We start from the raw sequence: 44369 nt of genomic DNA, 5'->3' as shown, positions 1-44369 counted from the left end.
GCCCCCCTTAATTCGGGAAGAAAAGTGACGGTAGCCATATAGATAATATCCTAAACGGTTAAGGGCAACAGAAAATATTTCTCCAGTACTTTCAATACCTTCTCCTTGCTGCCCGCCAACTTTCCAAGAAAGTTGATTGATCATAGATTCCACTCCTTTAAAATGTCCTGATAAAGTAGACTGCTAGTTCATCTATTGAATATTTGAAGATTGATTAAATAAACCGTTTCAATTGTAGTCCTATTAGCAGTAAAAAGCAAGTATTTTACGATCATTTTGACACATTTTATACATATTTCTACTAATTTCGACTCTCAGCCCACAACCTATGATAATAATTTCTCCAGTTCTTAAAGAAAATTTTGTTCACAACCTCTTCTGAATATCGTTTCAAACATTCATTACGCAGGTTTATAATGTTTCCACTATGCTCAAGTCCAACTACCGTTTCATCAATCCCGTCAAAGTCCGAACCGAAACCAACAAGATCCTCCCCTCCTAAGGCGAGCATATACTCTAGGTGATGTAATACATTGGTTATAGTCACTTCTTTTTGCGAGCTTAAAAAATAAGGAACGAAGGTAATCCCTACTATTCCCTTTGTTTGAAAAATGGCTTTTAGTTGATCTTTGGTAAGATTTCTTGGATGATTGCATAGTTCTTTTGCATTACAGTGAGAAGCCATCACAGGTAGGCGAGAATGTCCAATGCAATCCCAGAATCCTGGTTCAGCTAGATGTGAAACATCAATCGCCATATGTAATCGGTTCATCTCTTCTATCAATTCAAATCCAAAATTCGAAAGTCCAGCAGGATGTCTTTCGCGCACACCGTCCCCTGCCTCATTTCTATAGTTCCAGGTAAATCCAACACTCCTTACTCCTAGACGGTAAAAGGTTCTAAGATATGTTAAACTCCCCTGAAGAGGCTCAGCTCCTTCAATTGCCAGAAGGACATAAAGCTTTTGGTCATCTGGAGTTCTTTTTGTTTTCTCAAGAACTGACAGATCCGTGATTAATTCAATATGGGGGTTCTTCGGAAGAATCTCATGGTGAAAAATATCTAACATTTCTAGGGCAGCAAAATGTCTAATTTCCTTTGGTGTTTCTGGCGGAACAAATATCGCCATCGTTTGTACTTTTACTCCTCCATGCTGCAATCGTTCAAAAGAACAATGCAGTTCCTTCGTTTTCTGAAAAAAAAGTGAATAGTTCTTCTTCCTCCACATCTGATATAACACATCACAATGACCGTCAAATAGATGAATCATCCCTTATCACCTTGCTTTCCCTGATTTTTAAAAAATATTCATGTATAAAAAAATATCCACACAAAAACCCGTCTGCTTCAGGCAAACAGGTTTATGGTTCATTTCTTATTAACGTGGTTCTACAATCAATTTAATGGCAGTCCGCTCTTCGCCATCAATCAAAATATCAGTGAAGGCTGGAATGCAAATGAGGTCTACACCACTTGGTGCTACAAATCCTCTTGCGATTGCTACGGCTTTTACCGCTTGATTGAGTGCACCAGCTCCAATTGCTTGTATTTCGGCGGCTCCGCGTTCTCTAATTACTCCTGCTAGTGCACCAGCTACAGAGTTAGGATTGGACTTTGCTGAAACTTTTAATACCTCCATGAAATTTGAACCTCCTTATGTTAATGATTGTTACCACTCTATCTATATTCGGTAGGTTCTTATAAAATTCCTCCTATTAGAGGTAAAAGATTCGCAAAATTCTACATATTTTTCTATAGAAAACAAGAATTGATGCCTACATTCGCCTTATTTCTCGCTTCTTCGCAAAAGCTATTCGTAAAACTCGTGTTCCTCATCAATTCGAATACGATTGATTTTATTCGCCTTCCCCGTCTTAGGATCTAAATCAATAATCAAGGCATTTAATTGAACTGGACCCTCTTTCACTACTTCAAAACGAGCTGGCAGGGAGGTTAGGAAACGATATAAGACTGCTTCTTTCTCCATACCCAAAATTCCGTTACGCGGACCTGTCATTCCTACATCCGTTAAATAAGCCGTACCATGAGGAAGGACTCTTTCATCTGATGTCTGCACATGAGTATGTGTACCAACAACAGCAGTCACCCTGCCATCTAAGTACCAGCCCATTGCTTCTTTCTCAGAGGTTGCCTCCGCATGAAAATCAACAAATATAATAGGAGTTTCCTTATGTATTTTCTCTACCAGCTCATCTGCTTTTTTAAATGGGCAGTCTAGAGGGGGTAAAAAGGTTCTCCCTTGTAAATTAATAACTCCTACCTTGTATTGATTTACTTTCACTATTGTATAACCATGTCCTGGTACACCTTCGGGAAAATTTGCAGGTCTGATTATATTTTGAGTCTTATCTAGATACTCTCCTATGTCCCGTTTGTCCCATGTGTGGTTGCCTAGAGTAATCACTTGAGCACCTTGTTCAAAAAAGCTTTTAGCGATTTCTTCCGTGATTCCCTTTCCTGCCGCAGCATTCTCACCATTAACAATCGTAACTGTAGGATTGTATTTGCGTTTTAATTTTGGTAAATATGTTTTGATCATTTCTCTTCCTGGTGAGCCTACTACATCTCCTATAAACAAAAGTCTCATGGGTATCCTCCAGTCTATTTCTCTTCATTGTCTTCTCAGTATCATCCCTTGTTAAAGATTATACAAAATTTTATACTTTCTTATTCAGAAAAAAATAAAGTGGCTGGAAGGCCACTTTATTTTGCATATTCAACCGCTCGAGTTTCTCGTATTACTGTTACTTTGATATGACCTGGATAATCAAGCTCAGCTTCAATTTTCTTGGTAATATCTCTTGCTAAGCGGTACGATTCCACATCATCGATCAGATCAGGTTTTACAATAATACGGATTTCTCGTCCTGCTTGGATCGCATAAGACTTTTCGACCCCTTCAAATGACTCTGAAATCTCTTCTAATTTCTCAAGCCTCTTAATGTAGGTTTCAAGTGTTTCGCGTCTCGCACCTGGTCTTGCTGCCGACAATGCGTCTGCAGCTCCTACTAGTAAGGAGATAATGGAAGTTGGTTCTTCATCTCCATGGTGAGAAGCAATTCCATTGATGACGACTGGATGCTCCTTGTATTTCTTAGCAAGTTCAATCCCGATTTCAACGTGACTTCCTTCCACTTCGTGATCGATTGCTTTCCCGATATCATGTAACAGACCCGCACGCTTGGCTAGAGTGACATCTTCACCTAATTCAGCAGCCATTAACCCAGCTAGGTAGGCAACTTCCATCGAGTGTTTTAATACGTTTTGACCATAGCTAGTTCTAAATCTTAATCGACCTAAGATCTTGATAAGGTCTGGATGTAAGCCATGCACACCTGTTTCAAATGTTGCTTGCTCACCATATTCACGTATGCGCTCGTCCACTTCACGGCGAGACTTTTCCACCATTTCTTCGATACGAGCTGGATGAATTCGACCATCTGATACTAGCTTTTCTAGTGCCGTTTTTGCTACTTCTCGACGAATTGGGTCAAATCCTGACAGGATTACAGCTTCTGGGGTGTCGTCGATGATTAAGTCAATTCCTGTCAATGTTTCTAACGCTCTAATATTTCGGCCTTCACGACCAATAATACGTCCCTTCATCTCATCATTAGGAAGTGCAACAACGGAGACAGTGGATTCAGCAACATGGTCAGCAGCACAACGTTGGATCGCTAAGGAAATAATCTCACGAGCTTTCTTTTCCGCCTCTTCCTTCGCCTCATTCTCAATTTCTTTGATCATGATCGCTGTTTCGTGACGTACTTCAGCTTCCACGCTCGCCAGAATGGTTTGCTTAGCTTCTTCAGTAGTTAAATTAGAGATCCGTTCTAATTCAGCCTGTTGAGTCTTATATAACTCCTCCACTTTGCTTTCCATCTCTTCAATATGTCGTTGTTTTTGGTTAAGGGATTCTTCTTTCTTTTCTAGAGATTCAATTTTTCGATCTAGAGTTTCTTCCTTTTGAATCAGGCGTCTCTCTTGACGCTGAATCTCGTTACGTCTATCGCGTATTTCTTTTTCAGCTTCAGTGCGAATTTTATGAACCTCATCTTTTGCTTCTAGAATCGTCTCTTTCTTAAGAGCTTCAACCTCTTTCAAAGCATTCTCACGAATTTGTTCAGCTGCTTCTTCGGCACTTGAAATTTTAGCTTCCGCTATAGATTTGCGAATAAAGTATCCAACACCTACACTGACAATAGCAGAGATTAGCAAAGCGAAGATTTCCACAAGTGGGTTATCAATCATTATCTTCACCTCCTCTTGCTATTATGTTGGTTCTTCTGAAAATACTTTACAATTCCATTTCATTTTTCATCGCTATCAGCAAAACATTTTAAAAAATAAATAGAAAAGAAATGAAACTCATTATAAATTGTGCAATTTCATTGTATATTTGTCCCCTAGCAATGTCAAGACTCTTCCAAGTCTAGCGAGTATAATCTCTACTGCTGATCTGTTTTTTGCAGTAAATGCCGATATATTTGTTGGATCAATTCCAAAGAGTACCCTTTTCTCATTAAGTATTGAAATAACTTGCTTCGATTTCGAGGCTCTGAAAAATCCTTCAGCATTCTCACCTTTTTTTCTGCGAGCTGTAGGCAAGCATTCCATTCTACTTCGTCGTTGATATGCTCCAATGCCTGTTCAATCCACAGGGGAGCAACTCCCTTTTCTTTTAATTCTTCGCGCAAGACTCTTTTTCCACGTTTTTTGTATTCACTGCGTTCCGTACACCATTGAATGGCAAAACGTAAGTCATCTATCAAGCCTTGATCTATCCATTTGCTAATGACATCTGAAATAAGGTCGAGATCAAATTCTTTACTACTCAAGTGGGTTTCCATTTCTTTTTTGGTTCTTGCTCGGTAGCTTAAGTAGCGAAGACCCGCTCTTTCTATTTTTTTCTTTTCTTCTTCAACTAGGATCTGATTCAAATAGGCTATGGTAAGCTCTTTTCCTTTAAGAAGCCTACAGGAAACAAGAACATCCTCATGAACAGAAAAAGCATATTGGTCATCTATATACACGTTATAGCGGTGAGAGTTCTTTTTTTGCTGTTCAATTCTCGTGATCTTTCCTGTTTCTTGATCATTAAGCATAAGTAACATCCTCTCAGAGTGTGACTCTCGACACAACCTAAAGTAGCCACCCATCAGCTGGAGTTTCTATTCCACCTAATGGTTATAAAGTAAAGGGGGCTATATTAGGAGAAAAAGCACCTATCCTTAAGATAGATGCTTTTGTATATACAATTCAATCACTACTCTAAATCTAAAGCCAGCTCATCATCGAGTTGATCTTCATCAACAGTCGTTTTCGCAGCTACCTTATCTAGTTCATGGTGCTGACGAATACGCTTTTCAATCTCCAAGCAAAGGGCAGGATTTTCTTTTAAGAATTGCTTCGCATTTTCTCTACCTTGTCCTAATCTTTCATCATTGAAAGCATACCAAGCCCCGCTCTTTTGAACAATATCTAGCTCAGATCCGATATCTAAAATGCTACCTTCTCTTGAAATACCTTCACCGTACATGATATCTACATCCGCTTGCTTGAAAGGTGGAGCCACCTTGTTCTTAACCACTTTAATTTTTGTCTTGTTACCCACCATATCATTGCCTTGCTTAATCGTTTCCGCACGACGCACTTCTAAACGCACGCTGGAGTAAAACTTAAGTGCTCTTCCTCCCGGAGTTGTTTCAGGGTTTCCGAACATAACTCCTACCTTTTCACGAATCTGGTTAATAAAGATAGCAATGGTTTTTGATTTATTAATCGCTCCAGATAATTTACGCAAAGCTTGAGACATCAATCTTGCTTGAAGTCCAACATGGGAATCACCCATTTCTCCTTCAATCTCTGCTTTTGGAACTAAGGCAGCAACTGAGTCAATAACAATAATGTCAACAGCACCACTACGAACAAGAGCTTCGGCAATTTCAAGTGCTTGCTCTCCAGTATCCGGTTGAGATAATAAAAGTTCATCTATATTTACACCTAATTTACTAGCATATAATGGGTCTAAAGCATGCTCAGCATCGATGAAAGCAGCTTGTCCTCCATTACGTTGAACTTCGGCGATGGCATGTAAAGCAACGGTTGTTTTACCAGAAGATTCAGGACCATAAATCTCAATAACCCTACCTCGAGGGTATCCACCTACCCCTAGAGCAATATCTAGAGCTAATGCCCCACTAGAAATGGTTGATACTTGATTTATAGCAGCTGATTCTCCCAGTTTCATAATGGACCCTTTACCAAATTGCTTTTCAATTTGTCTTAGAGCCATATCAAGCGCAGCGCGACGATCTGACATATTAAAACCTCTCCCTTACCATTGAATAAATACTATATTCATATGATACTCTTTTTTTGAAGGTTTGCCAATAGATTTATCGAACATTTATTCTCATTTTTTATAGGTTTCTCTTTTTGCTCTATCTTGATTCGGGGTATATTCACGCTTTTCTCTTGGTGGTCTTGGTTTGGCTGGTTCTAGGTTTACCCTTGCTCCATTGATCCGTGATTGTCTAAGTGCTTCGTAAACAAAAGGAGCCACATCCTCAGGAACCTCTAAGAACGTAAATTTTTCAAAAATATCGATACGTCCAATCGCCTTCCCAGGAATTCCAACTAATTCTGAGATTTCTTTGATCAGATTTTGCGGGCTCATATTTACATTTCTACCCACATTCATAAAGAAGCGAACCATCCCTTTAGATGCACCTGTTTCACCAAAGTCATAAGAATCCTCAATATTAAGTGGAAGTGAATCAGAGTAGGCAATTCTGAGTAGGGCACTAGCAATATCTTTCAGTTCATATTGATCCGTTAAGCTTTCGACTACTTCATAGAATAAGGATTGATCTTCTCCCCGTTCGATGACCTCAGCAATTTGGTTTTTCCAGTTTTCCTTCTGCCTGACTGTAATCTCTTCAAGCGTAGGCAGATCCTTCGCTGGGATCGGTTGCTTGATCTCAAGTTCGATTGAACGAAGATGCTTCATTTCTCGTGGAGTGACCAGGGTAATCGCCAATCCCTTACGCCCTGCTCTACCTGTACGTCCAATTCGATGTACATAACTCTCAGGATCTTGAGGAATATCATAGTTGATCACATGGGAAACATTTTCAACATCAATTCCTCTCGCCGCAACATCTGTTGCGATTAAGAATTCAATAGAAGAGTCTCTAAATGATTTCATGACTTTGTCACGCTGTATCTGACTTAAATCTCCATGTAAAGCATCTGTTAAATATCCCCTTGTTTGCAAAGCTTCAGATAGCTCGTCAACACCGCGCTTGGTGCGACAGAAAATAATACCTAGCTCAATCTCCTGGCTATCTAAAATCCTGCATAAGCTTTCAAGCTTGTTTTTTTCCAATACTTTGTAGTAGGCTTGATCGATCAAAGGAGCCGTAACCTCACTGCGATTAATGGAGATAATCTTTGGGTTTTGCATATAACGATGAGTTAGCTTTTTGATCTCTGGAGGCATCGTCGCAGAGAATAACAAAGTTTGGCGTTCATTACTTACTTGCTGTAGGATCACTTCAATATCATCGATAAAGCCCATATCGAGCATCTCATCAGCCTCATCTAGAACAACCATTTTCACATTTTGCAGAATTAATGTTTTTCTTCGAATATGATCAAGAATTCTACCAGGAGTTCCAATCACAACCTGTACCCCTTGCTTCAACGCCCGAATCTGATGTCCGATGGATTGTCCTCCATAAATAGGCAAGGTTTTTACTCTTTTGTATTTAGATATTTTTTTCAACTCTCCCGATACTTGAATAGCTAGTTCACGTGTTGGTGTCAAGATAAGAGCTTGAACATGAGGAGCAGTTGTCATCTTCTCAATGACTGGGATTCCAAATGCCGCTGTTTTACCCGTTCCAGTCTGCGCTTGCCCGATGACATCAACGCCTTCTAAAATTGTAGGGATACATGAAGCTTGAATCGGAGATGGCTCCTCAAATCCCATGTCGTGTATTGCCTTGATAATTGAATTATGTAAAGGAAAATCAGAAAAAATTTGCATAATAAATTTATTCACCTTTCTTTAGTTCATTAATTAAATAGGTCATCGCTAATTTTGCCGCGCGATCTTGAATAGCTTCCCTACTGCCAACCAGATTCACCTCACGGACGAAGCTACCTGTAGGAAGAGAGAAACCTATGTACACTAAACCGATGGGCTTTCCCTCTTGTTCTGTAGGACCTGCCACTCCGGTAATAGAAACACCAACATCTGTTACATACTGATCTTTTACCCTTTCAGCTAGATAGGTTGCGCTCTCTTGGCTAACAGCACCTGCCTTTTCCAAGGTTGCAGTTGGAACACCCAATTGCTGTTTCATTTGTACGGAATAACAAACTAAACCACCTTGAAATACTTCCGAAGCACCACTTACCTGGCTAATATAATGAGACAAAAGTCCACCCGTACAGCTTTCTGCTATAGAAAGTGTCCATTTTTTCTGGTTAAGGAGATGGACGACCACAGACTGAAGTATCTTGATCATATCCATACAGGTACTCACCTACTCGATTACGGATTTGTTGAATGACTGGCTCCATAATCAATTCCGCTTGTGTTACATCATCTGCAAAGCTGGTTACTCTAAGAGTCACTTCACCTTCTTTGGCTAAGGGCGCGATCGTCGGATTTGTCTGCTGATCAATCAGGTCCTGCAATTGAGTTTCTAGGGTAGATTCACCTATCCCACAGAAACGCAGCACCCTAGAGTGAACGACTTTATTTTCTGGTAGGAGCTGCATAAGATAGGGAACTGCATACTGAGTAAACATAGGCTGCAACTCCTTAGGCGGACCTGGAAACAATAAGTAATGCTTCGTATTCACCTCTACAGCCATTCCCGGTGCTAGTCCATGATAATTCGGGAATAAAATACATCCTTCAATCACCATGCTTGACGCTCATTGTTGGGGGTCATTATGATGTTTCTTTTGCTGAAAAAATTCCGTATCTGCTCCATTGCTTCCAAATGTAGTTCAAGAGTTCGCCCTAGATAACGAGCAATGGTTTCCTTCGTTAGGTCATCCTTTGTGGGTCCAAGACCGCCTGTAAAGATGAGTATATCAGAACGTTTTGAAGAGATTTCTAATTGTGTCTGTATCCGAGAGGGATTATCTCCCACAACACTATGGTAATAAACTGGAATACCAAGCATGGCAAGTTGTTCAGATATAAATTGCGCGTTCGTATTCGTAATTTGACCAAGTAACAACTCTGTACCAATTGAAATAATTTCAGCTCTCATGTGCAACTCCTTTGTTCGATCAAAAGCGTTTCTTATGTACTCGATAGAATGGATTATCTCAAAGTAATGCTTTAAAAAAGCAGAAAGAATATTGATCCTTCTGCATTTCCCTCAGTTTATTTTTGAGAACTTCTTTTAAACTGTATCACATTCTTATTCTTAACAAAATAATCAATTCCTGAATAGATCGTAATAATCACAGCAAACCACATTGCAATTATATCAAAAGGAATCGCAAGTAAAAAGAACGGAAAATTCTTAAGCATCACGACACAGATTGCTACAATTTGAACAATGGTTTTTGTCTTTCCTAGCTTACTTGCTGATATAACCTGACCGTCTGCAGAAGCCACAAGACGCAAGCCAGTTACAGCAAATTCTCGGCTAATAATGATAATCGCCATCCAAGCTTCAACACTCCCTCTTTCCACCAAGGAAATAAGAGCAGCAGTAATTAAAAGCTTATCCGCTAGCGGATCTAAAAATTTCCCAAGATTCGTAACGATTTTTCTTTTTCGTGCAATATATCCATCCAAACCATCCGTACTCGCAGCAATAATGAAAATAATTGTTGCAATGATCTCAGAATATGTAAGTACTACACCAGCAAACGTAACAGAACCCATATCAAACTTCACAAGCAAAAAAAGCATGATAACAGGTACAAGGAAAATTCGGGCTAATGTAATTTTATTCGCTAAGTTCATCAATTCTTCCCCCACGTAACAAGCTAGCATATCTCTAGTACAGTATAATATATGAAAAAATCAGTGTCAAAGAAGAAAGTCATGGCAAGTAACCATGACTTTCCATCATTTTTTTCAATTATCGATAGTTCACAAATTGAACAGCAATGGATAGATCTGCATCACGAATGAGCTGCATCACCTTCTGCAAATCATCTAAAGATTTACCCGAAACTCTCAGTTGATCCCCTTGAATTTGATACTTCACCTTTAATTTTGAATCCTTAATTATTTTCCCAATGATTTTGCTGCCTTCTTGATCAATCCCCTGCATCAAATCAATTTTTTGCCGTACCATTCCTCCAGAGGCACCTTCGATCTTGCCAAACTTCATGGATTTTATAGGTACATTTCTCTTAATTAATTTGCTTTGTAGAATCTCAACAACACTGTTTAATTTATACTCATCCTCAGAAAGAATCACTAATTGTTCTTTCTCTAGTTTAATATCACTTTTACTTCCCTTAAAATCATAGCGATTTTCGATTTCTTTCATCGCTTGTCGAATGGCATTATCAACTTCCTGTAAATCTAACTTAGATACGATATCAAATGAGCTTTCCTTTGACATTTTCCCTTAACTTCCCTTCCCCCAAAAGATACATTCATTATTTTACTTCAAGCTAAATTCAATATAATGAACGTTGGCAACATTTTCAATATGAGATAGATCAACTTCTTTCCCATTGACCAATAAGGTAATTGCTTTTGTATTCCCAAATTTAAAGCGGACCTGTTTATTTTCTGTCACATCCCAGGTTTTCTGATCTCCTTGGGCTAGTTCCGTAGTATCAATCGTACTGTTTTTGGCGACATCTGTCAGACTATACCAAATGCGTCCATCAGAAGCCCGTAATGTGATTTCCATTTTATTTGCTTCTATAAGTTCATAGCTTGTCTTTCTTGCTGTATTTTCCACCATGGTTAAAGTTTCTGTAGTCGCAGGTGTAGATTCCTCTGTCTTTTCCTCAGAGTCTGCATGATCCGTATCAGTGTCTTCTGGTTTAGAATTCTCAGATTCTGCTGGCGGTGTCTGCGGTTGCTGTCCTTCTGGTCCATAATTCGTTGCAATTGGAGGGACAGCTGGATCTTGGTCTACTTGATGTTCATTCGGCTTATATTTTATGGCAGCTAAATAGAATAGCACAACAACTAAAACAATAAAAGAATACAAAACAACCCTTGAAATCCATTTTCCAATCTTTGGAGAAGTTGTTCTGACTTCCTTCGTACTTCTTTTCGTTAACGTTTCTACTGGGGCTTTCGGGACCTCTGGAAGATCTGATGAGTATTGCTCAAGAACTTCTTCGGCTCTTAAACCAATAGCTTCAGCATAGCTTTTGACAAAAGCTCTTGCGTAAAATTGACCAGGAAGTACGCCATACTCTCCATTTTCGATTGCCTCTAAGTAGCGCTTTCTAATTTTTGTAATTTCTTGAACTTGATCTAAGGTGATATTTTTTTCTTCTCTAGTTTGCCTTAGAAAGTTACCCAGGTCTGACAATAGGTTCACCTCCACTAACTAATATCAAATGATGAATAATTAGAGTTTATAATATCATATGAGATCTCTTCATCTGCATCATTCCGCAGTTCAATAATATAATCGAAATCATCTATTGTATATTCAGTTTCACGGACAAAAATGTCTGGATGTTCAATTACTTTTGTTGCAGGAAGCCTTAAAATTTCACGAATAAGAGAATGGTGTTTCTCTGTAGCTCTTAATGTAGATACAATACCATCTAGAATAAACACATGGTCCGAGGAAAGTTCATCCTCTGCCATTTGATTTCGCACTGTTTGACGCAATAAAGTGGATGAAACAAAAGACCACCTCTTATTAGCACATACACTAGAAGCAACAATGGATTCTGTTTTCCCCACCCTTGGCATTCCTCTTATTCCAATTAGTTGATGTCCTTCCTTTTTAAATATCTCTGCTAGAAAATCAACTAAAATGCCTAGTTCATTACGTACAAAGCGAAAGATTTTCTTTTCATCTTGATCTCTTTCAATATACCTACCATGGCGAATCGCCAAACGATCTCTAAGCTTTGGATGTCGAATTTTGGTTACCGTGATATTATTAACTCGCTCTAGTAAATTTTGCAGTAATGAAATTCTTTCTTCATCATCACTTTCTAAAAGCATTCCTCTTCTATTATGATCTACACCATTGATCGTAATGATATTGATCTGAAGCATTCCTAATAAAGAAGATATATCCCCTAATAAGCCTGGGCGATTTTTATGTATTTGATACTCTAAATACCATTCTTTCCTAGCAGAATCTTGCAACTCTTGAATAGACATTAAATAGCTCCTCTCCGTACAGTATTCTCTATATCGACACTATTCTACATGAAATCAAATCTTCCTGCTACGTAATTCACTTTCTATATAAATTAATATAAGGCTAAGTGACAATTCTGGCTAGTGAGGGAAAACGCCCTTTCATGTGAAAGAGCGTTTTTTTATTTATAGCTGATTTGATCCTTCATTTTGAACAAGCTTGACCATTAAATTAGCTAAAACATGCTGCTCCTGCTCAGAGCCTCTCTCCCATAATTCTTTCAATAGGCGTTCTTCATTGTTTTTAGGTTCCACCTGTGCAGAAAGATAGTCCCCAATCTGATAAGCCAATTCATTAACTGTTCTTGAATCCATTCCTTCTTCTTGTCCTTGGTGTAAACGATCGGCAAGGAAATCCTTCCATTGATCAAAATTATCTAATACAGACATAACAGATCCTCCTTATTAATTGATGGATATTTAATATCCTTCAGATTTAATATGGATGAGTCAAGCGGAATTTATTCACATCTATGTTGAGTTTTTCTTAAGTATACCATCCGCCATTCACTCGTAAGACTTGGCCTGTCATGTATCCACTATCTTCTGTGACTAAAAAATGAACAGCATGAGCCACCTCTTCAGGCTGCCCATCCGCCCCATTGGAATTTCATCATAAAGCCGTTCAAGATCCTCAACCTCAAATTGCTTCATCATTGGCGTATCAATCACTCCAGGTGAAACGGCATTCACGCAGATGTTAGAAGGAGCTAGCTCTTTGGCCAAGGATTTAGTTAAAGAGATTAGCCCTCCTTTGACCATTGAATACAGGCTTTCACAAGAGGCTCCAGTTTCTCCCCAAATCGAGGTAATAAAGATCACTCTTCCCCATTTACGATGAAGCATGGAAGGGAGCAGCCGCTGTGTTAACTGAAATGGGGCTGTGAGGTTCATATGAATCATTTCATTGTATTCCTCTTCAGAGATATCTGTAAACAATCCATATTGTGTTCTGCCCGCATTATGAATCAATACATCTGGAAAATAGGGGCAGTTTTGTAATACTTGCTGTATCCCTTCTGGTTGGCTTAGGTCCGCCTGAATAAGAGTAATCGGATTCCCATAAGCAAGAGTAAGCTCTTGCGCTAATTCTTCAGCCTTCTCTCTATTTTGGTGGTAATGAAGGATAAGCGAATATCTTTCTTGTGCAAGCTTCTTAGCTATCGCTCTTCCTATACCACCCGAGGCTCCTGTAATTAATGCTTTGCGTGACAACGTGATCTCTCCTCTATAGCTGTGATTCTTCAGCACTCATTATCTAACAATACAAATAGCGAATTGTTCTTTTTTGAAATGCCCTTGTAGGCGTTGCTCTACTTCTTCAAATGTCAAACGCTCCAAAGTTGGAAGAACCTCAAACAAATTCAACTGATTAAATTGATATCTTGTAAATTGATTCGCTATATATTCCGGTGAGTTTAAATATTTGAGAAATGAGCCTATTTTCTTTTTTCTGCTACGCTCAAAGTCATCTCGATTCAGCCCGGTACGTTGAATCTCTGCTATATAGGTTTGGACTCTTTCACTCAGAAGCTCGGGATTCTTTGTGTTTCCACCTATGATAGAAAACCCATAGCTTTTTTCTAGATTATAATCAGCGCCGAAGGAATCATCAATCAAGCCCTCTTCTAATAAGCTTTGATAAAAGCTTGAGCTAGGTCCTACTAGCATGTCTAGAAGTAAGCTAGTGGCCAGTTCCTGTTTCATCATCTCAGCTCCCTCTAATCCAAGGCTGATTTCCTTGTAGCCCATCATACATTTGGGAACTCCAACGGAGAGGGATAGCTCCTTTTTCGGTTCTGCAACCGTGGAAGGCTCCTCTTCAAAAAGGCGCTTGATCTCGGGAAGGTCATGATATTCTTTTTTGCTTTGGTTCTCTCGTACAAGCTCAAAAATCTTTTCTGGTTCCACTGCTCCCACAACAAAAAGAAGCATATTACTTGGATGGTAAAAAGTATGGTAACAAGTATAGAGCATCTCTTTTGTGATTTGATAGATCGACTCCACTGTTCCCGCAATATCGATTTTTACAGGATGGCGATGAAATAGGGCACTAATAAAGCCAAAATAAGCTCTCCAATCAGGATTATCATCATACATCTTGATCTCCTGTTCTATAATGCCTTTTTCCTTTTCCACATTCTCATCTGTAAAATAAGGTCTTTGAACAAAATCCAACAAAGTGATGAGGTTTTTATGAACATGATCTGTTGTCGTAAATAAATACGCTGTTCGATCAAAACTAGTGAATGCATTCACTTGAGCACCATACTTGCTAAACTCATGAAATACATCTCCCGTTTCTTCCTCAAACATCTTATGCTCTAAGAAATGAGCGATGCCATCAGGGACTTTGTTTTCCTCAGCACCGGGAGGAATGAAATGATTGTCAATCGAACCATATTTAGTCGTAAAGGTAGCATAGGTCTTATGAAATCCTTGCTTTGGCAGCACATAGACATCTAAGCCATTACTTAATTTCTCATAATAAATCTTTTCTTTTAATTGCTGAAATTCAAGTATTTGGATGCTCATTGGTGTGCTCCCTCCTCTACTGTATGCTCGTTGGTGAGAAAATAGATCGTATCTATTTCAATTTTTTGAGCGACCTGTTGTACCTGCTCTTTTGTCACGGCTTGTATGGCCTGAATCACTTCTTCTGTTTTACGCTTAACCCCTCCAACAATACCGTGATAATATCTCTCCATTAATTGGACGGGCAAATCATTAGATTCTTTCATTTGATTAATAATAACGGCTTTTGTTTGATCTATTTCTTCATCAGAAATCGTTCCAGCGACCATTTCAGCTAATTGCTTTTTAATAATCTCCACTGTTTTTTCATATTTATCTGGTTCAATACCGGACATAATCATCATAAATCCTTTATGGCTTTCAATGCTTGAGTTCACATAATAAGCAAGGGATTCCTTTTCACGTACATTGCGAAATAGCTTGGAGTGAGCATAGCCTCCGAAAATCCCATTACAGACAACAAGGGGGATATAATCACCCGATTGATAAGAAACGTTGGTACGGCAACCTATATGCAATTTTCCTTGCGTAATTTTTGTCTTTTCCACTACCACTTTTTCTTCTTTTCTACCCACTTCAACCTGCGTAGTAGGGATATCTAGAACTTCATTCCGATTTTCGAGGCGGAAGTATTTATTTAAGACATTCTCAACCTCTTCTTTGGTGACATCTCCCACAATAAATAGGTCCATCGGGTGGGACTGAAGCATTTTTTGATAGTAATCATATAAATCCGTACGGTTCATATTCTTGATTTGCTCCTCGGAGCCATTGGCAAATAAACGGAATCTTTCTCCTTGAAACATTTCCTCCGTACATCTTTTGTTGGCATAACGAATTTTATCATCAATGATTTGAGCTAATTTGCGTTGCAATAAATCTTTTTCTAGCTCTACATATTTAGAAACAAAGCCGCCTTCTTCCAAAGCAGGTTTAAAAATAATCTGGCTTAATAACTCCATCGCTTTTTCAAATAATGGAGTTTGATCTGATAGATACTTCTCATTAGGTACATCCAAGCGAAAGACGATCACTTGATCCTCTCCTCTTTTCATTACATCAGATTGTAATGAGGCTCCATAGAGTTGATCTAGCTCCTGCCTTATTAATTGAGCAGTTGGGTTATTTTTCGGTTCCTCTTCTCAGAACTGATGGAAGAAGTGCTACTTTCGTGTGATGTTCTTCCTCAATAGGTTGCCTTATGTAGAAGCCGATTTGATTCGTCTTATATTTTTGGGTCGAACATAAATGAACAGGTAATTGATTCAATATAAATGATTGAAATTCAGAATAGTGTTGGTCCATCCTCCGACTCACTTCCTTTCTTATGAGCTATTAAATTTACGTATTCATATAGTTTATTCAACTACTATGTATTGTAACCATTTCTTAGTAAAAAAAGCAAAAAAATCACCTCTCCACTTTTCGTTCTTGTGATCTAGTGGGATAAGGTGATTTCCATTCTAGGATGCTTGATGGATGAAACGATTATCTCTTCATTCTCTTTTTTGTCACGTAGTCAGTTTCGTAATACATAAGATCATCTCTTAACTCTTCAAATACCTTAGATAGATCTAACGTTAGTTTTTTTAAATCTGGATTTGTTTCGTATTTAAAAATAATAGCATCTCGACCTGTATAGGAATGGCGCCCATCTTCTTCATAAGATTCATTTTGAGGGTAAAAAAACTGATTAACACATGAATGATAAGCCTGGTATAGAGATTCTTCAGCAAACTCCGTATTAAATTGAGCTCGACGTAAAGCGACTCCAATCTTTTCAAATGTGTTCTCACAATTCACAAGCAAGTGTCTGAGATCTTGTAGATATCCCTTATAATATTCTTCTACTTTGTCGTCTGCATCGCTATTTTGATCCATAAGTGATTGTAGCGTGACCTGATTCAAGTATTGCTCGATTTGGGCAGAAATTTTTTTTAGTAAAGTATGAGTACGTTCACATGTTTCTTTCAATTGAAATCTGGGCATGGGATTGATCTCCTCCGTAGGTAATATATATTTACATTCACACCTCATAAATTATAATACCATATTTTTTTATGAGATATTACTTTCTTCTTTTGAAACTAAAACATCTCTAGGCTTGCTTCCTTCATAAGGTCCCACAATTCCATTTTCCTCCATCGCATCAATCAAACGCGCCGCTCTCGTATAGCCAATTCGAAACCTTCTTTGGAGCATGGAAACGGATGCTGTCCCTTGATGCACAACAAGTTCAACCGCCTCCTGATATAGATCGTCAACAATATCAGATTTTTTTCCTACTTCTTCAATTTCATGGACAATCATTTCATCTTGATATTTTGCCTTTTGTTGCTCGATACAATAACTAACTATTTGTTCAACCTCATCATCCGATACAAATGCCCCTTGCACCCGTTGAGGCTTAGAAGCTCCCACTGGTAAGAAAAGCATGTCTCCTCTTCCCAATAGCTTCTCTGCTCCACCCATATCAAGAATGGTTCTGGAATCCGCTTGAGATGAAACACCAAAGGCAATTCGAGAAGGAATATTCGCCTTAATCACTCCTGTGATAACATCAACAGAAGGACGTTGAGTGGCAATAATGAGGTGAATTCCAGCCGCTCTAGCCATCTGAGCTAAACGACAGATCGCATCCTCAACATCGCCTGGAGCAACCATCATTAAGTCAGCTAGCTCATCCACAATAACGACAATAAACGGCAGCAGAGGTTTTTTCGCTTCAGGCTGAAGCAGGTTTTCTCTCTGGATTAAGTCGTTGTATCCCTCAATATTTCTGGTTCCGCTCTGAGAAAAAATCTCGTATCTTCTCTCCATTTCAGATACCACTTTTTTCAGAGCAATAGAGGCTTTCCTTGAGTCAGTGACAACGGGAGCTAATAAGTGCGGAATCCCATTGTATACATTCAGTTCAACCATTTTAGGATCAATCATCATGAGCTTGACTTCATGTGGCTTTGCTTTGTACAGTATACTGGCAATAATCCCATTAATACATACACTTTTCCCGCTTCCTGTTGCACCAGCAACCAATAGATGTGGCATTTTATTTAGTTGAGCCACGATGGGTTCACCAGAAATGTCACGACCCAAAGCAATACTAAGTTTAGAGTCTGATTCATGGTATCGTGAGCTTTCGAGAACCTCTCGTAATGAAACCATTGATACATCTTCGTTAGGCACTTCAATTCCTATGGCTGATTTCCCTGGAATTGGCGCTTCAATACGGATCCCTTTCGCTGCCAAGGCTAAGGCAATATCATCCGTCAGATTAACAATACGACTCACCTTAACTCCTACATCTGGATACACTTCATAACGAGTCACAGCTGGACCGCGATGAACATCAGTAACCTTAGCCTGTACCCCAAAGCTATGCAATGTCTGCTCTAATTTCTTTGCCGTACTTAATAGATCCTTCTTCTCCGTCATTGTTTTTCGTGATGGTTTATGTAATAAAGAGTAGGCAGGTAACTGATAATGCTCTTCCTCTACGTCATCCGTGAGTTCACCATGCATCGCCTCTACCAACAACGTTTCATCCAATTTACTCTCTTCCATCTCTTCCTGCTGCTTACCTTGCTCTAGCTCAGGAAATTGTATTTGACCCTGGCTATAGGCAACCTCGGTAAAATCGTGAATCACTAATGGTTTAGGGGGACTAGCAGATTTAATATTTTGGTCACTTACAGGAACCTCTGTATGACCAATACCTTGTTCGTCAGAGCCTTGTATGTCATTCGAGGATAGGTTCGCCCCCTTTTGCACCTGCTTTGCCTCCTGTGGCTGTTGAGAGCTCGTGTTGTTTTGTGTTTCTCCCTCAGTATCTTTTTTCTCCTCTTCTATCATCTTCTTATACTGTTTTCTCTTGTTCTTTCCCCATTGAACAATGGCAAGGCATCTCTCTTTGCAGGCGAGGATCATATCCGTATAAGATTTTCCTGTGATGAGTAAAAGTCCTATAAGAATAAGAAAGAAAACAATGATTTTAGAGCCCATTGTATCGAATAAAAGATTGAGTCCACTATAAAATAGAGCTCCAACCATTCCGCCTCCTAAATCAACAATAGGGGCCTCAGCCGAAAGGTCTGCTTTATATAGTTCCCACGTCAATCCAAGTATGGATTGGTCTGCAAATCTTCCATCCGCCGTGATTGCCTGTACCAAGCTAATATGGCTTAGAATCAGAATAGCGCTGCAAATGATCAGGATTCCTGATTGACGGAAGCTCCATATCTTTGGCCATGTTCTTTTGATCATGATAAAAACAGCAATACCTAACATATATAATGGAATAATAAAGTCCCATGATCCTGCAAAGAAACGAAAAATACTACGAAAGGCTTGCCCCACAGCACCCGGCTGAACCAGAGCAATAATCGATAATGCTAAAAAAGTTAGACCATACAGTTCAAAGATAAGAGTTCGCTTAAAGGTTGTTGCTGCTTTTGACTTCTTCTGAGATCTTCTTCGACTCAATCATTTCACCTCCACTTTGTTTATTCCAATAAGAAAAGCTTCTATCGAAGCCCTTTCGAAGATGTCATGTCGTCCGGGCCTTCTTTAAAGGAAGCTTTCACAGTAACTAATAAGTTTTTTTGCTCAGAGAAAAAATAGCCAACTCTTATATTGGCTATTTTCCTCATAGTATAGCATATAATGATGAGTTTGGACTAGTTCTCTAATGGCTCGCTCGAAAATGAATCACTGTCCCTGGTGAGTATGAGGAATGAAGATAGTCTTGAGGATTACAACTCAATAGACGAACAATTTTACCTTGATATGGTCCCACAGGTTCTATCAGCATGTTAATCCCTTCGTGTTCAATTTCTTCATACACGGGATTAAAATCATCATAACCAGCTAAAACAAGCTCTAAAGGAATAGCCGAATACATGATCATTGTAACACCCCATCATCATTTAGATTTCCTTTCTCTTTATGTTCTGCAATTAATTCATTTAATTTTTTTATTCCATTTCCAAGTCCGCCCACTTCATTGATTAAACCAAATTTAACAGCATCCATTCCGACAACATTTGAACCGATGTCTCTTGCCAAATCTCCTGTTTTGAACATTAAATTCTTAAAGTCCTCATCCGAAATGTTAGAGTGCCTTGTCACAAAACTGACCACTCTCTCTTGCATTTTATCTAAATACTCAAACGTTTGAGGAACCCCAATGACAAGACCCGTCAATCGAACGGATGAATGGTCATTGTAGCCGTTTCAGCAATAAAAGAATAGTCGGCAGCAACAGCGATCGGAACTCCAATACTATGTCCGCCTCCCAAAACAATGGCTACACTCGGTTTAGATAATGTAGAAATCATCTCAGCTATAGCTAGCCCAGCCTCAACATCTCCACCTACAGTATTTAAGATAATAAGAACTCCTTCAATTTTAGGGTTTTGTTCAGCAGCTACCAATTGTGGAATGACATGTTCATACTTTGTCGTTTTATTTTGAGGTGGGAGCTGTAAATGCCCTTCAATTTGGCCTATGATTGTTAAGCAGTGAATGGAGCTTTCCATCGTTGGAACGTTTGTGGTTCCAAGATGCTGGATTTTTTCCATTACTCCGCCAGGTTTCACCCCTTTCTCTTGAGGGGCTACTTCAGGTGCTGGATTCTGTTTTTCCAAAGTACATTCCTCCTTTTCTACCTCTTATTATCTGTAGGTGGATAAAAACCATACAAAGAAAAAACTGAATTGACCTTCATTTTAATGAAAAAAATAAAGAAAAAAGGTCATATCTCAGAATAAACTAAGATACGACCTTCAAAAAATCCTTGAATGGCTTATGCTTCCATAATAATCGGTAAAATCATTGGTCTTCTTCTGGTCTGATCATAAAGAAATCTTCCAAGTTCTTCACGTACACTTGTTTTCAATGTAGACCATTCACTGTTGTTTTCACTCATACAACGACTCAGAGTAGATGTGACCAGCTTAATGGCTTCATCGACTAGCTCCTCAGACTCCCTAACATACACAAAACCTCTAGAAATGATATCAGGGCCAGAAATAATCGTTCCATTTTGTTTGCTTAGGGTAACTACAACCACTAAAATGCCATCTTGAGATAATAACTTACGATCACGAAGGACGATATTTCCTACATCGCCTACCCCTAAACCATCAATAAGGACATTTCCTGCCGGAATCTTCGCTCCTATTCTAGCCTGCCCCTGACTAATTTCAACGACATCGCCATTATCAATTAACAAGATATTCTCAGGATTAACTCCTGTCGCTTCAGCTAGCTTACCATGCTGACGAAGCATTCGATATTCGCCGTGGATTGGGATAAAGAATTTCGGCTTCATCAGGTTCAGCATCAGCTTAAGCTCCTCCTGACTTCCATGTCCAGATACATGCACATTTTCATCACCATAGATGACATGCGCCCCTGCTTTAAACAGCTGGTCAATCGTTCTCGAAACCAGTTTTTCATTTCCTGGAATTGGAGTAGCCGCAAAAATAACGGTATCTCCTGGTAAGATCTCCACTTGACGATGAGTGGAACGAGCCATTTTGGTTAAAGCACTCATTGGTTCGCCCTGACTCCCAGTGGAAAGAATGCATATTTTTTCTGCATCAAGCTTATTAATTTGGTCAGGTTCAATAATAAGGTCAGGCGCTCCATGTAAGTAACCTAAATCCATGGCAATACGCACAACATTAGCCATACTTCTTCCGACAATCGCTATTTTTCTGCCATATTCCAATGCGGCATCAAATACATTTTGAATACGATGAATATTCGAAGCAAATGTAGCTACAATAATTCTTCCATTGGCTTTGCGAAAATGTTCAGAGATCGTACGTCCAACCTCTTTTTCTGACCTTGTATAACCAGGTCTTTCAGCGTTTGTGCTATCAGAAAGTAAGGCTAAAACCCCTTTTGCACCCATCTCAGCCATCTTTCCAAGATCAGCTAATTCATCATTAATGGGGGTGTAATCAAACTTGAAATCTCCAGTATGTACGATTAATCCTTCTGGTGTATCAAGGCATACTCCTACTGCATCAGGGATACTATGATTCGTACTGTAGAATGATACCCTAAAGCTGCCAAACTTAAGTCTGCTGTTGGAATGAATGAGGATGCGTTTGGTTTGGTTTAATAAATTGGCTTCTTTAAGTTTTTCTTCAATAATTCCTAAAGTTAATTTGGTGGCATAGATCGGAACATTAAGATGTTTTAACACATAAGGTAGTCCACCTATATGATCTTCATGTCCATGTGTGATGATAATAGCTCGCACACGATCTTTATTTTCGACTAAGTAAGTAATATCTGGAATGACAATATCAATTCCTAACATGTCTTCTTCTGGAAATTTAAGACCAGCATCAATAACAATAATGTCTTGATCGTACTCTACTACATACATATTTTTACCAATTTCGCCCACGCCGCCCAAGGCAAAAATGTTTAATTTTGGTTGGTTTTGTTTAGACAATTGAATACTTCCTCCTATGTTCTGTAAAATAATCATTCATTTAACCGCACCATTCCACTTCTACATATTATACATGATGAAATTTAAGAAAGACAAGTTTATTGTTAGATGAGAATTCGACATTTCACTATGTTTTATTTTTTGTAATCGACCAAAAAATATCCACTCAAAAAATGAAAAAAGCCCCCATTCCCTGCTATGGAAGCTTTTTCACTAGAATTTGAACTTTTTCATTTATAAAAATGCCTGTAAAACGTTCTTTTCTTCCTCTTCTGTTAATGAAACCATCGGAAGTCGAACAGGTCCAGTTTCTATCCCAATATGTGATAATACTCTTTTTACTGGCACTGGTGAAGGTGCCGAAAATAAAGCCTTGCATTTTGGATATAGTGTTTGGTGAAGGTGACTGGCTTCATCTACTTTCCCTTCAAGGAATAGTGTAATCATTTCCTTCATTTCACTTCCTATCACATGTGAGGACACGCTTACGATCCCATGACCCCCAATAGATAAAATAGGCAGCGTTAAATTATCATCCCACTATATACAATGAAGTCATCAGGCGTGTTGCGAATGATCTCCGTAATCTGTCCCAAGTCACCGCTCGCTTCTTTCATCATTTTTATATTAGGGATTGTAGCTAAACGACTCACCGTTTCGGCTGTCATATTCACAGCTGAGCGGCCTGGAATATTATATAACATAATCGGGAGTGATGTACTCTCTGCTATGGTTTTAACATGTTGAAATAGTCCTTCCTGGCTAGGACGGTTGTAATATGGATTGACAAGCATAATCCCGTCAACTCCAGCTTCTTCAGCTTGTTTAGTAAGAACAACAGACTCTGCCGTGTTGTTCGATCCTGTACCTGCAATTACTTTAACTCTTCCCTTAGCAACAGCTACAGAATGCTTAAACAGCTCGATTTTTTCCTCTTTACTGAGTGTCGGAGATTCACCTGTCGTGCCAGCAACGACAAGGGACTCTGTTCCTGTTTGAATTAAATGTTCAATCACTTTGGTTTGTCTGGCTAAATCTAACTTCTGATTAGCATCAAATGCTGTAACCATGGCTGTTAATAATCGACCAAAACCCACTTGAAATTCCCCTTTCATGTACTAACATCACTGATAGCTTACATTAAACCTGATTGATTTTATGCAGACCAAATTTGTGATGTAAAGCTCTGACAGCTCTGACCATATCCTCTTCTTTGACTAGAACCCAGATGGTTGAATGAGAATCAGCAGATTGTAGAATATGAATATCTTCCGAGGTCAAAGCTTCTACAATATGTGCCATAACACCTGGCACTCCTGCCATCCCTGCTCCTACAGTAGACACTTTAGCGCAGTGACGTTGTACAATAGGAGTATATCCCATAGACTCCAAAATCTCAATAGCTTTGTTCGCTACTTCATCAAATACGGTATAAGCAACACCAAGTGGATTCACATTAATAAAGTCAACACTAATTTTATTCTCAGCCATCGACTTGAATACTTTCAACTGAAGATCGTATTCTCCTTCTTTAGCCATCACTTTAATTTGTGTTAAATGTGGTACTTGGGCTATCCCTGTAATCAATCGATCATTTACCTTCCCTTCAAATTCAATATGTTGAAGGGAAGTGATGAGTGTACCTGCATCATCAGACATTGTTGAACGAACTCGAATCGGTATTTGATGTTGCATCGCAATTTCCACAGCTCGAGGATGAATAACTTTGGCACCTTGATGAGCTAAATTACATATTTCGTTATACGTAACGGATTGCAAATGTGTAGCATCTTCAACAATCCTTGGATCTGCTGTCATGACTCCATTTACATCAGTAAAAATATCTACATATTCTGCATTTAGCACAGCTCCAAGTGCCGTAGCGGACGTATCGCTTCCCCCACGACCCAAGGTGGTCATTTCCCCATCTACTGTTACTCCTTGAAATCCACAAACAACAACCACTCTGTTATTTTTCAGTTGGCTTACTATATTTGTTGGATCAATAGATAAGATTTGTGACTGACCATATTCATCATTCGTTAAGATGCCAGCATTTTTTCCTGTAAAGGCTACAGCAGAGATTCCTTCTGTATTCAATAAACTAGTAAAGATGGTACTCGAAATAATTTCACCACAACTAACCAGGAGATCTTGTTCTCTTGGTGAAATAGCATTTCCATTCTCCTTTAGGAGCTGAAGCAGTGAATCTGTAGCATATGGCTCTCCTTGTCTGCCCATGGCGGAAACCACCACAACAACATGATACCCTTCCCCTAATGCCTTTTTGATATGGTGAATCGCTTTTGAACGTGTTTCCTCACTTCTTAGTGAGGTCCCACCAAACTTTTGAACAACGATTTTCATTCGATCAACTCACTCCATCTATAAATAATCAGATTACAATCCCTCAATGAATTTCTCTGCAATCTGAACACTGTTCCATGCAGCACCTTTTAATAGATTGTCAGATACAACCCACATATGAAGACCTTTAGGATTGTTAAGATCCTTACGTAGACGCCCTACAAAAACCTCAGGTCTACCTGATGCTCGAGTCGCAAGTGGATAATGCTGTTCTGCTGGGTTATCCTCTAAGATCACTCCAGGTGCTTCTGATAATAGCTTTCTTACTTCATCTAGATTTACTTCTTGCTCTAATTCAATATATATTGATTCCGAATGTCCTGTTAAGACAGGGATTCTTACGCATGTTGTGGCAATCTCCAAGCTTTGATCATGCATTATTTTCTTCGTTTCATTGATCATTTTCATTTCTTCCAAGGTAAATCCATTTTCTTGAAACACATCGATTTGTGGAATGGCATTAAAAGCGATTTGATGTTTCTTCTCAAGAGAACCAACCGGTAATATTTCTGGAGTGAACTCTTCCTTATTAATGACTGCTTTTGTTTGTCTGACAAGCTCATCCATGGCTACATTCCCAGCACCAGAAACAGCTTGGTACGTCGAAACAATAATCTTTTTTAAGCCATAACGATCTTTTAGCGGTTTTAATGCTACAACCATTTGAATGGTTGAGCAGTTAGGATTGGAAATAACCCCTTTATGCAAGGCGATATCTTCAGGATTCACTTCTGGTACGACAAGTGGCACTCCCTCTTCCATTCTAAATGCGTTGGTATTGTCTATTACGACCGCACCTCTTTTCACTGCTTCTGGAGCTAGCTTCTTACTGATACTTCCTCCTGCACTAAATAAAGCAATCTCAACGCCTTCGAAAGCTTCTGGAGTCGCTTCCTTGATGGTGATGTTTTCCCCTTTAAATTCAATCGTTTGACCAGCAGAACGCGCAGATGCTAAAAGAGATAACTCTCCTATTGGAAAATTACGCTCTGATAATGTGTTCAGCATTTGTTGACCTACAGCTCCCGTTGCTCCAACAACAGCAACATGAAATGTTTTTTGACTCATGTTAAGACCCCTTCCCAAATCAAGTAGATAAATTATTATTTCATTTTACTGCATATATCTATATTTTTCTACTATCATTGGCTGAAGTTGTCGACCTTCTAAGGCATTTTCGCAGGTTTCTTTAATTAACTCCATTCTTGCCACAAGCGAATTTGGCTTTTTATCTGGAGCATCTTGACCAAATGGGACAAAATAAATATTTTTTGCTGACATCAGCTTCGCTACATTGGCTGCATTTAATCCAAGTCCATCATTGGTGGAAATAGCCAAAACAACCGGCTTTAGATTGCGCATCTGTGCTTTGGCTGCCATAAGAACCGGACTGTCTGTAAGTGCATTTGCCAGCTTGGAGGTCGAATTCCCTGTCATGGGTGCGATCAACATAACATCTAATAGTTTAGAAGGACCTAATGGTTCTGCCTTGACGAGCGAATCGATAATCTCTTCTCCTGTAATTTCTTTGATTTTTGCTACCCAATCATCAGCTTTCCCAAATTTTGTGTCTGTGGTAAGCAGTGTGTGAGTGACAATCGGAATGACCCTTGCTCCAGCATCCTTTAACTTTTGCATCTCTGGCATCACTTCTTCAAATGTACAATGTGATCCCGTTAATCCGAACCCAATCGTTTTTCCCTGTAGCTTCATGATGTTTCCTCCTGGTTGCTTTTTTGATCCATTATCAATTGAGTAACCACGTTAGCAAGAATCCTCCCTGCTGATTTAGGAGCAACAATCCCGGGTAATCCCGGTGCAAGCAATGCTTTAATTCCTCTTTTTTCAGCAAAGCGAAAATCTGTCCCTCCTGGCTTTGAGGCAAGATCTATAATTAAAGCATTCGAAGGCATGTTAGCCATCACTTGAGCTGTTACTATTTGTTTTGGAATTGTATTGTATAGAATGTCACAATCATCGACATGAGCCTTTAATTCATTAAGGTGAAAAGGAACCAAGCCCATTTCATAGATCCGTGCTAAATGCTCTGGTTTTCTCGCCCCTACTCTAACATGTGCACCTAGACAATGCATCGTCCTTGCTAATGTCATACCTACTCTTCCAAGCCCTAGAACAATGACATTCGAGCCATGGATAGTGATATCCGTATTCTGAATAGCCATCATGATAGCCCCTTCTATTGTAGGGATGGAATTATAAATGGCTACATCATCCCGATCTAGGAGTTGGACCAATGAAATGTTGCTTTCTTCTGCTAGCTTTCGAAGATAGGAATTAGCCATCCCTGTATAAATGATGGCGTCTTTCGGTAATTGTTCAACATGCTCTAGTTTTAATTCTATCTTCTGATCAGAAAAGATGCCCTCCACCAATCCTTCCTCACTCGTTCCTACAATTGGAAGGATTAAGGCATTCACATCCTTTAAAATTTCTGGTGTCAACTGTTCTTTCGAAGCACCAGTGAATTCACTTTGTAATTGATTAAAGCCTATAAGTGAAATAGTGGCATCTAATTCACTGCATTTTTTTATCACTTCTATTTGTCGGGCATCACCCCCGATGAAGGCAATATGAACTCCTGTTAACATCGTATTCGTTGCTCCTTTCTTTCTGGCATGAGCAATGTAATCTGCTGAAAATGTTCTATATCTACCCTCATCGTATGACAAATGACTAGATAAAGTGCAAAAAACGAATGTTTTTTTATTCTCGAACTCTCTCTCTTTGTCTTAGCTCAATGATCATCATTTCTGGACCTATTTTTCGGATAGCATGCCAAGGAATAATGAGAGCCTCTCTTTTCTTTTTGACCCCTAAAAAAGAGGTTGAAGGCAAGATCATTGATTCAATACTCCCTGTATGCTCATTAATCACTAAATCTGATTGTCCTACCATTCCCATTCGTTCACCATGCTCTAAATCAATAATTTCTTTTCCACTTAATTGACTTAATCTCATGAAATCTTCCTCCTCTTCGGCTATTACTTCCCCTTCTTCTTGTTTTATTAATAGAATAAAAAAAATAGACCACTAGAACCCAAACAAAATGGATCTAGTGGTCTTAGCTTAAGAACTTACTGTATTAAGCGATCTGTATGTATATTTTTAGGGATTTGTTCCAATGGACTAACCAAGGCAAAGCTATGCTTTTGTCCAAATAATTGAGCCGCTAAAGAGTGAACATCTTCCAGTTTGATCGAATCAATACGTTGAATAACTTCATCCAGACTAAGATGTCTTTTTAAAAGAAGCTCATTCTTTCCGATCCTACTCATTCGGCTGTTCGTGCTCTCTAAGCTTAACATTAAGTTTCCTTTTAATTGTTCTTTACCATTTATTAGCTCTTTTGTGGTGATTCCTTCTTTCGCTAATGATTGAAGAGCTTGAATAGCTAGCTCATATACTTCTTCAAGTTGATGAGGAGCTGTACCCGCATAGAGGTGCAAGGAGCCCGTTTCCTTAAATGCAGAATGGTAGGAAAATACCGAGTAAGCAAGTCCTCTCTCTTCTCTAATGTCTTGAAAAAGACGTGAGCTCATGCTTCCACCTAATATATTGTTTAGGAGGATTAAGGGGTAGATTTGTGGATCTCCTATGGGCAATCCTTTTAATCCCAAACAAAAGTGAGCTTGTTCTGTATCTTTTTGCTTCATCAGATGCTCATAGGTAACCTCGGGCTGTTCTACTTTCGCCATTGTATCCTCGGAACGATATTGATGGAAGTATTTGTTCGTTAACTGAATCATTTCTTCTTCATCAATGTTTCCAGCTACAGCGATGACCGTATTCTTAGGATTATATTGTTTAGAGATATACGATCTTAAATCTTGGGGAGTAAGACGGTTCAGTACCTCTTCTTTCCCCAGAATAGTAAATCCGTGAGAAGCATTCATATAGGTGGCTTTTGAGATTAAATCGTGAACCACATCATCTGGGGTATCGTCATACATTTTTAGTTCTTCTAAAACGACATTCTTCTCCTTTTCTAGCTCTTTCGGATCAAATGTGGAGTTAAAAAACATATCGGAAAGCACATCAAAGGCAATGTTCAAATGCTGATCTAATACTTTGGCATAATAACAGGTATATTCCTTCGATGTAAACGCATTAAGATGACCACCAATGCTATCAAATGACTCAGCGATCTCCCTTGCTGTTCTCGTTGCTGTACCCTTAAAAAGCATATGCTCAATAAAATGAGAAATCCCATTTGTTTCATGTGTTTCGAATTTGGAGCCGGTCCCAATCCAAATTCCAAGAGAAATAGATCGAACGGATGGAATCTTCTCCATAACTAATCGTAATCCATTCGGATATGTGTGTGTGTTTATCAAGATACATCCTCCTTCAAATTGCCGAAAAACACTGTTGACACTCTATACTATATCAAAGTTAGTCAACCCCTACAACTGAAAGAACGCGATCTGTACTCAGGAGCTCAGATGCCGTTCCGAAGTGAAATTCTTTTTGCAAAGCACTCTCAATAATACTAGGTAGCGCTTTAACTGTAGATGAAGTAGGGTGCATTAAAATCAGAGCACCATTCGTTAGGTTGGGGACAATTCGACCCACGATTTGCTCCGCAGATGGTTTTTTCCAATCAACAGTGTCAAGCGTCCATAATACGACCTTCATATTTAGTTTATCGGCAATCTCTACCACTCTTTGATCATAAGAACCGGAAGGAGGAGCAAATAATTGACTATGCACTCCTAATTTCTTGATTAGTTTCTCGGTTTTCACAATTTCCGAATGAATAGCTTGATTGCTCTTTTTAGATAGATCTGGATGTGAATAAGCATGGTTTCCAATTTCATGTCCTCTTTTAATCATTTCTCTTGCTATATCCTCATGATCCTTTAACCACATCCCATCTAAGAAAAAGGTCACTTTGATTTGGTAGTCATCAAACAAATCTAACATCTGCGTCACATATTCAGTTCCCCATGCAACATTCACCATAAAAGAAATCATGGGCTTTTGAGGGTTCCCCCGATAGATAGGATGTGCTGGCAGATCCTCTAAGGTGATGCTGGGCGAAACTTTTTCAATGATTAAGGTTTCCATACTTACTTGCCCTAGCACCTTCGATAACTGATATGTTTTTTCTTGATTCACCTTTATTCCATCATAGCCTTGAATCGCTTTCCAAATTGAATCAATTTTTGCATCTACTGCTGGTTGATCTACTTTTTCAGCCAAAGTTTTAATTTGGTGAGCCAATTTGTCTTCTGGGAGATTAACATGAATAGAGTTTGATTTTATTGTTTTTATATACGTATGTATAGGTTCGTTATGTACTAAATTAAAGATAAACAAAAAAGAAAAAACATAAATAAACACTAGAGCTACTTTATCATGATAAGGTTTTGTTTGCTGATTCCGCATAATAACTCCCTCCATCTGGACAACCTCGTATATTCATATGTATGAAGAAGGGCGGAAATCATGCAAAAAAAAACTTAAAAAGAGTCATAATACTGAGATTCTTTCTAAGTTTTTTCTAAACCATATCCAATTCAACTTGATACTCTCATCTTCAAATCTACAATTTTTCCATACTCCATCTTAATCATTCGATCCGCCATATGGAAATACTGATCATCATGAGTAATGGCGATGACACATTTCCCTTGTTTTTTTAATTCTGGCAGTAGCCTTTCGTAAAACACTTTTCTAAATTCAGGATCTTGATCTGCTGCCCATTCATCAAATAAATAGAAAGGGCGATCCTCTAGATAGCTAATCATCAAGGCGACTCGTTTTTTCTGTCCTGTTGAAAGATCTAATGTACTAATGACTCCATGTTCATTAATTTTTATCTTATCATCTATCTCTAAAAGTCTCAGATAATGTTGGATATCTTCTTTTTTCTGTTGAATTTCTTCTCCATAAAGACGATCAAACAAGTAAAAATCGCTAAATATCGCTGAGAAGTACTCACCTAAGAAGGCTGATTCGATGTTGATGATTCATTTTTATGACCCCTGAATCTGGTGTATACAGTCCCGTAATCAATTTAGCCAAGGTTGATTTGCCGCTCCCATTGCCACCAATAATAAAGATGATTTCACCTGCATGAAACTCATCATTAAGAGGCCCCACCGTAAACGTTTTTCCCTTTTCATTCCTATATTGAAAAGTCACTTCTTCAAGCTTCATTGAAACAGCTTCTCTAGGCTCCTCTCTCACTTCATGACTTGCTGGTGACAAAACAGAAAGCTCGGCAAGCAAGGCATTCACCCGCTTCCAACTGATCCTGATTCTCAGAATTTCGGGAAAAGAATTCAAAATGCCATGGACAGGTCCCGTCATATATAAAAAAACAAACACATATGTAAGTAAGGCTTCCTTAGTAATCTCAGGAAAAAAGACAGGAAAGAAAAAAGCAACAGTTCCAATGACAAATACAAATAGTAATTCACCTATAACGAACACATTTACAAATTTTTTCTCGCCCAATGCTCTTTTTTTCCTGTATGTGTCACAGCTCTCTTCCATCGCCTGTTCAAAACCTGATTGTTTCTTCTTATTTAGATAGAGCTCCTTAAACCCTCCAACAAGATCATGAATAAATGTAAAAAAGACATTCTGAATATCTCGTGTTTGTTCCCACACGAGATTCGCAGAACGTCCAACAAGAAAATAGATGAAAAAAGCAAGGGCTATTACCCCAATGGAAACAAGCAGACCATAAAGATTGATAAATCCCAAGTATATGAAACAAAAAAACAAGGTGATAGAACTCGTCAGACCGGTAATAAATACGGTCGAAAATCTCCCGATGGTTTCCGTATCGTTATTTAAACTAGCGTAAATTTTGCCATCGGGAATATTTTCAAACGTTTGATACGATGCCCCAAGGATGTTATGTATCAACAGCATGCGTTTCTCATATACGATATCATTGGTAATCTCTATTAACTTCGTCCGCACCATTTTTTCCGCGATCATATATAAAGAAATCCCGATTAAAAAATAAAAAAACAAAGCGATATTAAATCCAGAGCTTGCATGAAGGGCAAAATTAACCATCAAAATGATTAATCCATTTCCTAACCCACTTACTACCCCAAATATACCTAAGTAGAAAATGGGACGATCTTTTTTTGAAGGAAATAATTTTGTCAGTAAAGCATAGAGAGAAAACAGGGTTCCCACAATCCCCACAAGTGCCACTGCCATCACCAGACTAATCGGTCCCCACGTGTAAACAAAATGCCAGGGAAGTCCTCTGAAAAAGACCTCTGGAAGAACATATAAAGCAAAAGATAAAACCCCAATCGTGACACAAAACAGGGTTCCTAGGAGAATAAACCTACCTACTCCAAGGCGCGCAAATACTCTCTTTTTCTGAAAAACTTGAACTAGGATGCGAATGAGAAAGAAAAGGGTAAGTAACGCAGTAGACAATAAGATAAGAACAAGGGCAGTCGAAATTTGATCAATCTTAATGTACAGATCTGTGTTTAGTTGTGGAGCCTCTTCTCCTTGCAGCATATTCATAATGCCTTGACCAATGATCGTAGTATAATCTGAATTCATATTAGCTAACACAGCAACGGCGAGCTCTTCTTCCGGTCGAAATACAAAGAAAGAGGAGAAGTTAGGGTTATTTCCTGAGTGAGCCACTGCCCCACCCCCACTCTGATAAACCGACCATCCACCCGCATAGGAAGATCCATCATAGTCAGGTGCCACTGTTCGATCAGGTTGGTGCGATGTCGCGATAAGCTGTCTAGTCGTTTCATCTACTGGCACGCTATCCAGTTGCATTTTCATCCACTGTTCAATATCAGACAAACTAGAGATCACATAGCCGGCTGGATTATTTCCTCGATAAACGGGGGCTTGATATTCCTGTGCCCTTCCAAAACCAATTTTATATCCTTTTGCCATCTTATCCATAGGGGCATGAAGAGGAAAATACGTGTTCTCTAGAGCAAGCTTCTGAAAGACGTTTCTTTCCATATAGGCTTCAAATGAGATCCCAGATACCTGTTCAATCAGATAACCTATTACATCATAGTTAATCGTTGCATATTCAAATTTTTCACCTGGGGCATGAGACAACTCAATATCAACTAAGGTGCGTACTGTTTCCTCTAACGCATTATCAGCTGTTGAACTATGAATCTGCCCAATCGTTCGAAACGGAACACCACTTGTATGATGGAGAAATTGTTTCACTGTTACATCGGCAAGTTCACCTTGATAGGTCATCGTTAACCAAGGAATATACCTTGTTATTGGATCATCTAATTGAACCAGCCCTTCTTCTGCTAATTGAAAGAGAGCATGTGCCGTAAAAGCCTTACTGGTTGATCCTAATTCAAATAAGGTATCCGACTCAACTTTCCTACTCCCAGAAACATCCGCATATCCAAATCCCTGTTGATATAACGTTTTATCTCCTTGGATGATGACAATGCCTAGACCAGGTATTTTTCCAGCTGCCATCTGTTCATCTACAAACACCTCAATGTCTGTCACTGAGGTGTTTGGAAGAAATCTGTCATCTGTTGCCTTCGCCATTATAGGGATAAAACTTGTCATAGTTAGCAGCAAGATAGAGATTATTAGTAGTCGCTTCATCCTGAATAAATTCATAAGTACGCTCCTTTAAGATCTCTCTTCATCTTCTTAACCTACCATTTCTTAACCTACGATCCTTCACAAATATAGACTGGCTCTGTATAGAAGCGTAAGCTATTAGACCATTTCTGGCGAAGGAGCTCCCAATCATGTGTTGAAAATGTGTCATGTCTAAGAATATCTAGAGGGATACGCAAATTTAGTAATCTTCCTTCTACGATACAACGAGATACACCTGCTGGAATGAGCTGATCCCCGTCAACGACCTGTTTCAGATCGTCTAAGCTCAGCTGTGGATAGCTGATTAATACTTCCCCTTCTTGAGGCTGATTCATAGCATCACAGGGAATTCTATAGCCATTGAATTGGTGGCGATAAAGCCCTACAATAAAATGCCATACCTCCAATCGATCAAGTATGTTTTCAGTAGACCTTGCTGAATACAAATAATATTGTTGTTTATTTTCTAGCAAGATGCGAGCCACCCATTGATCATGGAGGGGCTTCTCTTCCCAGATCAAATCTGGATGATCTAATAGTGATGTCCACCACTCCCTTATAGGCAGTAAATGCTTCCAAGCCCTTAGAGCAACATCCTTCTCCTCTACCACTTGAATGACCATCCGCTGATATCCCATGGATGTGAGAGCCATCAGTCTGTGAGCTCCATCTAACAAGAGGTATTTCTCATCTTTTAATTTTATGGCAATAGGCGGATGACTAAGGAATCCGTCGTTTGTTATGGACCCAATTAAACGATCTAATCGAACTTTCTCATGCGACTCATGAAAAAAGATCTGTTTAGAATCAACTAAAGCTAGTGATGAAATCACATCATTCATGCTCTATTTCCTCCCTCTATAGATGGATAAAAGATGACAAGAAAAATCTAATCCTCTAACTGAACTCCAATACCATTTTTTTGCGCCAATCTATAATAGTAGGACGATATAGCAACATCAAAAATGGCCATTCCCATCGGGTTGAAAAATATCGTTCGTTCCAATGGTTGCTCTTGAAGGATCCTATTACAAACAACATCTACAATGGATAGAGAATCCTCCTGTTGCAGGTTATTCTCCCGATGCATCACTTCAATATCTGTATTCTCTCGACAGACTTCCTCCCAATTATCTACAATCACAAGAGGATTGTAGTCTAGAATAGCAGGTGTAAAATCACGCAAAGAAATATTCAGCAATAAAGCCCCATCTTTTGGCTTTTTATCAACATATCTTTCCTTTGAAACAGTGCAAGTGATAAAAATATCGGCATCCTCATAGGCTTGTTCGTAAGAGTCCACAATCTTGGTTTTGGATCTCATTTCTTCCGGAATCTTCTCTTGCTTTACTCCGTTGATATCATATAGATAAACAGTCGAAATTTGATCTCCTAGTAGAGAATGAGCCATTTGTAAATGGAGTTGGCCGATAGGACCGAAGCCGATAATTCCAAGCTTGATCTCATGTAAATGGCGTATTTTTTCACACTCTTGAATGATAAGCCCCGATACAGAAGCCGTACGAATTCCACTAACGATAGCAGTATGTAAAGTGGCTAAGAGCTTTCCTGTATCAGGATCGTTTATCAGATTAACCGAATGGGCTCGTTGTATCCCCTGTTCGATGTTCTTTGGAAAGCTGGCAATCCACTTCAACCCAACAGATTCAAAATCACCTCCTATGTAGGCAGGCATTGCAATAATACGATTCGTAAGATCCTTAAATCTCAAATAAGGTTTTATAGGCTGAGAATAATGACCCAATTGGTAGTTTTGCACCGCATCTCTAATAACATGAATCGTTTCGCTCCAGTTCACGCCCATTTCTTCGATATGTTTCGTATTCAAATACAGCATGCTGTTTCCTCCAGTATCATTTGATATAAACGTTTTGATTAGAAAGCCACTCTATCCATTCCGCATTATAAACGGTTTGAACATAAGCAAAGCCATTATCCGGGCATAAAAAAAACGACATTAGGTCTTTTTTCTAATTTCTTCTCTTTAAAATATTGATTTACGGCGTAATAGGACGTACCAGAAGAACCACCTGCAAAAATTCCGTGAAGCTCATACAGCTGATGACACCCAGCCACTGTATCTAGCTCTGGAATAATAACAACCTCATCAATAACCGCTCGTTTGACCAATTCTGGTACTTTGCTAGCTCCGATTCCAGGAATATATCTCTTTTTTTTCTTATCGCTAAAAATAGCAGAGCCTTCACTATCGACAGCAATGATTTTTATTTTAGGAAACTTCTCCTTCAAGCGATTAGAAACTCCTGAGATGGTTCCCCCTGTACCGACACCAATAAACGCATAATCCAACTCTTCGAAATGTTCTGTTAATTCTTCTCCGATTCCATAATAATGTGCATAATAATTATCTGGATTCTGATATTGATTTAACCAATAGACATTCGGAATCTCTGTCAGTAGCTCTTGAATCTTGTTCAAGCGGGTGAGCAAATAACCATCTGTATGGTCACGCTCCGTTACCTTAATTACTTGATAGGAAATAGAAGATAATAAATTTTCATACATTATATTAGTATTAGGATCAATGACTGGAATAAACTTAATTCCTAAAAATTTACAAATGGTAGCTAAAGCAATAGCCAAGTTACCTGAAGAAGACTCAATTAATGTTGTATCTTGATCGATATCTCCTTTTTCAATGGCAGAGTACAACATATTGTAAGCAGCTCTTGACTTCACACTATTCATCAAGTTTTGAAATTCTAGCTTCGCATACATGTTGATCGTTGGATGTTCTAACTGAACCAAAGGAGTATTCCCAATAAAACAACTTAGTTTTTGTAATTTTTCTAGTAAAATGTAAATCTCCTTCTTTCTACTATGAATGATTTTCTTCGGTCCCTTGTCAGATATGACAGGGACCTATCCTTCTTAAAACGAAAAATCTTCCTCGAGAGCCGATATCAATTCTGCCGATCTTTCTGTCTTCTCCTCACGGAAGGAAAGATTGATAATCGATTCATCTGGTTGATCAATGATAGCAAGAAGCAAAGAAAGAAAATCTTGTCCTAATAACTCAACCGTTTCTTTCTTGAAAAGACTCGTTCTGTATTCTGCAACAAGGGTTAAACCTGTTTGAGTTTCATAGGTAATCAGGGATAGATCCCCTTGCGAAGTATCCATGGCCCGATCATAGGGCTCGAATTGAAGATGATCTGTAGTCACATCAGGAATCACCATATTTTGCAAAACAAACATCGTGTCGAACAAAGGATGACGACTTACATCTCTTTTCATCGCCAAACTAGCAATTAGTTCTTCTAGTTGATAATCCTGATTCTCAAAGGCTTCTAGGACTGTTTCTCTTACTTCCTTAATAAACTCTCGAACCGTTTTATGCCCCATTGGATAATTGCGAATCGCTAACGTGTTCACAAACATCCCAACGACGTTTTCAAGATCAATATGGTGACGTCCTGCTACCGGCACTCCTACGACAATATCTTCTTTGGCTGTGTATTTATACAAGAGAATATTATAGGCTGCTAGTAATGTATTAAATAACGTTGTTTCATGCTCGCGTGCAAAGCGATAAAGCTGATCCAGCTGTTCACTCTGTAATTCAAATGTAAGAGAATGTCCCGAATAATCAAGATTTTCAAGACGTGGATAATCGGTTGGAAGAACCTGTGCTGGAATATAATCACTAAATTGCTCCATCCAATAGGCTTCTTGATTTTTCATGACCTTAGACTGTAACTCACTATTCTGCCAAACAGCGAAGTCTTTATACTGGATTTGGAGCGGCTCTAATTTCTCCCCCCTACATAAACGGTTAAATTCTTGGACCAGTATTCCTAGAGATGTACCATCCGAAATGGAATGGTGCATATCTACGATGAATAGATGAACATCCTGCTCTAATTTGATTAATCCTGCGCGTATCAAAGGAGCCTGACTTAGGTCAAAGGGTCGAATAAAACGTTGAATAAGAGAATCTAGTTCTTCATCACCTTTATCAAGCACTTCGATACAGACTGGGATTTCGTCATGAATGATTTGTACTGGCTCTCCTTCTACCATTTGAAAAGAGGTTCTCAGTGATTCATGACGCATCACAATGCTTTGAAATATTTTTTCAAACCAGCTATAATCCATTTCTCCCTTGACAATCATCGTTTCCCATATGTTAAATGCGGTACTGTTCGGCTCCAATTGATTGACAATATAGATCCTCTTCTGAGCTGCACTTAATAGATAATAGGATGATTCTTGTGCTTTAGGAATTGAAAAAAACGGACTTGGTTGAAGCGTCATAAGCTTCTTAGACAGCTCACGCACAGTAGGGTGCTTATGGATCTCAATGACTGACACTTCAATATCGAGTTTCTGATGTATTTTAGCTGCCAGAGCAGCAGCAAGAAGGGAATGTCCTCCCAGTTCGAAGAAATTACTCATAACACCTACCTTGTTGAGTCCTAATATTTCTTCAAAGATTTGTGTTAGTTGTTGTTCCGTTGTAGTGACTGGAGCAACATAATTTGTGGCTGCCAGTTGATTCATCTCTGGTTTAGGCAGAGCTTTCCGATCTACTTTTCCACTGCTTGTCATAGGAAGCTGTAACATATGGACAAAGAAATCAGGTACCATATAACTGGGTAGTTTGCTCCCTAAAAAACGACGTAATTCTTCTACTGGAAGCGATCGTTCCGTCATATAGTAAGCACAGAGATATTTTTCTTCTTGATGAATAACATCCATGACAAGTGCTGCTTTCACTTCCTCATGCTTCATCAAATAAGCTTCTATCTCTCCCAGTTCGATGCGCATACCTCGTATTTTCACTTGATTATCTGCTCGTCCAAGAAACTCCAGATTGCCATCTGGAAGCCATTTCACCACATCACCTGTACGATACATCTTCGTTCCTGGTAAAAAAGACGCTTCAACAAATTTTTCCTCAGTCAGGTCGGTTCGATTCAAGTAACCACGTGCCAAGCCAGCTCCGGCAATACACAATTCTCCCATTACTCCAATGGGCTGTAACTGCAAATTGGGATTGACAACATATGCTTGTACATTGGCAAGCGGTCGACCGATAGGTATCTGAAGATGTTCTTCAGATTTTAACAAAGAATAGCTAGTAGCATAGACCGTTGTTTCAGTGGGACCATAAAGATTCTCTAGACGCACTGTATCCGTTCGTTGATAAAACTGGTCCACTAGTGCTTGTGTGATCGCTTCCCCTGCAACAAATACATACTTCAGCTTATTAAGAATAGCTCTGTCGTCCTCCGTTAACGATTTAAGAAAAACAGTCAGCATGGCAGGAACCATATTAATATGAGTGACATAATGTTTATGAATGACGTGTAAGATGCTACGTGGATCTTTATGTAGCTCTGGTTCCAAAATCACAAGACGACCTCTTCCCAAAAACCAACCAAAAAGTTCTACAACAGACACATCAAAAGTAAATGTGGTTTTTAGCAAATAGGCATCATTCTCACTGACAGAATACTGATGTTGCAAAACATGCAGCAAATGAACTACATTTTGATGTTCGATCATGACCCCTTTCGGTTGTCCAGTTGAACCGGATGTGTAAATGGCATAGGCTAGGTTTTTTGGAGTATGAATCTCCTCTAGATTGGAGCCATCCCCTTGACTCAAACATTCATCTTCTATATATAGAATCTCCCCGGAAAAGTCCAAATCACCTATCCAATCCTTTGAAGCTATGATTAACTGAGCCTTACTGTCATGTAAGATATACGAGATTCGCTCAGGAGTAAAAGCCGGATCAAGCGGCACATAGGCTGCTCCGGCTTTCAAAATAGCAAAGATGGAAATAAGCATTTCAAACGATCGATTCAGCATGACACCTATAAACTGGTCGGGTCCTATCCCCTTTTCTCGTAGGAGTCGAGCGAGTCGATTAGCACGAATATTTAGCTCACTATAGGTGAGATGCTCATCACCGAGTACAAGGGCGATGGCGCTTGGAGATTGGCTCACCTGCTCCTCAAATAGCTGAGTGATGGTTTTCTCCAAGGGATAAGCTTGTTGATACTGGCTTCCCAGCTTGATCAACTGTTTTTTTTCCTCCTGCGTGGCTAGCTCAAACTCTGATAACGTCTGCTCTGGACACATGATCATCTGACAGATCAAATGCCTCCAATGTCCTGCCAAGCGTTCAATTGTCTCCCGGTGAAACAGGCTCGTGTTGTATTCTATATTGACATGTAACTCATGCTCATACTCGTTTACTTCTACAAACAAATCGAATTTGGTCGTTTTAGACTGTAAAGCATAGGGAGTAAATGTGACGCCCTCGATCTCAATGGGATCATTATTAGTATTTTGTAGTACAAGCATTGTATCAAACAATGGATGCCTGCTAGCACTATACGGAATATTTAAGCTTCGAATTAATTCTTCTAATGGAAAGTCTTGATTAGCAAACGCCGCCAGTGTATTTTCTTTTACTTCTTGTAAAAAGGAACGAAACGTCTGCTCCCCTTTCGGTTCATTTCGCATGGCAAGCGTATTAACAAACATGCCTATAATCTTTTCAAATTCTATGTGTTTTCGCCCTGCAATAGGTGACCCTACTACAACATTCTCTTGACCGCTATATTTGCTCAATAGCACACTGTATACAGCAAGGAGAAACATATAAAGCGTAACGCCTTCTTGTTTCGTAAACTGTTGGATTGCCTTTGATAATTCCGTATCAATCGCAAATGAATGCTTGTCCCCAGAAAAGGTTTGAACAAGGGGTCGAGGATGATCCAATGGCAGGTCCAATACAGGAATTTCCCCAGAAAAAGTAGAGAGCCAATATGCTTCTTGGCTCTTCATTTCCTCGGTGCCAAAAAAATCGTTCTGCCAGATGGTAAAATCCACATACTGCACATCAAGCTCCGGAAGCTCCATCCCATGATAGAGAGCAATCAATTCTTCAAAAATAAGGCGAATGGAAATCCCGTCAGCAATAATATGGTGTATATCCATCAACAGAAGATGTTTAGCTGGTAAGAGTTCAACCAATTCTACGCGAAACAATGGAGCTTTGTTCAGGTCAAAGGGACGTATAAAGGATTCAATATTATTTTCAATATTCTCCTCAGAAGCGGTTCTTTCTACTACCTGCACATCAAGCTGATCATATACTTTTTGTAAAATTTCTCCGTCCTCTTCCACAAAAGCTGTACGCAAAGTTTCATGTCTTTGAACTAACTTCGTTATGGCTGTTTTAAAACGAAATCGATCAAATTCTCCCTCTACAAGAAGAACAATAGGAAGATTATATGCGGTATGGAGTTCTTGAAATTCATTCATTACATAAAGTCTTTTCTGCGCAGATGAAGTTTCATAGAGTTCAAAATTCATCATTTTTCACTTCCTCATGTTTTCGTAAAAGCCTTATTTTTTCCTCTTGGGACGACGCTCTACCTTTTGAAAGCCTGTGATACGATTCGATTGACTCGTTACCTTCTTCTCCACTACTTCAGCTAAGGAACGAATCGTCACAGCTTGAAACAATTCACGAAGATCAAATGAAATACCAAATACCTTACTCATTCGAGTCACAACCTGTGTCGCTTTCAGAGAGTGACCCCCTAAATCAAAAAAGTTATCAATCATACTAATTTGGTCATTTTGCAAAATTTCTTTCCAAATGACTAAGATCTCCTCCTCTGTTTTACTCTGTGGTAAGACAAACTCTCGTTCAGTAGCAGCTTCTGCACCCCATTCCACTACACTTTTCTTATCAATCTTCCCACTTGTGGTAAGAGGCATGTCAGTGATAAAGATATATTGCTGTGGTACCATATATTCCGGCATATACTGCTTGAGAAAGCTTTGCAGCATCCCTCCATCAGCATACTTCCAGCCATATGCTGTGTCTGATGTAAGGGGATGTTCTATCCAGACACTAGGATCCCAGTATTCTCCTAGATTTTCTTCTATATTGATCTGCACAGGTTGCAACGCATCTGGAACCTCGTAGAAACCACTCTGTTTAAATTGGATGCCCGTCCATGATTGCCACTCTGTGACACTCCCTTTTACATATTGTGATTTTGTTTCGACTCGCAGAATTTTTCCTCCAACTCGTATGTGAGATCGTAACCAATGATCTACTGGGAGTTGATCCTCACGCCGAAGTTCACAATATGTTACAAAATCTAGATCTGGATAATTTGCTTTTCCTGTTGGTCGAACGGGAACAATCACACGCTCTAACCCATGTCCATGCGCCAACTCCTTAAACGCCTGAACTAATACTCCTGCAAGACCCTGCCCTTGAAATTCCTCGTCTACAACTCCGGCAAGAATAAGCAACGTATTTGGTTCTTGTTTATTTACTTCCTGTGAAAATCCTTGAACCAAACCATCATCCCAGCCATGAGGTAAATCTTCTACTGTCCCATCCCAATAAATAGGGAGGGAGTTACCAACTCCTAGTACAGTCCCCTCGTTGTTAATTACACCAAATTGGTACTCAGGAAATTGTTGAAATAGTTTCGGCCAATACTCCCCTTGAATCTCTTCACCTGCAAAATAGGAAGGCCAGGCTCTTAGATGCAGCTCATCCATTCTCCTTTTTAAGCTAGGGCTCTGTGAGAGAGTCCGTAATTTTAACTTTTCCTGGCTCCCTCGGTTAGAGGTAAGCTCATCATGTAATTGGACATAAGCGATTAAGCTATCCATCTGTTCAGTTTTTTGATGAATTACCGCACAACGGCTGATGGATTCATGAGAGGAAAGCCAATTTTCAACTTCCTCTAACTCCACTCGATTTCCACGAACTTTAACTTGGTGATCCACACGGCCAATATAGATCAAATGTCCATCTTCTGAGTACTTGGCTACATCCCCAGTTCTGTATATATAAGAGTGCGGGTCGTCTGAAAACGGATTAGGAACAAAGCTTTGTTTTGTCGCTTCTTCATCATTCACATACCCCCGAGCTTGCCCATGAGAGGCAATATATATTTCACCTGGAACCCCAATGGAAACCATTTGTCTATCTTCATCTAATAAGTACACTTTCGTATTCGCGATAGGTCTGCCAATAGGAACTACATTTCCTTCAAACTCCTTCTGACAATCAAAGGTAATCGCATCTACGGTTATCTCTGTTGGACCATAGTGATTGTATAAACCACACGTAAATTGACGTTGAAATTTTTCTAACAAATCTTTCGTCAGCTGTGCTCCGCCACAAATCACATAACGAAGTGACGGAAGCTCTGGAAATTCATTATTTTTTCGTGCCTGAACAAAGGCTTCAAGTAAAAGAGGAACAAATTGAAGAATCGTTACCTGATGCTTATAGGCTAACTGTCCAATCGTGACAGGATTTTTCAGTTCATGGCTCTTAGGAATCACAATTCTTGCTCCAACAGTTAACGGCCAAATCATCTCTAATATGGAAGCATCAAAGGTATATAGAGTCATGAACAAAGTCGCATCATCAGCAGTTAATGGATATTTTTCCTGACTCCATTCCAATAAATTGATCACGCCTCTATGCTCGATTTCGATCCCCTTAGGCACTCCTGTTGTTCCTGAAGTAAACATGACATAAGCAACATCACGGGAAGTGATCGATGTCTGTAAATTACGACTAGGCTGCTGATCAATTGTTGGTCCTTCCTCATCCAAGTTGATTATTGATCCACTATGAAACGCTTCTTCCGCTGCCACACTCCCTTTTGTAATGATCAACTGAATGTCTGCTTTTTCAAGCATCTTTTTGCGACGAGCACTAGGGATTTCTGGACTAAGAGGGACATAAGCAGCTCCTGCTTTCATCACTGCTAAAATAGACACCAGCATATCCACTGATGTTTCTAACATAATCCCTACTTTTTGTTTCGCTTCAACTCCCTGCACCTTTAGAAAATGGGCAAGTTTATTTGCTTTTTCATTTAGATGACGATAGCTAAGCGTTTTTTCTTCATAGCATACCGCTGTTTGATCCGGCTGTTTTTCCGTTTGAAGCTCAATCCATTCATGAATACAGATATGTTCATGATAGCTTCTATCCGTTTGGTTCCAGTCTTCTAGCATTATCCGTTGCTCTTCTGGCGTTACGAGTGAATAAGTGCTTAATTTGTGTTCTGGTTCGCTTACAACCTGCTGAGTTAATAAAATAAACTGACTCGCCATCCTTTCCGCCGTTGATTGCTTGAACAGATCAGAATTGTAATTCAAATTAATTTCAATTCCATTTTCCAATTCATCGAAAGCAAACGTTAAGTCAAACCGCGAACTGCTTTCAATAAAGTCAAATATCTTAAACGTACAAGATAAGCCCTCAAAGGTAAGAGAGTTAACCAAGCTTTGCTTATTATTTTGCAATCCATACATCACAGAAAACAATTTCGATCTGGATAAGTCCGTTTGTGTGTTAATTTGTTCTACAACAAAATTACTAGGATACAAATGATTATCGTAGGCATCAAGGGCAGATTGCTTACTAAGTGCAAGTAATTGTTCAAATGTCATATTCTTCTCAACTGTACAACGCAAAGGAATAGCGGTAGCAAATAATCCTAGCATGTTTTCCAATTTTACATCGTCACGATTGAGGATCGGTGAGCCAAGTACAAAATCGTTTTGCCCGCTAAGCCGATACATATATAGGTTTAAAACGGCTAATAAAAACATATAAAGCGTCAGATCGTTCTTTTGACAGAAATCATAGACCTGCTTTTGCAGATCAGGATGAAATCGAGCTAGTACCGTCCCTCCATTAAATGTAACAACTGGAGGTCTAGGATAATCGGTAGGCAAGTATAATCCTGATGGCACATCGACAAATCTCTTCAGCCAATATTGACGCTGCTCTTCTAAATATCCTTCTTCTAGTAAACGATTCATCCACTCTGCATAGTCTACATAATCTACCTCTAGAGCAGGTAAATCAGGTTCTCGTTTGGTGACATAGGCATTGTACAGTCA

The 44369-nt window shown here is 39.2% G+C and carries 34 protein-coding genes and 4 pseudogenes; all 38 read right to left on the bottom strand.

What is annotated here, in order from left to right:
• Nucleotides 1–144, bottom strand: a 144-nt coding sequence (locus JCM10596_RS29275; protein ID WP_148302646.1) for a 2-oxoacid:acceptor oxidoreductase family protein, incomplete at its 3' end; no start/stop codon positions are given.
• A gap of 157 nt (nt 145–301) precedes the next feature.
• Nucleotides 302–1270, bottom strand: a complete 969-nt coding sequence (locus JCM10596_RS19225) for a dipeptidase (protein ID WP_051541388.1) — start codon at nt 1268–1270, stop codon at nt 302–304.
• A gap of 108 nt (nt 1271–1378) precedes the next feature.
• Nucleotides 1379–1639, bottom strand: a complete 261-nt coding sequence (gene spoVS, locus JCM10596_RS19220) for a stage V sporulation protein SpoVS (RefSeq protein WP_025028522.1) — start codon at nt 1637–1639, stop codon at nt 1379–1381.
• A 171-nt stretch (nt 1640–1810) separates the two neighbouring features.
• The gene (locus JCM10596_RS19215; RefSeq protein ID WP_025028521.1) at nt 1811–2608 is read right to left on the bottom strand and encodes a TIGR00282 family metallophosphoesterase; all 798 of its coding nucleotides are present in this window, start codon (nt 2606–2608) and stop codon (nt 1811–1813) included.
• A 116-nt stretch (nt 2609–2724) separates the two neighbouring features.
• Entirely contained in the window at nt 2725–4272 is a 1548-nt protein-coding gene (gene rny / locus JCM10596_RS19210; RefSeq protein WP_148302645.1) for a ribonuclease Y, read from the bottom strand.
• Between the two features lie 197 nt (nt 4273–4469).
• The gene (locus tag JCM10596_RS26535) at nt 4470–5126 is read right to left on the bottom strand and encodes a RecX family transcriptional regulator (protein ID WP_025028519.1); all 657 of its coding nucleotides are present in this window, start codon (nt 5124–5126) and stop codon (nt 4470–4472) included.
• Nucleotides 5127–5287: 161 nt separating this feature from the next.
• A complete protein-coding gene (recA, locus tag JCM10596_RS19200) occupies nt 5288–6343 on the bottom strand; it encodes a recombinase RecA (protein WP_025028518.1) in 1056 nt (351 codons plus the stop codon).
• Between the two features lie 93 nt (nt 6344–6436).
• Complete coding sequence (locus tag JCM10596_RS19195) at nt 6437–8074, bottom strand: DEAD/DEAH box helicase (protein WP_025028517.1); 1638 nt, start codon at nt 8072–8074, stop codon at nt 6437–6439.
• A 7-nt stretch (nt 8075–8081) separates the two neighbouring features.
• Nucleotides 8082–9317, bottom strand: a pseudogene (locus tag JCM10596_RS26530) (competence/damage-inducible protein A).
• Nucleotides 9318–9433: 116 nt separating this feature from the next.
• Entirely contained in the window at nt 9434–10024 is a 591-nt protein-coding gene (gene pgsA / locus JCM10596_RS19185) for a CDP-diacylglycerol--glycerol-3-phosphate 3-phosphatidyltransferase (protein ID WP_025028516.1), read from the bottom strand.
• Nucleotides 10025–10142: 118 nt separating this feature from the next.
• Nucleotides 10143–10634, bottom strand: a complete 492-nt coding sequence (locus tag JCM10596_RS19180) for a YajQ family cyclic di-GMP-binding protein (RefSeq protein ID WP_025028515.1) — start codon at nt 10632–10634, stop codon at nt 10143–10145.
• 42 nt (nt 10635–10676) lie between these two features.
• On the bottom strand, nt 10677–11567 hold the full coding sequence (locus JCM10596_RS28235; protein WP_025028514.1) for a helix-turn-helix domain-containing protein: 891 nt from the start codon (nt 11565–11567) through the stop codon (nt 10677–10679).
• 14 nt (nt 11568–11581) lie between these two features.
• A complete protein-coding gene (locus JCM10596_RS19170; RefSeq protein WP_025028513.1) occupies nt 11582–12379 on the bottom strand; it encodes a YmfK family protein in 798 nt (265 codons plus the stop codon).
• A gap of 165 nt (nt 12380–12544) precedes the next feature.
• A complete protein-coding gene (locus tag JCM10596_RS19165; protein ID WP_025028512.1) occupies nt 12545–12808 on the bottom strand; it encodes a DUF3243 domain-containing protein in 264 nt (87 codons plus the stop codon).
• Between the two features lie 97 nt (nt 12809–12905).
• A pseudogene (gene ymfI / locus JCM10596_RS26520) lies at nt 12906–13633 on the bottom strand (elongation factor P 5-aminopentanone reductase).
• A gap of 39 nt (nt 13634–13672) precedes the next feature.
• Nucleotides 13673–14947: an EF-P 5-aminopentanol modification-associated protein YfmH gene (yfmH, locus tag JCM10596_RS19155; RefSeq protein ID WP_025028511.1), complete on the bottom strand. Its 1275-nt coding sequence runs from the start codon at nt 14945–14947 to the stop codon at nt 13673–13675.
• A gap of 2 nt (nt 14948–14949) precedes the next feature.
• Nucleotides 14950–16059: an EF-P 5-aminopentanol modification-associated protein YfmF gene (gene yfmF / locus JCM10596_RS26515; protein WP_439644868.1), complete on the bottom strand. Its 1110-nt coding sequence runs from the start codon at nt 16057–16059 to the stop codon at nt 14950–14952.
• Nucleotides 16060–16075: 16 nt separating this feature from the next.
• Nucleotides 16076–16258 carry a hypothetical protein gene (locus tag JCM10596_RS28230; protein WP_051541386.1) on the bottom strand — a complete coding sequence of 61 codons (183 nt, stop codon included), beginning with the start codon at nt 16256–16258 and terminating at the stop codon, nt 16076–16078.
• A gap of 183 nt (nt 16259–16441) precedes the next feature.
• Nucleotides 16442–16942, bottom strand: coding sequence for a DUF3907 family protein (locus tag JCM10596_RS19145; protein ID WP_025028510.1), 501 nt, complete (start codon nt 16940–16942; stop codon nt 16442–16444).
• Nucleotides 16943–17011: 69 nt separating this feature from the next.
• Nucleotides 17012–19435, bottom strand: coding sequence for a DNA translocase FtsK (locus tag JCM10596_RS19140; protein ID WP_025028509.1), 2424 nt, complete (start codon nt 19433–19435; stop codon nt 17012–17014).
• 202 nt (nt 19436–19637) lie between these two features.
• Nucleotides 19638–19859: a YlzJ-like family protein gene (locus JCM10596_RS19135; RefSeq protein WP_025028508.1), complete on the bottom strand. Its 222-nt coding sequence runs from the start codon at nt 19857–19859 to the stop codon at nt 19638–19640.
• Nucleotides 19856–20598, bottom strand: a pseudogene (locus tag JCM10596_RS26510) (ClpP family protease). Before JCM10596_RS26510 ends, JCM10596_RS19135 begins: the two are co-directional and overlap by 4 nt.
• A gap of 158 nt (nt 20599–20756) precedes the next feature.
• Nucleotides 20757–22460 (bottom strand): ribonuclease J, encoded by a 1704-nt coding sequence (locus tag JCM10596_RS19125; protein WP_051541385.1) that lies wholly within the window; start codon nt 22458–22460, stop codon nt 20757–20759.
• Nucleotides 22461–22658: 198 nt separating this feature from the next.
• Nucleotides 22659–23539 (bottom strand): annotated as a pseudogene (gene dapA / locus JCM10596_RS26505) (4-hydroxy-tetrahydrodipicolinate synthase).
• A gap of 25 nt (nt 23540–23564) precedes the next feature.
• Nucleotides 23565–24791, bottom strand: coding sequence for an aspartate kinase (gene dapG / locus JCM10596_RS19115; protein ID WP_025028506.1), 1227 nt, complete (start codon nt 24789–24791; stop codon nt 23565–23567).
• 33 nt (nt 24792–24824) lie between these two features.
• Complete coding sequence (locus JCM10596_RS19110) at nt 24825–25859, bottom strand: aspartate-semialdehyde dehydrogenase (protein ID WP_025028505.1); 1035 nt, start codon at nt 25857–25859, stop codon at nt 24825–24827.
• Between the two features lie 45 nt (nt 25860–25904).
• Nucleotides 25905–26504 carry a dipicolinate synthase subunit B gene (locus JCM10596_RS19105; protein WP_025028504.1) on the bottom strand — a complete coding sequence of 200 codons (600 nt, stop codon included), beginning with the start codon at nt 26502–26504 and terminating at the stop codon, nt 25905–25907.
• Nucleotides 26501–27400 (bottom strand): dipicolinic acid synthetase subunit A, encoded by a 900-nt coding sequence (gene dpaA / locus JCM10596_RS19100; RefSeq protein ID WP_025028503.1) that lies wholly within the window; start codon nt 27398–27400, stop codon nt 26501–26503. The genes JCM10596_RS19105 and dpaA overlap by 4 nt, the downstream gene beginning before the upstream one ends.
• A 115-nt stretch (nt 27401–27515) precedes the next feature.
• On the bottom strand, nt 27516–27770 hold the full coding sequence (locus tag JCM10596_RS19095; RefSeq protein WP_025028502.1) for a YlmC/YmxH family sporulation protein: 255 nt from the start codon (nt 27768–27770) through the stop codon (nt 27516–27518).
• Nucleotides 27771–27886: 116 nt separating this feature from the next.
• Nucleotides 27887–29146 (bottom strand): M16 family metallopeptidase, encoded by a 1260-nt coding sequence (locus JCM10596_RS19090; RefSeq protein ID WP_025028501.1) that lies wholly within the window; start codon nt 29144–29146, stop codon nt 27887–27889.
• 58 nt (nt 29147–29204) lie between these two features.
• A complete protein-coding gene (locus JCM10596_RS19085; protein ID WP_025028500.1) occupies nt 29205–30200 on the bottom strand; it encodes a polysaccharide deacetylase family protein in 996 nt (331 codons plus the stop codon).
• Nucleotides 30201–30331: 131 nt separating this feature from the next.
• Nucleotides 30332–30721 (bottom strand): ATP-binding cassette domain-containing protein, encoded by a 390-nt coding sequence (locus JCM10596_RS30910; protein WP_267879717.1) that lies wholly within the window; start codon nt 30719–30721, stop codon nt 30332–30334.
• Nucleotides 30722–30752: 31 nt separating this feature from the next.
• Complete coding sequence (locus JCM10596_RS26500) at nt 30753–33422, bottom strand: serine hydrolase (protein WP_267879716.1); 2670 nt, start codon at nt 33420–33422, stop codon at nt 30753–30755.
• Nucleotides 33423–33475: 53 nt separating this feature from the next.
• Nucleotides 33476–34249 (bottom strand): ParB N-terminal domain-containing protein, encoded by a 774-nt coding sequence (locus tag JCM10596_RS19075; RefSeq protein WP_025028499.1) that lies wholly within the window; start codon nt 34247–34249, stop codon nt 33476–33478.
• A 47-nt stretch (nt 34250–34296) separates the two neighbouring features.
• Entirely contained in the window at nt 34297–35265 is a 969-nt protein-coding gene (locus tag JCM10596_RS19070; RefSeq protein WP_025028498.1) for an ornithine cyclodeaminase, read from the bottom strand.
• A gap of 95 nt (nt 35266–35360) precedes the next feature.
• Complete coding sequence (sbnA, locus tag JCM10596_RS26495) at nt 35361–36197, bottom strand: 2,3-diaminopropionate biosynthesis protein SbnA (RefSeq protein WP_234410567.1); 837 nt, start codon at nt 36195–36197, stop codon at nt 35361–35363.
• 123 nt (nt 36198–36320) lie between these two features.
• On the bottom strand, nt 36321–40787 hold the full coding sequence (locus JCM10596_RS19060; RefSeq protein WP_025028497.1) for a non-ribosomal peptide synthetase: 4467 nt from the start codon (nt 40785–40787) through the stop codon (nt 36321–36323).
• 30 nt (nt 40788–40817) lie between these two features.
• Nucleotides 40818–44366, bottom strand: a complete 3549-nt coding sequence (locus JCM10596_RS28225) for a non-ribosomal peptide synthetase (RefSeq protein ID WP_234410568.1) — start codon at nt 44364–44366, stop codon at nt 40818–40820.
• Nucleotides 44367–44369 lie beyond the last annotated feature (3 nt).

Source organism: Caldalkalibacillus mannanilyticus JCM 10596, assembly GCF_000615945.1.
Classification (GTDB): Bacteria; Bacillota; Bacilli; order Caldalkalibacillales; family JCM-10596; genus Bacillus_AT; species Bacillus_AT mannanilyticus.
This window is presented reverse-complemented; position numbering and strand designations above follow the sequence as displayed.

Coding starts and splice junctions, on each gene's coding strand:
- JCM10596_RS19180 (WP_025028515.1), bottom strand. CDS start 10,634: ATGTCAAAGGAAAGCTCATTTGATATCGTATCTAAGTTAGATTTACAG.
- JCM10596_RS19165 (WP_025028512.1), bottom strand. CDS start 12,808: ATGTCTGTATTAGATAATTTTGATCAATGGAAGGATTTCCTTGCCGAT.
- JCM10596_RS19105 (WP_025028504.1), bottom strand. CDS start 26,504: ATGAAGCTACAGGGAAAAACGATTGGGTTCGGATTAACGGGATCACAT.
- JCM10596_RS19145 (WP_025028510.1), bottom strand. CDS start 16,942: ATGCCCAGATTTCAATTGAAAGAAACATGTGAACGTACTCATACTTTA.
- JCM10596_RS26535 (WP_025028519.1), bottom strand. CDS start 5,126: ATGCTTAATGATCAAGAAACAGGAAAGATCACGAGAATTGAACAGCAA.
- JCM10596_RS19125 (WP_051541385.1), bottom strand. CDS start 22,460: ATGATTATTTTACAGAACATAGGAGGAAGTATTCAATTGTCTAAACAA.
- JCM10596_RS19215 (WP_025028521.1), bottom strand. CDS start 2,608: ATGAGACTTTTGTTTATAGGAGATGTAGTAGGCTCACCAGGAAGAGAA.
- JCM10596_RS28230 (WP_051541386.1), bottom strand. CDS start 16,258: ATGGACCAACACTATTCTGAATTTCAATCATTTATATTGAATCAATTA.
- JCM10596_RS19085 (WP_025028500.1), bottom strand. CDS start 30,200: ATGCGGAATCAGCAAACAAAACCTTATCATGATAAAGTAGCTCTAGTG.
- spoVS (WP_025028522.1), bottom strand. CDS start 1,639: ATGGAGGTATTAAAAGTTTCAGCAAAGTCCAATCCTAACTCTGTAGCT.
- JCM10596_RS19135 (WP_025028508.1), bottom strand. CDS start 19,859: ATGATCATGTATTCGGCTATTCCTTTAGAGCTTGTTTTAGCTGGTTAT.
- JCM10596_RS19060 (WP_025028497.1), bottom strand. CDS start 40,787: ATGATGAATTTTGAACTCTATGAAACTTCATCTGCGCAGAAAAGACTT.
- dapG (WP_025028506.1), bottom strand. CDS start 24,791: ATGAAAATCGTTGTTCAAAAGTTTGGTGGGACCTCACTAAGAAGTGAG.
- JCM10596_RS19110 (WP_025028505.1), bottom strand. CDS start 25,859: ATGAGTCAAAAAACATTTCATGTTGCTGTTGTTGGAGCAACGGGAGCT.
- JCM10596_RS19195 (WP_025028517.1), bottom strand. CDS start 8,074: ATGCAAATTTTTTCTGATTTTCCTTTACATAATTCAATTATCAAGGCA.
- JCM10596_RS26500 (WP_267879716.1), bottom strand. CDS start 33,422: ATGAATTTATTCAGGATGAAGCGACTACTAATAATCTCTATCTTGCTG.
- JCM10596_RS19070 (WP_025028498.1), bottom strand. CDS start 35,265: ATGCTGTATTTGAATACGAAACATATCGAAGAAATGGGCGTGAACTGG.
- recA (WP_025028518.1), bottom strand. CDS start 6,343: ATGTCAGATCGTCGCGCTGCGCTTGATATGGCTCTAAGACAAATTGAA.
- pgsA (WP_025028516.1), bottom strand. CDS start 10,024: ATGAACTTAGCGAATAAAATTACATTAGCCCGAATTTTCCTTGTACCT.
- dpaA (WP_025028503.1), bottom strand. CDS start 27,400: ATGTTAACAGGAGTTCATATTGCCTTCATCGGGGGTGATGCCCGACAA.
- JCM10596_RS19075 (WP_025028499.1), bottom strand. CDS start 34,249: ATGAATGATGTGATTTCATCACTAGCTTTAGTTGATTCTAAACAGATC.
- JCM10596_RS19170 (WP_025028513.1), bottom strand. CDS start 12,379: ATGTCTATTCAAGAGTTGCAAGATTCTGCTAGGAAAGAATGGTATTTA.
- JCM10596_RS19225 (WP_051541388.1), bottom strand. CDS start 1,270: ATGATTCATCTATTTGACGGTCATTGTGATGTGTTATATCAGATGTGG.
- rny (WP_148302645.1), bottom strand. CDS start 4,272: ATGATTGATAACCCACTTGTGGAAATCTTCGCTTTGCTAATCTCTGCT.
- JCM10596_RS19095 (WP_025028502.1), bottom strand. CDS start 27,770: ATGAGATTAAGTCAATTAAGTGGAAAAGAAATTATTGATTTAGAGCAT.